Here is a 57,671-nt window from a genome sequence, read left to right on the forward strand (position 1 = left end):
CGAGAGAAGTTCGATGATACCGGCCGCCGAGGCCGGAAGAAACGCGTCGATCAGCTTTGCCCCCGGATTGCTGGCTTTGTCCGCCGACGCCAGCGGCCGGCGGCAAGCATGCGTGGGTAAGATAGGCCGGAGAGCACGACTTTGGCGTCATGCCCTCCGGCTCATGCGAGGGGCGTCAGTTCGACTGCGCGTCGGCACCGTAAATGTCGAAATCGAAGTACTTCTTCGAGATCGCGTCATATTTGCCGTTGGCGCGGATTGCCTTGATGCCGGCGTTGATCTTGCCCTTCAGCTCGGTGTCTTCCTTGCGCACGCCGGCGCCGACGCCGGGTCCGAGCACCTCGAGATCCGGAGCCACCATGCCCTTCAGGTCGCAGCAGGCCTTGCCCTGGTCCGACTTGAGGAATTCGCCGAGCGCGATGGAATCGGCCTGCACCGCGTCGAGGCGGCCAGCGGCGAGATCCTGGTTGGCCTCGTCCTGGGTTTGGTATTCCTTGATCTCGGAAGCCGTGGCGCCGAAGTGCTTCTTGGCGTAGACAGCGTGCACGGTCGACACCTGGACGCCGACCACCTTGCCCTTGAGGTCGTCCGGCGTGGCGCCGAACTTCTGGTCCTTCGGTCCGATGATCGCCGTCGGCGTGTTGTAGTACTTGTCCGAGAAGTCGATCGTCTTCTTGCGCTCGTCGGTGATCGACATCGAGGAAACTATGAGGTCGATCTTCTTGGTGGTCAGCGCCGGGATGATGCCGTCCCAGGCGACGGGCGTGATGACGCAGTCGAGCTTCTCCTCGGCGCACACGGCGTCGATGAACTCGATCTCCCAGCCGACCCATTTGCCCGAAGCGTCGGGCGAGGTGAAGGGCGGATACGGCTCGGCGGCGACGCCGATCTTGACCGGATCGGCCTTGGCCACGCCCATGGCGGCGACGCCGAGCAGCAGCGCTGCGGCGAATGTCTTCAGAACAGTCTTCATTTTCAAACTCCCAGTTTGTTGTCGGTTCCCGGTTTTCTTCCGTCCCGGCTTTCCTAGCCGATGTTGCGGATGAACTGCTTGAGCCTTTCGGATTTCGGCGCGCCGAAGATCTGCTCCGGCGGCCCTTCTTCCTCGACCAGCCCGTTGTAGAGATAGACGACGTGGGTCGCGACCTCGCGGGCAAACTTCATCTCATGGGTGACCAGCACCATGGTGCGGCCTTCGCGCGCCAGATCGCCGATAACCTTCAGCACCTCGCCGACCAGTTCGGGGTCGAGCGCCGAGGTCGGCTCGTCGAACAGCATGACGCGCGGATTGATGGCGAGCGCGCGGGCGATCGCGGCGCGCTGCTGCTGGCCGCCCGAAAGATAGGCTGGATAGACGTCGCGCTTTTCAGCGAGCCCGACGCGCGCCAGCAGCTTTTCGGCCTGGACGATGGCCTCGTCGCGCTTGACGCCGAGCACGTGCACGGGAACCTCGATGACGTTTTCGATCAGCGTCATGTGGCTCCACAGGTTGAAGTTCTGGAACACCATGCCGAGCTTGGAGCGGATGCGCTCGATCTGCCTGCGGTCGGCCGGAACGGTGTGGCCATGGCTGTCCGCCTTGAGCTTGATCTCCTCGCCATTGACACGGATGATGCCGCTGGTCGGATTTTCCAGGCAGTTGATGCAACGCAGCAGCGTCGATTTGCCCGAACCCGAGCCGCCGATGATGGCGATCACCTCGCCGTCGCGCGCCGACAGCGACACGCCCTTCAGCACGTGCAGCTGGCCGAATTTCTTGTGCAGGTTTTCGACATGGATGGCTTCAGCGGCGCCGTTCTGCGCCTTGCCCGATGAGACTGCGGCAGCTTCCACCGCGCTCACCGGCTGGCCTCTGCATCGGCGGCAGTTCGTCGAACGTCTATCCGGCTAATCAACATATACGCTGTACTGCCCCGCTCCAGACTTCAGCATGGACCCAACGGCGCGAGCCCGTCAATCCCGCTCATTACGGCACTTGCGAGCTTGTTGTGCAAGTGTATAAATAGCCCTCCATGAAATTTTCTCGGTTTTTTTCAGCGGAAAAAGGGCTTCGATGAGCGCTTTCGGATCACAATCCATGGCAGCGCCGCTGCGACGCGTGCTGATGCGGTCGGCGGCCAACGCGATGCGCGACGCCGACAGAGATGCCTGGCACTATGGCCCAGGATTCAGTCCGGCGAAAGCGGCATCGCAGCATGCTGCCCTTGCTGAACTGGTGGCGGCCTCCGGCGCCGAAATCGAATGGATCGAGGACAGGGCCGATGGACTTTCGGATTCGGTGTTCACGCACGACCCATCGCTGATGACCGACCGCGGCGCACTGATTCTGTCCATGGGCAAGCCGTTGCGCGCCAGCGAGCCCTCGCTGCATGAGGAAACCTACATCAGACTGGGCATCCCGATCCTCGGCCGCGTCGAGGCCCCAGGCCAGGTCGAAGGCGGGGACTGTGTCTGGCTGGATGCCAGCACGCTGGCGATCGGACGCGGTGTCCGTTCCAACCAGGAAGGTATCCAGCAGGTCTCCAACCTGCTGACGCCGCTGGGCGTTTCCGTCTACGGCTTTGACCTTCCGCTGTGGCAGGGCGAAGAGGCCTGCCTGCATCTGATGTCGGTGATCAGCCCGCTGGCCGACGATCTCGCTTTGGTCTATTCACCGCTTTTGCCGGCCCCGTTCTATCAGATGCTGAAGGCGCGCGGCATCCGTATGGTCGAAGGCGACGCCGAAGAGTTCGCGGCCTCCAACGGCCTCAGCCTGAACGTGCTGCCGACCAACCCGCTCAAGGTCATTGCCGTCGCAGGCTTTCCAAAGACCAAGGCCGCGATGGAAGCCGCCGGCTGCACGGTCGAGATCTTCGAGGCGGATGCGCTCTGCATCGCCTGCGAAGGCGGGCCGACATGCCTGACGCGGCCGATTCTGCGCCAATGAATGCGCCATCCCGCCGCAGGTTCCGCCGCGAGGGCGAGGAGCGGCGGCGGCAGGATCTGATCGAGGCAACTCTGGACAGCGTCGCGGAACGTGGCCTGCAGGGCGCCACCTTGCGCACCATCGCATTGCGCGCCGGCGTCACCGCCGGGCTGATCCGGCACTATTTCCCCGGCAAGGAAGAACTGCTGCATGAAGCCTATGCCGCGCTGATGGGCCGCATGACCGAGCAGGCGAAAGCGGCGTTGGTCATGGAAGATGCCTCGCCGCGCCAGCGCCTTGCAGCTTTCGTCACCGCCAACCTCAACGTGCCGATCATCGACGCGCGGGTGTTTTCACTCTGGGCGACCTTCATCGGCCGCGCCGGTGCGGATCCAAGCCTCGCTCGCGCCCACCGCGAAGGCTACCTTGGCTTTCGCAATGAGGTGGAAGCCGTTGTGGCCGAGGTGCTCGCCGCCGAACGGCGCGAGCCGGACGCAAGCCAGTTGCGCCACCATGCCATCGCGATCAATGCGATCATCGACGGGCTCTGGATAGAAGGCTGCCTGGCCGGCGAGATGTTCTCGCCCGGCGAATTGGCGGCGATTGGCATCAAGACTGTCGAGGCCGAACTGGGCCTCGCGCCGCCAAAGCAATTCCAGGAAAAGTGAGATGCGGTTTTCCGTCCGGAATTGCGTTGAAAACAAAGAACCGAGCCGATCACTGTTTGCGAACAGTGATCGGCTCTAAGGGAAGGCAACCAATGACAACACTAGGCGAAGCGCTGATCACGCTGCTCGAAGCGCATGGCGTCGATACCGTCTTCGGCATTCCGGGCGTCCACACGGTCGAGCTCTACCGCGGCCTGGCGCGCTCGAAAATCCGCCATGTCACGCCGCGCCACGAACAGGGCGCCGGCTTCATGGCCGACGGCTATGCCCGCGCCAGCGGCCGGCCAGGCGTCGCCTTCGTCATCACCGGACCGGGGCTGACCAACACCATCACCGCCATGGGCCAGGCGCGCGCCGATTCGGTGCCGATGCTGGTCATATCGGGCGTCAATGCAATGCCGACGCTGGGCAAGGGGCTGGGCTTCCTGCATGAGCTGCCGGACCAGCACGGCATGATGGAAAAGGTGGCGCTGTTGTCGCGGCGCGTTACCCAGGCCAGCGAATTGCCTGACGCGCTGGCGCAGGCCTTCGCGCTGTTTTCATCGTCGCGGCCGGGCCCGGTGCATATCGAGATCCCGACCGATGTCATGGTCAAGCCGGCCGACGACATCGCGGCACTGCTGAGCAACGCGGCACCACCGGCGCCAGATGGCGCAGCCATTGCCAGCGCGGCCAAGGTTGTCACCGCCGCGCGCCGTCCGCTGATCCTGGCTGGTGGCGGCGCCAAGCGGGCCGAGCCGGCGCTGCGGCGGCTGGCCGAGACACTGGGCGCGCCGGTCGTCGAGACCACCAATGCGCGTGGCCTGCTGCACCGCCACCCGCTCTGCGTGCCGGCAAGCCCAAGCCTGAAGGCGGTTCGCGCCCTGATGGCCGAGGCCGATCTGGTGATTGCCGCCGGCACCGAATTCGGCCCGACCGACTATGACGGCTATGGTGACGGTGGCTTTGTGCTGCCTTCCAACCTGATTCGCATCGATATCGGCGCCGACCAGCTCGCGCGGCGCCCGGTAACAGTCGGGATTCAGGCCGACTGCGCCGAGGCGATCGAAGCCTTGCTCGCCGCCATCGGCCCCTCTCATCCTGCCGCCCCAGACGGCAAGGCGCGCGCCGCCGCCGCACGGGACGCGGCGTTCGCCGAGTTGAGCCCGGCCTATCTGGCACAGGTGCGTGCCGTGGAAATGATCCGCGATGCCTTGCCGGGCGCCATCGTCGTCGGCGATTCGACGCAGCCGGTCTACGCCGCCAACCTCTATTACGATCACGACCGGCCGGGCGGCTGGTTCAACGCCGCCACCGGCTTCGGCGCGCTTGGTTACGGCCCGCCGGCGGCGATCGGTGCCGCACTTGCCGTGCCCGACGTGCCGGTTGTCTGCCTGACCGGCGATGGCGGATTCCAGTTCACCTTGCCTGAACTTGGCGCGGCGCTCGATGCCCAGGCGCCGGTCATTTTCGTGGTCTGGAACAACAGGGGTTATCGCGAGATCGAGACCTCGATGCTCGATGTCGGCGTCGAGCCCGTCGGGGTCTCGCCGGCGCCGCCGGATTTCTGCAAGTTGGCCGAAGCCTATGGCATCGGCGCGGAACGGCTCGCCGATATCGACGCTTTGCCGCAGACCCTGAAGCGCGCCCGGGCAACCGGATTGCCTTGCGTCATCGAAATCACCGTCGATTGAAGGCTTCAGCCCAGCGTTGATTTTCTCGTCTGCATCGGATCCTTTGTCGGCTCAGCTGTTGCACCGCAACGGCCGCATAGCGACGCGATTACCATAATATGCGTAGCGACGCATGCAAAGACGCGACGGCTGCCATGTCGAGATATCAATTGAGCGATCGCCCGAAAGGCGCGACGCTTCGCGTCGGGGCGGCACAACAAGCGACACAATCATAAAAACACGACAGGAGCGGTCCAGGATGACGGAAACACTTCAAGGCAGGCATATCGTTGTGACCGGTGGGACCGGCGCGCTCGGCGGTGCGGTGGTTGGCCGGCTGCTGGAACAGGGCGCCGTCTGCCACGTGCCGAACGCACACGCCGCGGCACCCCAGCAATTTCCTTTCACCGCACACGACAACGTCAAGCTGGCGCACAATGTCGACCTGTCGGACTCCGCCAAGGTTGAAGCCTTCTATGCCCAGGTTCCTGCCTTGTGGGGATCGATCCATCTTGCCGGCGGCTTCGCCATGGCGCCGGTGGAAAAGATCGAATCGGCGTCTTTTGCCGAGATGATGGACACCAACGCCCGCACCACCTTCCTGTGCAGTCGCGCGGCGATCCGCTCGATGCTGGCGTCGGGCACGTCAGGCCGCATCGTCAATGTCACAGCGCGCGCCGGGCTCGACCCCAGGCGCGGCGCCGGCATGGTTGCCTACACGGCCAGCAAGGCGGCCGTGGCGGCCATGACGGTGGCGATGGCCGAAGAGCTCAAGGCCAAGGGCATCCTGGTCAATGCCGTGGCCCCGTCGACGCTCGACACGCCGGCAAACCGCGCCGATATGCCGGATGCCGATTTCAGCAAATGGGTCAGCCTCGAGGCGGCGGCCGAAGCCATCGCCTATCTCGCCTCGCCGGCCAACCAGGCGATGAGCGGAACGCTGGTGCCGCTCTACGGCCGGGCTTGAGCGGCGAGCGTCGAAGTCGGGCACGCGGCATCTGATCCATCGGCATTGCGATAGCTGTAGATCCGCAGCGGCGACGAAGCTTTCGTCGGGCACTCCTGCAACCATGTGGGCGGCCGGCCTTCAATCAGGCCCGCCGCGAATGGATAGGCGGCTTCCAATCCCGGCAATGGCGGGCCGCGCCAGGCGCAAATCGCGACATGCGTTGCCTTGGAGGCATCCAGTATCGCGCGTGGATCGGCGGTCGCCGGATCCAGAAAACGATAGCTTCGCTCGATGCCCTTGGCCGATGGATGGTTGGGGATCGTCACCACTTTGGGACCTTCGGCAAGGGCGACGAAACGCGAGCCGATCAGCGGTGGAGAAAGAACGACGGCGCCGGACGGCCAACCCTGTTCCGGCTCAAAAGGGCTGTAATAGCAGCCGTCGGCAAGTTCGGCCGCGGGAACCGCCGCTTGCGCCGGTTTTACCGACAGGTGGTACAGCACCATTGCTCCGGATAAAGCGAGACCGGGCAGGATCAGTGCGTATCCGCGCGATGCCGTCGGCACCGGGGATGTCAAATAGCGACCCAACCCCGCATTCGGCAGGAGGCCCGCCAGCGCGAAGATCAGGCCAATGCCGGAAAAGATCGGCAGGTAGCGGTAGTAGCGGACATAACCGATCGCAAGCGCCAGCGAGAGCAGCGAGAACAGGGTCAATATGACGAGAGGCCGGCTTCGGCCTTGCGGCCTGGCGCAGATGACGGCTGGCGCAAGCGCGCCGATGAACAGCAGCGCCATGCTGAGGAAACCTGCCGACAGGACGACATCAGGGCGCCGAAACAGGCTCAACTCCTGAAGAATTCTGTTGATCATGTTGTCGCGAACATAGGCGTCGATCGAAGCATAGGGGCTGGCCAGGCATTGCGGGAACAACAACACCGGTAACGCCGCGCTGGCCGCCGCGAACACCAGCAGGATTGCCGTGCGCACCGGCCATCCTCCACGCCGTCCGGCAAGCAAAGGCACGACGGCGAATGAAAGCCCGGCCGCGGCCAGTGCCGTCGCATGGGGCGTCGAATAGGTGTCGCATTTGATCGCGGCATAGGCAGAAGGCGGCACGATCGCCGCGAACAGGCCGATTGCGCCGGCGGTCAAGGCAAGCCCGAAACCCGCGATCCTGTTTTGACCGCCCTCGCGGTCGAAGATCCAGTCAAAGGCATAGACCGCCATCACCAGCGCATAGAACGGCGCGAATTCGGCGCTGACGGCGATTGCCAGGGCCGTCAGCAGCCCGTTGACGAAGGCCGAGAAGCGGTTCTGCGACATCATCAACACCAGGGCCGCCAGCAGAAGCAGGATTTGCAGATTGTGGTAGTCGATCCGTCCGGGGGCGAATTCGAAAAAGCTGCGCGCGGCAAAGATCAAAGCCAACGGCAATGCAACGGCCGGATAAGCAAAGCCGATGGCAATTACCAGCCGATTGTAGAGATAGAGCGCGGGCGCAAAAAGCAGCAGGGGGACGGCGAAACATGCCAGCATCAAAGCCGGCTCGACGCCGGCAAACGGAGCGAACAGGCGCGCGAAGGCAGCGTAGGGCAGGTCCACGATCCACGGCCAGTGTGAGACATAGGGCTCGGGCTGGACAATGCCGGGCAGCGTGCGGTCGAATATGTTGCCCGTTTCAAGCAAAGTACGGATTTCGTGCAGCTTGAGGAGATCGTCCGCGTCATTGTTGAGCTGGAAGCCCAGAGACCACAGAGCGGTCATCAGGATCGCCATTGCGCAAAAGCAGAACAGGACAGGCGAGCTGGTGTAAAGGCGCAGCAACCCCGAAGGTTGCGCAGCGGCACGATTGGCGCCAGTGCTCATGGAAATGTTCCGTTGGACCACCGGCAAATACGCGATGAAGTTTATGTTCCCGTAAAGAAAAAGACCCACCGGATCGCTCCGGCGGGTCTTTTTTGTAAGGCCGCACGCGAAGCGTGCGATCGATGGCTGACGCCTTAGTTGCCCTGCTTCTTCAGCGCGGCACCCAGGATGTCGCCCAGCGAAGCGCCGGAGTCGGTCGAGCCGTACTGGGCGACCGCTTCCTTCTCCTCGGCGATTTCCAGCGCCTTGATCGAGACCTGCAGCTTGCGGGTCTTCTTGTCGAAGGCGATGACGCGGGCATCGACCTTCTGGCCGACGGTGAAGCGCTCGGGGCGCTGCTCGTCGCGGTCGCGGCTGAGGTCAGAGCGCTTGATGAAGGTCTCGATGCCGCTGTCGACCAGCCGCACTTCCAGACCGCCATCCTTGACGCCGATGACTTCACAGGTGACCACGGCGTTCTTGCGCAGTTCGCCAGAGGTCGCCGCTTCGCCGACCGTGTCGCGGGCCAGCTGCTTGATGCCGAGCGAGATGCGCTCCTTCTCGATGTCGACGTCGAGCACCTGCGCCTTGACCATGTCGCCGCGATTGTACTCTTCGATGACCTGCTCGCCCGGACGGGTCCAGTCGAGGTCGGAAAGGTGCACCATGCCGTCCACGTCGCCTTCCAGGCCGATGAACAGGCCGAACTCGGTCTTGTTCTTGACCTCGCCCTCGACCTGGCTGCCGACCGGATGGTTGCGCGCGAAGGCTTCCCACGGATTCTCAAGCGTCTGCTTGAGGCCGAGCGAGATGCGGCGCTTGGCCGGATCGACCTCGAGCACCACCACGTCGACTTCCTGCGTCGTCGACAGGATCTTGCCGGGATGCACGTTCTTCTTCGTCCACGACATTTCCGAAACGTGGATGAGGCCTTCGATGCCCGGCTCCAGCTCGACGAACGCGCCGTAGTCGGTGATGTTGGTGACGGTGCCCTTGATCTTCTTGCCGATCGGGAACTTGGTGCCGATCTCGGACCACGGATCGCTCTCGAGCTGCTTCATGCCGAGCGAGATGCGGTGGGTTTCCTGGTTGATGCGGATGATCTGCACCTTGACCGTCTGACCAATGTTGAGGATTTCGGTCGGATGGTTGACGCGGCGCCAGGCCATGTCGGTGACATGCAGCAGGCCGTCGATGCCGCCGAGGTCGACGAACGCACCATAATCGGTGATGTTCTTGACGACGCCTTCGACAACCTGGCCTTCTTCGAGGTTCTGCACGATTTCCGAACGCTGTTCGGCGCGGCTCTCCTCGAGCACGGTGCGGCGCGACACCACGATGTTGCCGCGGCGGCGATCCATCTTGAGGATCTCGAAGGGCTGCGGGTTGTGCATCAGCGGGGAGACGTCGCGGATCGGGCGGATATCGACCTGGCTGCGCGGCAGGAAGGCCACGGCGCCGTCGAGGTCGACGGTGAAGCCGCCCTTGACCTGGTTGAAGATGACGCCTTCGACGCGCTCACCCTTGGTGAACTTCTCTTCGAGACGGACCCAGCTCTCTTCGCGGCGGGCCTTCTCGCGGGAAAGCATCGCTTCGCCAAGCGCGTTCTCGATGCGCTCGACATAGACTTCGACGGTGTCACCCACCTTGAGGGTGGTGTCCTTGCCCTTGACGCCGAATTCCTTCAGCGGCACGCGGCCTTCGACCTTGAGGCCGACGTCGATGATGGCCATGTCCTTTTCGATCGCGGTGATCGTGCCCTTGACGACCTGACCTTCGCCGGAGTGGCCGGTGGTGAATGATTCTTCGAGCAGGCTCGCGAAATCATCGCGAGTGGGATTTGCAGCTGACATTGTTTCTCCTGGAGTGCCCCGCATCTCTGAGCGGGACGGGCGCCGTGGGTTAGCGTTGCGTTGGCCTGCCGGCGTTCCGGGCTTAATAAAGCCCTGGGCCGCATTTAAGCGGCAATTCCGGCGCATGAAGAATGCTGGCAGGCTGGTTCGTGCCCGATATGGGTATTTTCTGCGCTTCCGGCAACGGAAACGCGAGAGAAAACCCGGATCAGGCCTTGTTTCTCCTGGCCAGCACGTCATCAACGATCGCCATGGCCGCGAGAAACGCGGCTTCTATAGCCATTTCGCTGGTATCTAGCAAGTGCGCGTCTGCCGCCGGCTTCAGCGGCGAGTCGGCACGACCCATGTCGCGTTCGTCGCGGCGCACGATGTCGGCGAGGATTTCACTGAAATTGGCGGTCCCGCCGATGCTTTCGATCTCGGCCAGCCGGCGCTTGGCACGCACCTCGGCGCTTGCCGTCACATAGAGTTTGATGTCGGCATCGGGGCACACGACCGTGCCGATGTCTCGCCCGTCCAGCACCGCGCCCGGCGGCGTCGTGGCGAAGGCACGCTGCTTTTCGACCAGTATGCGCCGCACCGTCGGAAACACCGCGACCTTCGAGGCCGCCTCGCCGACGGCGTGCGCCGATAAGACCGCGCGGTCGAGCTTTGCCAGGTCGACCTGGCGCGCCGCAGTCTCGGCCGCCGAGACATTGTCGAGCGGCAGGGCGTGCTGGATGAGCGCATAGGCCACCGCCCGATAGGTGAGGCCGGTGTCGAGCAGGTTCAGCCGGTAGTGGTCGGCGAGCCTACGGGCGAGCGTGCCCTTTCCGGCGCCGGCGGGGCCATCGATGGCGATGGTGCAAGTGTGGGTCATTGGCTGGCCACAATGAGGAATTCAGGCAAGCGACGCGATCTATTGGTTGCCACGATCGTCACCCGATCTCCGCGCCCAGCCCCGCCATCAATCCCATAAATTCCGGAAAGCTCGTCGCGATCATCGCCTGGTCATCGATGGTCACCGGCTTCTCCGTCGCCAGCCCCATGACCAGGAAGCTCATGGCGATGCGGTGGTCGAGATGGGTCTTCACGGTCGTATCCAGCCCGTTGGGATGGCCGCCGAGTCCCTTGCCACCGGGCTTGCCGCGCACCGCAAGCGAGGCTTCACCCTCGGTGCAGTCGACGCCATTGATCTTCAGGCCGTTGGCGACAGCCGCCAGCCGGTCGGATTCCTTCACCCGCAGCTCTTCCAGCCCCTGCATCAGCGTCTCGCCCTCGGCGAAGCTGGCCGCGACAGCCAGCACCGGGTACTCGTCGATCATCGACGGCGCCCGCTCCGACGGCACGGTGACGCCCTTGAGCTCGGAATAGCGCACGCGCAGATCGGCGACATCCTCGCCACCGGCATTGCGTGGGTTCAAAATGTCGATCTGGCCGCCCATTTCCTGCAGCGTCAGCAGCAGGCCGGTGCGGGTCGGGTTCATCAGCACGTTTTCGATCACGATGTCCGAACCCGGCACGATCAGTGCGGCGACCAGCGGGAAGCCGGCCGAGGACGGATCGCCGGGCACGGCGATCGTCTGGCCGGTCAGTCTGCCCTGGCCCTCGATGAATATGTGGCGCACACCGCGCTCGTCGGTCTCGACCGACAGGTTGGCGCCGAAGCCTTTGAGCATCTTTTCGGTGTGGTCACGCGTCATCACCGGTTCGATGACCGTGGTGATGCCCGGCGTGTTGAGGCCGGCGAGCAGCACCGCCGATTTCACCTGTGCCGAGGCCATCGGCACGCGGTAGGTGATCGGGGCGGCGTGCTTGGGGCCATGCAGCGTGATCGGCATCCGGTCGCCCGGCGTTGCCTTCAACACCTGCACGCCCATCTGGCGCAGCGGCTCCAGCACGCGGCCCATCGGCCGGCCCGACAGCGAGGCGTCGCCGATGAAGGTGGTTTCCATGTCATAGGTGCCGACGAGACCCATGGTCAGCCGCGAGCCGGTGCCGGCATTGCCGAAATCGAGCGGGCCTTCCGGCTGTAAGAGCGCGCCGTTGCCGGTGCCGCGGATCACCCATTCGGCGCCGCGCTTTTCGATATGGGCGCCCATTGCCTTCATGGCCGCGCCCGTGCGCATCACGTCCTCGCCCTCGAGCAGGCCGGTGATGCGGGTTTCGCCGGAGGCGAGGCCGCCGAACATGAAGGAGCGGTGCGAGATCGACTTGTCGCCCGGCACGCGCGCGGTGCCGGAAAGGGCCTGAGATTTGCGGGCGGTGGCCGGCTTGGCAGCGGCGTGAGACATGGAATTTCCCTGGACGGAATGCCGGCGGTCCGGCGCTTTTCATTTGTTGCGGCGGTCTCGTATCACGGCGAGGCGAAATGGTCATCCCCATGGTCGTCACTTGCCGCGAGGCCTTTCAGGACTTGGTTTTGTGACGCCGGCTTTTGGCTTTGACAGCGTCGCAAACAGTGGTTAAGGGGACCACTCTTTTATTCACGAGGCTTGCCGTGGCAAAAACCGAACTTGGCACAAAGCGTATCGACCCGGAGACGGGTCGAAAATTCTACGACCTGAACAAGGACCCGATCGTCTCGCCCTACACCGGCAAGACCTATCCGCGTTCCTATTTCGAGGAAGGCAAGATCGCCGCCCTCGAGGAGGAAGAGGAAGTGGCCGAGAAGGAAGTGGACGCCGAGGACGAAGAGGGCGTTGAAGTCGTCTCGCTCGAAGAGGCCGACGACGACGCCAAGGGCGACGACCTGCCCGATCTCGGCGATGACGAGGACGTCGACCTTGGCGACGATGAGGATGACACTTTCCTTGCCGACGAAGAGGAAGAAGACGACGACGTTGCCGACATGATCGGCGTCGGCGACGACGACGACGAGGTCTGACAGGCCTGAGACGTAAGCGTTTGCAGGCTTTCTCGGCCTGTGGACAAAAAGCCGCTATTCAAGGCTTGATATCTGGGAAAGGCGGGGTTAGAAGCCGCCTGCACTAACGGCGCGGTGTTCCAACCCGCGCTGATCTCTTCGCCGGAAACGGCGCCGGCTGACTGCCGGGAGTGGGGCCATAGCTCAGTTGGGAGAGCGCTTGAATGGCATTCAAGAGGTCGTCGGTTCGATTCCGATTGGCTCCACCAAATAGTCTCTTTCTTTCCGCCACTGACTAACTCCAGCGAGCCCCGCCAAGGATCAGGCCCGGGTTCGACCGATCGAAGAGAATTTCCAATTTTAACGGCGGATTTGGAATAAACTAACTCTACAGAGTTTATAGAATAAGCAAAGTGCGGACGATCTGTTTCCCGGACAGGACTCCGCCATGCCCGTCTCTCTGCGCCCGCTCTCAACCCCGTCAGGCACAGTCCGCCATCGCCACCGGCTCGCGGGAGGCAGGCCATGACCCGCGACGTTCCGGACCGCGTCAAGGTCCTCTGGTTTCTGCCGACGCATGGCGACAGCCGTTATCTCGGCACCGCCGAGGGCGGCCGATCGGTCGATCTGCCCTATCTGACGCAAGTGGCGAAGGCCGCCGACACGCTGGGCTACTACGGCGTGCTTTTGCCGACCGGCCGGTCGTGCGAGGATTCCTGGGTCATCGCCTCGGCGCTGGTGCCGCTGACCGAGCGGCTGCGTTTCCTGGTCGCCGTGCGGCCGGGCCTACAGTCGCCGACGCTCGCCGCGCGCATGACCGCGACGCTCGACCGCATCTCCAACGGCCGCCTGCTGATCAATGTCGTCACCGGCGGCGATCCCCTGGAGAACAAGGGCGACGGCATTTTCCTCTCGCATGCCGAGCGCTACGAGGTGACGCAGGAATTCCTCCAGATCTACAAGCGCGTGCTGGGCGGCGAGACGGTCGAGCACCAGGGCAAGCATTTCCACATCGAGGATGGCAGGCTGCTGTTCCCGCCGGTGCAGACGCCCTATCCGCCGCTCTATTTCGGCGGCTCGTCCGATGCCGGGTCGACAGTGGCGGCGCAGGAGATCGACAAATATCTGACCTGGGGCGAACCGCCCGCCGATGTCGAGCGTAAGCTGGACGCCGTGCGCGAACTGGCCGAGAAGGCTGGCCGAAAACTGTCCTTCGGCATTCGCCTGCATGTCATCACGCGCGAAACCACCGAAGAGGCCTGGGCGGCCGCCGACCGGCTGATCAGCCGCCTCGACGACGCGACCATCGCTTCGGCCCAGGAGGTCTTTGCCCGCATGGATTCGGTCGGCCAGGCGCGAATGAGTGCGCTGCATGGCGGCGACCGCGCCAAGCTCGAGATCGCGCCCAATCTGTGGGCCGGCGTCGGCCTGGTGCGCGGCGGCGCGGGGACAGCCCTGGTCGGCGATCCCGACACCATCGCCGAGCGGATCGACGAATATCGCCGTCTCGGCATCGATACCTTCATCCTGTCCGGCTACCCGCATCTGGAGGAAGCCTATCGTTTTGGCGAACTGGTGCTGCCGAAATTGCCGACCGATCATCCGGTCAAAGCCGCCGGCTCATCCGTCAACACCGGCCCGTTCGGCGAGACCATCGCCGGCGACCATCGGCCGAAGTCGCTCGCCAGCGCCTCGTGAACGCGCTGCCTCCGGTCAGCCGACTGCGCGTCGCCATCATCGGCGGCGGCTTTTCCGGCGCGGCGCTGGCGTGGCATCTTGCGCGGGCGCATCGGCCGGAGCGCCTGTTGGTCTCCGTGATCGAGCCACGCCGGGCGATCGGCGGTGGTCTCGCCTATTCCAGCGAAGAGCCTTCGCACCGGGTCAATGTGCCGGCCGTCAGAATGAGCATGGCTCCCGACGACCCGCAGCATTTTGCAAGCTGGTTGGCCGGCTCTGGTGAACTCGATCGTGACGCGGACGCGATCTGGAAGAATGGCGACGCCTATCCGCGCCGGCGTGTGTTCGGCCGCTATGTCGCCGAGCACCTCGCGCCCTATCTGGCTTCAGGCGCGGTCCGTCATGTCAGCGATCCCGCCACCGGCGTGACACGCGAAGCCAATGGCGCCTGCTGGACCGTACAGACCTCCGCCGGACCCGTCGCCGCCGACATCGTTGTCCTCGCCGCGACGCATCCTGCCCCCGCAATCCCTGCAGCGCTTGCTTCGCTCACCGAAGCGCCGGGTTTTGTCGCCGATCCCTACGCTCCGTCGGCACTTGCCGGGATCGAACGGCAAGCTTCGGTGTTGATCGTCGGCTCCGGGTTGACCTCGGCCGACACGGTCGCGGAACTCGACCGCCGCGGCCATCGCGGCCGCATTCTGGCGCTATCGCGCCGCGGACTGCGCTCGCGCGGCCATCCCGATGTGAGGGGCGAACCCTTCGGCGATTTCGCATCGGCACCGGCCACATCGGCGCTTGGCCTGCTTCGCAACATTCGCGCGACATTGGCGGCGGCGCGCGAGGCCAATGTCAACTGGCAGTCCGTCTTCGACCAGCTGCGCCTGCAAGGACCGGCGCTGTGGGCCGCCCTTGCTCCATCAGAACGCGCAAGGCTGGTCCGCCAGCTGCGCGTGTTCTGGGACGTGCATCGCTTCAGAATCGCCCCGCAAATTGCCTCCGTCCTCAACGGCCGCCAGGCCGCCGGCACGTTCGACACCATTGCCGCCAGGCTTGTCGCGTCGAACGATGAGGGCGAGAACCTCGCGGTCAGCTTTCAGCGGCGCGGCCAGACGCGGATCGAGACGGCCCGCTTCGATGCCGTCATCAACACGACGGGGCCGGCTCATGGACAGGCGCTTCAGCTCAATCCGGCGCTGCGCTCCCTGGCCGAGGTCGGGCTGATCAGGGTCGACGCCTATGGACTCGGCATCGAGACAAGTCTCGACAGCCGCGCCATCGGGCAGGATGGCGAGGCGGTCGCCGGGCTCTTCGTCGCCGGTCCGCTGGCGCGGGGCACTTTTGGCGAACTCATGGGCCTGCCGGAGGTCGCCCGCCATGCCCAGATGGTCGCGGTCGAGATCGCAAGGCTGGTCGACAGGTTTCCGTCCGCCGAGGCGGTTGGCGCCAATGCCAGCGACGTTGCAATCGCGCGCTGACGATCGGAAGCCGGCCTGGCCGGGCAAAATTGGTATTTCCGTCCCAAGCGGGCGCCAAAAACGGAAAATACTACTTTGTATATATAATCAGTAGACATAATAAATATCGACGAAATCCGGCCACGCCGGACCGATCAGCGACACGGCCTGAAGGGGAGACAGTTCATGGCACACGCAGTAACCGACGCGGTCAAATTCGCCTATTGGGTGCCGAATGTTTCGGGCGGCCTGGTGATTTCCAACATCGAGCAGCGCACCAACCATTCGGCCGAGTATAACCGCAAGCTGGCGCAGATCGCCGAGAAGGCCGGCTTCGACTATGCGTTGAGCCAGATCCGCTTCACCGCCGGTTACGGTGCCGACGAGCAGCATGAATCGGTCGCCTTCAGCCATGATCTGCTGGCCGCCACCACGACGCTCAAGGTCATCGCCGCGATCCTGCCCGGGCCGTGGAATCCGGCGCTCGCCGCCAAGCAGCTCGCCACAATCAGCTACCTGACCAATGGCCGCGTCGCCATCAACCTCGTCTCCGGCTGGTTCCGCGGTGAGTTCCACGCCATCGGCGAGCATTGGCTCGACCATGACGAGCGCTACCGCCGCTCCGAGGAATTCATCCGCGCCTTGCGTGGAATATGGACGCAGGACAGCTTCACCTTCCGCGGCGATTTCTACCGCTTCAACGAATATTCGCTGAAGCCAAAGCCGCCACAGCCTCTGCCGGAAATCTTCCAGGGCGGTTCCTCGCGTGCCGCGCGCGACATGGCCTCGCGTGTCTCGGACTGGTATTTCACCAACGGCAACACGCCGGCCGAGATCGCCAAGCAGGTGGAGGACATCAGGGCCAAGGCGAAAGCCAACAGCCATTCGGTCAAGGTCGGCGTCAACGCCTTCGCCATCGTCCGCGAAACCGAGGACGAGGCCAAGGCGGTGCTCGCCGAAATCATCGCCAAGGCCAACCCCGAAGCGGTCAACGCCTTCGGCCATGAGGTCAAGAATGCCGGCAAGGCCTCGCCGGAAGGCGAGGGCAACTGGGCGAAATCCTCCTTCGACGATCTGGTCCAGTACAATGACGGCTTCCGTTCGAACCTGATCGGCACGCCACGGCAGGTCGCCGAACGCATCGTCGACCTCAAGCGTGCCGGCGCCGATCTCATCCTGCTCGGCTTCCTGCACTTCCAGGAAGAGGTCGAGTATTTCGGCAAGCATGTCATCCCGCTCGTTCGCGAGCTGGAAAATGCCGCGCAGGCGGCGTCACTGGCAGCGGAATAGCGCTTTTCAAAAGGCAGGCCGGGCTGTCCGGCCTGCACACCGATGAGGTTCCCAGGCGCGCTCGATCGATCGGGCGGCGATGAGGTCGTGCGCCTGCTGAAGCAATCGAGGACGATTGGAATGCCGTTGGCCAGCTATGCCCTTGGAATGATGGACGCCTCGGTCTATGCGCCGGAAGTCTTTGCGCGCGGCCTGCCGTCAACGCTCCAGTCGTCCGCCGTTGACGTCGTGCCGGCAGGGTCGATCGCGGATGCCGCCGCTCCGTTGCTCTCGCTGCAAGGCATCGGCCTGTCGTTCGGCGGCGTCGTCGCGCTGGCCGATATCGATCTCTCGGTGAACCCCGGCGAGATCCGCGCCATCATCGGCCCGAACGGCGCCGGCAAGAGTTCCCTGATCAACGTCATCAGCGGCGTCTACCGGCCGGATCGCGGCCATGTCCTGCTCGATGGCATCCGTTATGACCAGGTGCCGACACAGCGGCTGGCGCATCTCGGTGTCGCCAGGACGTTTCAGAACCTTGCTCTGTTCAAGGGCCTCAGCGTCCTCGACAATGTCGCCTCCGGCCTCGCCTACAAGGTCCGCTCCAATTTTGCCGGCCAGGTGCTCGGCATCGGCCGCTCGCGTGGCGAGCAGCGCGACTGCTTGAGCCGCGCCGACCAGATCCTCGAATTCCTCGATCTCACCGCAGTCCGCGATCGTCTCGCCGGCACGCTGCCCTACGGGCTGCAGAAGCGGGTCGAGCTGGCCCGCGCGTTGGTCTCTGAGCCGCGCCTGCTTCTGCTCGACGAACCGATGGCTGGCATGACCGCAAGCGAGAAAAGCGAGATGGCAAGTTTCGTGCGCGCCGCGCGCGACCGCTTCGCCACCACGGTCGTGCTGATCGAGCATGATGTCGGTGTCGTCATGGGTCTGTCCGACCGCATCGCCGTTCTCGACTACGGCCGCAAGATCGCCGACGCCACACCCGACGAGGTTAGGAACGACCAGCGCGTCATCGATGCCTATCTCGGCGTCGCCTCCGACAATGAGGATGGGGCAGGCATATGATCGCCGATTTCGACTACCAGTTCTTCATCGAAGTGCTCGTCGGCGGCCTGCTCTCCGGCGTCATGTACTCGCTGGTCGCGATCGGCTTCGTGCTGATCTACAAGACATCGGGCGTGCTGAATTTCGCACAAGGCGCGCTGCTCTTGTTCGCGGCACTCACCTTCGTCAGCCTGGTCGAGCGCGGCGTTCCCTTCGCCTTGGCGCTGGTGGCCACCTTCGCCATCATGGTGGCGATTGGCATCGCCATCGAGCGCGCGGTGCTCAGGCCACTTACCAACAAGCCGCCGATCACCCTGTTCATGGCGACGCTCGGCCTGTCCTATATCATCGAGGGTGCTGCCCAGTTGATCTGGGGCACGCAGGTCCATGGCCTCGACCTCGGCATCGAGGATGTTCCGCTGGAAGTCGGAGGCGTGCTGATCAGCCAGTTCGACATCTTCGCGGCGGTGGTCGCCGCCGGTATGGTTCTGCTGCTGTCGCTGTTCTTCCGCTACACCCGCATCGGCCTCTCCTTCCGCGCCGTCGCCGACGACCAGTTCGCCGCCCTTGCAGTTGGTCTGCGGCTGCCTCTGATCTGGGCCACCGTCTGGGCCGCGGCCGGCCTTGTCGCGCTGGTCGCGGGACTGCTCTGGGGCGCACGCCTCGGCGTGCAGTTCTCACTGTCGCTGGTGGTGCTCAAGGCGCTGCCGGTGCTGGTGCTTGGCGGCTTCGATTCCATCCTCGGCGCCATCGTTGGCGGGCTCTTGATCGGCGCCAGCGAGAAACTCGCCGAGGTCTATATCGGCGACTATTTCGGCGGCGGCATCGAAAGCTGGTTCGCCTATGTCGTGGCGCTCGTCTTCCTGCTGATCCGTCCCTCCGGCCTTTTCGGCCAGAAGCTCGTGGAAAGGGTCTGAGCCATGGCCACGATCACAAGCGATCTCACCTCCGCACCGGTGCTGCCGAAATGGAGCGCGCCCGTGCTGCTGCTCGCCTTCGCCTATGGCGTCGTGCCGCTGATCGGCTCGAGCTATCTGTTCGAGGCCATCCTGCTGCCGTTCCTGGCCCTTGGCCTTGCCGGCGTCGGGCTGAATATCCTGACCGGCTATGCCGGCCAGGTCTCGCTGGGCAGCGCCGCCTTCATGGCGGCGGGCGCCTTCGCGGCCTATAATTTCAATCTGCGCATCGAGGGCCTGCCGCTGATCGGCAGCATCGTGCTCGCCGGCATTGTCGCCGCGGCGATCGGCATCGTCTTCGGCCTGCCAAGCCTGCGGCTGAAAGGCTTCTACCTTGCGGTGTCGACGCTTGCCGCGCAGTTCTTCGTGCAATGGGCGCTGACCAAGTTCAGCTGGTTCTCCAACGACTCGGCGTCCGGCGTCATCGACGCGCCGCGCCTGTCGATCGGCGGTCTGGCGCTGGATGGCGCCGTCGGCCGCTATCTCTTCGCGCTGACCATCGTCGCCTTCCTCACCTTCCTCGCCCACCGCCTGGTCACATCGCAGACCGGTCGCAACTTCATCGCCATCCGCGACAATGAAACGGCCGCACGCATCATCGGCATCCCGGTGCTGAAGACCAAGCTTCTTGCCTTCGCCATCTCCTCCTTCATCATCGGCGTCGCCGGCGTCATCTGGGCCTTCGCGTATCTGCGGACCGTCGAGCCGGCTGGCTTCGATCTCGACCGCTCGTTCCAGATCCTGTTCATCATCATCATCGGCGGCCTCGCCTCGATCCGTGGCGCTTTCTTCGGCGCCGCCCTGATCGTGGTCTTTCCGCTCGCTTTGTCCCGTCTCGGCGGCTTCCTGCTCGGCGATGTCTTTGACTCGGGCGTGCTCGATATGAGCCAGCGCATCGTGCTCGGCGCCCTCATCATCCTGTTTCTGATCCTGGAACCCGACGGGCTGGTGGCCCTGTGGGACAGGATCCGAAGACGGCTCCTGTTCGCCTGGCAGTCGACATGAGCCCCGCGGGGCAACCCGCATCGAACTGAAATCTGAAAATGAACTAGAGGCCGAACCAAGACGGTCCATACCGGGAGTATCTCGACCATGACTTTCCTCAGCACCATCAAGGCGGCGGCGCTGTCCGCAGCGATGATCGTGTCGGTGGCCTTGCCGGCCGCCCACGCCGACGAACAGTACTTTCCGCTGCAGAGCTATCGCGTCGGGCCCTACGCGGCCGGCGGCACCGGCTTCTTCGGCGGCTTCATCGACTATCTCAATCTCATCAACATCCGCGACGGCGGCGTCAACGGCGTCAAGCTGACCTGGGACGAATGCGAGACCCAGTACGAGGTCGAGCGCGGCGTCGAATGCTATGAGCGGCAGAAGAGCCATGCCGGCGCGGCCGCCTGGAACCCGCTCTCGGTCGGCATCGCCTATGCCATGATCGACCGCATCACCGCCGACAAGGTGCCGCTGATCACCGTCAATCATGGCCGCACTGATTCCACCGACGGCCGCGTCTTCCCTTACGTCTTCCCGCTGCTGCTCAATCCGTACAGCGAGACATCAGGCATCGTGAACTACATCGCCTCCAAGGAAGGCGGCATCGACAAGCTGAAGGGCAAGAAGATCGTCGTGCTCTATCACGGCTCGCCCTACGGCAAGGAGACCATCCCGATCTATGAACTGCTGGCGCAGAAATACGGCTTCACCGTCCAGCAGATCGAAGTGCCGCATCCCGGCAACGAGCAGCAGTCGCAGTGGCTGACCATCCGCCGCGCCAAGCCGGACTTCGTCGTCCTGCGCGGCTGGGGCGTGATGAACCCGGTGGCGCTGAAGACGGCCGTCAAGGTCGGCTATCCCGTCGACCACATCGTCGGCAATGTCTGGTCGAATTCCGAAGAGGACGTCATCCCGGCCGGCGATGCCGCAAAGGGCTACACCGCCATCACCACCCAGGCCTCCGGGAACACCTATCCGGTGGTGCAGGAGATCGTGAAGACCGTCTACGGCGCCGGCAAGGGCAATCTGGAAGACAAGTCGCGCATCGGCTCGGTCTACCACAATCTCGGCATCGTCAACGGCATCCTCAATGTCGAGGCGATCCGCGTCGCGCAGGAGAAATTCGGTCACCGCACGCTGACCGGGGACGAAGTCCGCTGGGGCTTCGAACACCTCAAGCTCGATCCGGCCAAGGTTGAGGCGCTCGGCGCCAAGGACCTGTTCCACTCCATCAATGTCAGCTGGGACAACCACGAAGGCGAAGGCTACGTGACCTTCCAGCAGTGGGATGGCAAGAAGTGGAACGTCGTCTCCGACTGGATCGCGCCCGACTGGGCGCTGCTGCGGCCAATCATCGAGAAGTCGGCCGAGGCCTATGCCGCCGAGAAGGGCATCAAGCTGCGCACCGCCGATGATGCCAACGCCGTGACCACCAACTGACCAGCCAATGCCGGGCGCCACGGAGCTTTCCGTGGCGCTCGGTCCTTACGGTTCCCAAACCGGGGAAGAAGAGCCCATGCCGGACAATGACGTCATCCTTGCGGTGGATACGATCCATGCCACCTATAACCACGCCATCACGGCGCTGCATGGCGTCAGCTTCGAGATCAGGCGCGGCGAAATCCTGGCGCTGCTCGGCGCCAACGGCGCCGGCAAGACCACCACGCTGAAGGCCGTCTCCAACCTGTTGCCGGCCGAGCGCGGCCAGGTCAACGCCGGCACCATCCGTTATGAAGGCGCCGATGTCTCGCGCCGCAAGCCGGGCAACCTCGTGCGCGCCGGCCTGGTGCCGGTGCTGGAAGGCCGTCACTGCTTCAAGAGCCTCACCGTCGAGGACAATCTGGTCGCCGGCGGCATCGGCCGCAGCGGCCGCCGTGCCGAGATCAGCGGGGATCTCGAGCGGATCTACGCCTATTTCCCGCGGCTGAAGGAAAAGCGTCGGACATTGTCCGGCCTGACCTCGGGCGGCGAACAGCAAATGACCGCGATCGGCCGGGCGCTGATGTCGCGACCGCGCCTGCTGGTGCTCGACGAACCGTCGATGGGGCTCGCCCCGCTCATCGTCCAGGACATCTTCCAGACGCTGAGAAAACTGAACCGCGAGACCGGCCTGTCGATCCTGGTCGCCGAGCAGAACTCGGCGGTCGCGCTGCGCTATGCCGACCACGCCACGGTGCTCGAAAACGGCGTCTCCGTTCTCTCCGGCGCGGCTGCCGATCTTCGCCAGCGCGAGGACGTGCGCGCCTTCTATCTCGGCCAACAACCCTCGCCGGCTGCCAAACCCGCTAATCTCCATGCCGTCGCCTGAACAAAATCTCAAGGAGCAGTGAAATGACCGTCTCGACCGTCAAGACCGACCACGCCTCCGCCGCCGTGCCGCCAGTCGCAAGGCCAGCCGGACCGGCGCACATCATCAGGGATGACGCCGAGGCGATCGCCATCGCCCAAGCGCTTGCCGCCGAATTCGCCAAGGACTCTTCCAAGCGCGACCGCGAGCGGATATGGCCGGTCGCCGAACTCGATGCCTTCTCGCAGAGCGGCCTGTGGTCGATCAACGTGCCCAAGGCATTCGGTGGCCCGGAAGTGTCCTACGTGACGCTGGCCAAGGTGATCGAGATCATCTCGGCGGCGGATTCCTCCATCGGCCAGATCGCCCAGAACCATCTCGGCGTCATTGCCGCGATCCGCACCGTTTCCGACGCGGAACAGCAGAAGCTGTTGTTCGCCGAAGCGCTGAACGGCACGCGGTTCGGCAATGCCTTTTCCGAGTTCGGCTCCAAGCGCGCCGCCGATTTCGAGACGCGCTTCACCGATGCCGGCGACCATGTCGTCGTCAACGGCCGCAAGTTCTATTCCTCCGGTGCTTTGCTTGCCCATCTGGTGCCGATCGTCGCGCTCGATGACGAGGGCCGCGCCTGGTATGCGATTGCCGACCGTGGCGCGCCGGGCCTGACCGTCATCGACGACTGGTCGAGCTTCGGCCAGCGCACGACCTTGTCCGGCACCGTCATCATCGACAATGTCAAGGTGCCCAAGACTTTTCTGGTGCCCGGCTACAAGGGCTACGACAGACCGACCGCCGACGGAGCCATCTTCCAGATCATCCAGGTGGCGGTCGACACCGGCATCGCCCAGGCGGCCATCGACGAGACGGTTCACTTCGTCAGGACGAAGAGCCGCGCCTGGATCGACAGCGGCGTCGACAATGCCTGGGACGATCCCTACACCATCCAGGCGGTCGGCGACCTGACGCTGCGCCTGCACGCCGCGCAGGCGCTGCTCGAAAAGGCTGGCCTGGCGATCGACAAGGCGGTGGCCGAGCCGACCGCCGAGACGGTGGCGCATGCGCAGATCGTCACCGCGGAGGCGAAGATCCTGTCGACCGAGATTGCGATCGCCGCGGCGAACAAGCTGTTCGAGCTGGCCGGCACACGTTCGACGCTGGCCGAGCACAATCTCGACAGGCATTGGCGCAATGCCCGCACCCACACGCTGCACGATCCGGTACGCTGGAAGTACTCGATCCTCGGAAAATATTTCCTCAATGGCGAAAACCCGCCGCTGCACGCCTGGAGCTGATTTCCCATCGGCGGGCCGGGTGGCCCGCCACTTCAAACTTCGACATCCAAGAGGCCCACTGCCATGTCAAACCCCACAGTCGTCGGTTTTTCCGGCAACATCACCCGGCCGTCAAAGACGCGCGCCTTCGTCGAACTGGTCACCAGGGACATCGCCGCGCGCCATGGCCTGTCGGCTGTCACCTACGATATCGAGGATGTCGGCCCCTCGCTCGGCACGGCAAGATGGGCGCGCGACCTCGACAGCCAGGCGCAACCGATCCTGGCGCAGATCCTCGCCGCCGACGTGCTGGTGGTCGGTTCGCCGACCTACAAGGGCAGCTATACCGGCCTGTTCAAGCACTTCTTCGACCTGATCGATCCGGCCGCGTTGCGGGGCAAGCCCATCGTGCTGACCGCGACCGGCGGCGGCGAGCGCCATGCCCTGATCGTCGAGCATCAGTTGCGGCCGCTGTTCGGCTTCTTCGAGGCCTTTGCCTTGCCGACCGCCGTCTATGCCACCGACAAGGATTTCACCGACGGCGTGCTGCGCTCCGAGGCGATCCTGAAGCGCGCGGCGCAGGCGGTCGACGAGGTCGGCTTCGTGCTGGCCAACCGCTCGGCAGGCAGGATCGCCGCCGAATAGCAGCCGACGGCGGATTTCGCCGATCGGAATCGGCACGGGCGGTACCCTCGCTTACGTGCAATTTACGACCGGCCGCTACAAAGTTCCTGTCTGATTCGTCCGGGACAGGAACACCATGAGCAAAGCCCTTACGACCTTCGCACTCGTCGCCGTGCTGACCGCCTTGCTCATGGCGCTGAGCCTTGCGGTGGCCCGGCACGGCTATCCCTACGGCGCGATCGGCGTCAGGCGGCTCGACGGCATCGCCGATGCCGGAACCTTCATTCCGCTCGCCGCCGTCTTCTTCTTCAGCGCGCTGTTGATGATGATCCTGCCGATCCGCGCGGCCAGCATCGTTCTCACCCATGCCGCCGACGCCATTTTCTGGACGGTGATCGTGCTGTTCGCCACCATTGTCGGCGGCCTTCTCGCCCGATGGGCTTTCGGCCAGGGCAGCGCTCTTCTGGCATTGCTGAACTGGCGGTTCCTGTTTGCCGTCGCCATCGTCGGCTGTCACTTCTTCATGAACGAACTGCGCCGCAACGTGCTGTTGCGCAGCCTGTTCTTCGGGGTCTTCGCCGCCGCAACGCTCGCCTGCCTGTTCTGGTCGTTCACCCTCTAGAAAGGCGGAAATAGTCGTTCCCCTGTGTCGAGCTGCCGGGACGCCGCACCGCTTGTCGTCGTGCATCCCGCACGCCGCAATTTGCGCAAATTTACAATCGGCGCGGCCGCCGTTCCCATAGTCTGGCTCCATGGAAAAAGAACAAGGAACTGCGAGGATGAACCGTCGCGGATTTGCCAAAAGCCCCATCGCGGCGGCTTTTCTCGGCGGTCTCACCGATCGCAGCGCCTTCTCACAGGAGAATACGACAATGGCCAAGCCGACGCCGTTCAAGATTGCCATTTCCGATGACCAGCTCGCCGAACTCAAGATGCGCCTGAGCCAAACCCGCTGGCCGGATGAACCCGCCGGAGCCGGATGGATGACTGGTACGAATCTCGACTACATGAAGAGGCTGACCGACTACTGGCTGCATGACTATGATTGGCGACAGGCCGAGGCCGGCCTGAACGCACTGCCGAACTACAAGGTCGATATCGAAGGCATTGACCTGCATTTCGTCCATCAGCCGTCGAAAAAGAAGGGCGCGACGGCGATCCTCCTGCTGCATGGCTGGCCGGACAGTTTCTACCGCTACCACAAGGTCGTGGGTGCGCTGGCGGAGGAATTTCACGTTATCGTGCCGTCCATTCCGGGGACCGGCTTCTCCGGCAGAACGGCTCTCCCCGCCGACAAGGTGGCCGACATTTTTGCTCACCTCATGAATGACGTCCTGAGTTACGACAGGTTCATCGTGGCTGGCGGCGATCTGGGGTCGGTGATCGCCATGTCGCTGGCGCAGCGCCACTCTGACAAGCTTATCGGCTCCCATCTGACCGATGTGGGCTACCCGGACCAGACCACGGATTTTGGCGCCCTCAGCGGGCCGGAGCAGGGCTACGCTGGGGCGATCCAGCAATGGTTCTTCATGCATGGCGCCTTCAATCTGGTCCAGGCAACAAAGCCGCAGAGCCTCGCCTTCGCCATGAATGACTCGCCGGTCGGACTTGCCGCGTGGATCATGAGCTTCATGGCCGGTATGGGGGTCGGCGATGAGGCCGACGCCAGATTTGGTCGCGACGCGCTTTTGACCAACATCATGATCTACTGGCTGACGGAAACGGCGGCCTCGTCCTTCCGCCTCTACAATCAAAACGCGATGCAGCCGCCGACCATCAAGGGAAAAAACACGGGGGTGCCGGTGGCGGTGGCGACTGAAGCGCCGATCCCAGGCGGCGTTCGCTTGCCGCGTGAATGGGCGGACCGCCAGACCTCGGGAAATGTCGTGCAGTTTCACGATATGGAAAAGGCGGGCCATTTCGCGGCGTGGGAAGATCCCGCATTCTATATCGAAGACATCAAGCAATTCGCTGCGCTTGTTACGAAATAGCGCAAGCCGTGAATCATCCGCCGGGCGAAACCTTCGCCCGGCGTCAGATCTTGTGAACCGCATCGAGGTTGGAGGGCAGAGAACCCATTATCTTCTTTATGGATTTGATCATGTGCGGTTGATCCGTATAGCCAAGATCGAAAGCCACGGCTGCTGCACTATCGCCGACCTTCAAGCGCCGAACCGCTTCCTGTGCGCGGCGGATCAACTGGAAATCTTTCTGCGTAATACCAGTGGTGTTCTTGAAATGCTGTTGCACCGAGCGTTTTGAGGCGGCCTTGGGCTTCTCGGTAAAGGCCCTGGCCACGACGTCGTCGGACGCAAGCAGCCCTGCAGCGATCATCTCATCGACAAGAGCTTCGGCGTTCAGGAATGTCGGTAGCGGCAGCTCCACGCCATCCAATGAAAATTCGTCTTCCTCCACATCCAGGAAACGGACCGCCGCGCCGGTTCGCACCTCTTTGTCACACGCAAGATAGACATGCGCGGCAAATGAGATGACAACCGAGTGCTCACCCTCGACATATGGAACGTCGACGGGCTCGGTTGCCTGGCCGCTTAAGAACACCACGGAAATGCCGTCCGGCGCGACGCTGCGGATCAGATCCCACGAGCCGTCCGGTGTAGCTTTGTAAATCCCGTCGCTCAAACACACAGTTTGCCAGACTGTGTCGATCCAGGGATGGGGGGATGACCGGCTCGTATGTTTTTGGACCATGTTCGGCAATTGCTCCGGTAAAACCGCGACAGCGATTCATCAACGCGGACGGCACAGTTGTATCCTTGCGCAACGGCGTCCAGCCCTTACAGGCGATTTGTGCAAGACGCACCCACTCCGACCTGGGGTAGCGATCGGCCAGTCCGGCGTTGTCGTGGCCGGCTAATTCTGAGATCCGGCGGCGATGTTGGCGGCGGCTGTTTCCATCCATGTCCAGAGATAGGCGGCGAGGCCACGATCGACATGGATGCGCAGGCAGCGCTGATGGCGGTACACGATGGCGTTGATGCCGGCGAAGGAAAGCATTGAACTGGCGCTTGGCGGCCCAGCAGGGTTGAGCGTCGTCCCGCGTGCGATGATGGCATCAAGCGCCGGGCCATCGACCTCGAACAGCTGCAATCCGGCGCTGATCTCCGTCACCGCGAACCCCTCGGAGAACCACCCGGTGGCCATGCCGATGGGTGTGGTGGACACGGCAAGCAGGCGGTCGCGCGCCAGGCGCACCGAATAGCTTACGCCTTCCGCCAGGCCGAATGCCCCGACTGCCGGTCCATCGAAGCCGGAAGCCTCGGCCCACGCGGCAAGGTCGCCGCTGACCAGGCGTTGGTGCCACCCGGCAACCGCGCCCATTTTGAGCCCCGGCACTTCAAGGGTGGCGTTCCGCCAGTCCGGTGGAACGGACCATTTTTCCGCGAGATCACGCATGGAGCCGGTCTCCTGCCGGATCGAAGGCGCAAGGCGCGGCGATCGTCGCCGTCCTGACCTTGCCGAGATGCTGGATTTCGATCGTCTCGCCATGGCGGGCCGCACCGCGCTCGATCAGGCCGAGCGCGATGGGCCGGCCTAGCGTCGGGCTCTGGTAGCTCGAGGTGACGAAACCCTGGCTGCGCAGCCTGCCATCCTCCCGTTTGATGCCATGCGCGCCGGTTGGCAGCGGCGCTTCGCCGGACGGCACCGTCAGGCCGACAAGCTGCAGGCGATCGCCGCGCGAGGCCTCCTCGGTAAACAGCGAACGGCGGCCGACATATTCGGTCTGGCGTTTAACGCGGGGGCCTTCGCTGCCGAGGTCGTGCGGCAGCGTTGTGCCGTCAGTATCTTTTCCGATGACGATGAAGCCTTTTTCGGCACGCAGGATCATCAGCGCTTCGAGACCGATGATGACGGCATCGAATGCCTGCCCGGCCTGGCGCAGATCCGCCCATAACGGCTCGGCGCGATCGGCGCGGATCGAGATTTCATAGGTCCTGTCGCCCGTGAAGCTGACCCGCGCGATGCGGACCTCGTTACCGCCATAGGCGCAATGGCCGATCGCCATATGCGGCAGATCGCCATCGTCGAGCGAGAGGCCAAGATCGACCGTTTCGAGCAGCTTGCGGGCATTCGGTCCGGAGACGGTCAGCGTCGCCATGTCCGATGTGGCGTTGTGGATATAGACGGCGTCACGGCCAAAGCGGTCCTGGCGCCATTCCTCCAGCCGGGCGTGCACCGCCGCGACATGCGAGGACGAGCACGACACGACGAAGCGATGCTCGTCCAGCCGCACCAGCACGCCGTCGTCGAAGACCACGCCGTTCTCCGACAGCATGAAGCCATAGCGGCAGCGGCCCGGCTTCAGCGTCGACATGGTGTTGTAGTAGAGGAAATCGACGAATGCGGCGGCCTTCGGCCCGATCACCTCGATCTTGCCGAGTGTCGAACCGTCGAACAGCGCGACCGACCGGCGCGCGCGCAACGCCTCGTCCTGGATGGCGCGATCCGCATCGGCGCCGCGCCCGCCATAATGGGCAGGCCGCAGCCAGCCGCCATATTCCTGGAAGACCGCACCGCTGGCACGATGCACGCTCTCCAGCGGCAGCCGGCGTACCGGCGCCATCAATTCCCCGGCACGCGCGCCGGCAAGGCTTGCCAGCGGCACCGGCGTGAAGGGCGGACGGTAGGTGGTGGTGCCGATCTCCGGCACGGTGCGGCGGGTGATCGCGGCCATCAGCGCCAGGCCGGGCAGGTTGGAGGTCTTGCCCTGGTCGGTTGCCATGCCGAGCGTGGTGTAGCGCTTCAGGTGCTCGACCGAAACGAAGTTTTCGCGCGCCGCCAGCTCGACGTCCTTCACCGTCACGTCGTTCTGGTAGTCGATCCAGATGCGTCCTTTCGAACCGGGTACCGGCCATGCTGCGACGATGCCGCCAGTCGCCTCCGCTCCCGTGCTGCGCGGTAGGGCAGCCTTCGTCGGACCAAGCGACGCAACAGCTTTCTGCACGCCGGCAAACACTTCCGACAACGAGACCGAACCTGCTGCCGCACCGGCAACGGAAATGCCGTCGGCGGGATCGCCCGGCAGGAAGGCGGCGCGGGCCTCGCTCCAGGCGAGCTTGCCCTTGGCTTGGCCGAACAGGTGGATGGTCGGCGTCCAGCCGCCCGAGACCAGCACGCAATCGGCGTCGAGCCTGGTGCCGTCATCCAGCGTCACGCCCTCGACGCGCAGCCTGCCCTTGGCGGAGGCGAGCGCGCGCCCTTTGACCAGTCGCACCTTGGTGGCGGGCATGCCGTCACGCCTGACATCGACCAGCGTGACGTCGGCGCCAGCCTCGGCCAACGCTGCCGCGACCTCGTAAGCACTGTCATTGTTGGTCGCGACGACGACGCGCCGGCCGACCAGCACAGCGTGACGCCTGAGATAGGCGAGCGCCGCATCCGCCGACAGGATGCCGGGCAGGTCGTTGTTGGCGAAGGGCAATGGCCGCTCGATGGCGCCGGTCGCCAGCACGATCCAGCGCGGCCGGACCCGCCACAGCGTGTCGCGCCGACCGTCGAAATGACGCTGGTTCAGCCCGACCAGATTGTGGTCGTAAATGCCGAAGGCGGTGGTCGAAGGCAGGATCAGGTGACCGCCTGAGGTAAGTTGCGCAACCGTCCCCTCGATCCACATGGAAGCCGGCTTGCCGTCGATCTCGCCGGCGCGATGGCCGAGCGATCCGCCCGGTTTGCGCTGGTCGTCGACCAGCGTGGCGGAGAGGCCCGCGCCGGCAGCCAGCCTGGCCGCCGCCAGTCCGGCCGGCCCCCCGCCGACCACCAGCACGTCGCAATGATGGTTGATCTGGTCAGCCGTGCCCGGCGAGGTCCATTCCTTATCGACCTTGCCCAGCCCGGCCATGGCCCGGATGCGCGGCTCGAACATGTGCCAGTCCGGCCACATGAAGGTCTTGTAGTAGAACGCCGCCGGAATGAAGCGCGAGAAACGGTCGAGGAAGGCGTTGCGGTCGGCCAGCGCGTTGGGAGTCGCATTGACGCTTTTCGCCACCAGCCCCTCGCGTGCCGGCTCGGTCGTGGCGCGCGTGTTCGGCGTCGCCTGTGGGCCGCCGACATCGACCAGCGCGTTCGGCTCCTCGACGCCGGCGCCCCAGATGCCGCGCGGCCGGTGGTATTTGAAGCTGCGACCGACGATCGCGACATCATTGGCGAGCAGTGCCGAAGCGATTGTATCGCCGGCAAAGCCTTCCACGGTGGCGCCGTCGAAGCTGAAGCGGATCGGCCGCGAGCGGTCGATGGCGCTGCCGCCGGTGGCGAGACGCGAGGCGCTCACGCCGTGTGCTCCCCGCCAAGGGCGGTCGACGACAGCACCTTGTGCGTGACGGTGTCACGCTCCATGACGAAGAACTCACCGCAGCTCATATGCACCCAGATTTCGCGCGCCTTGCCCTTTGGATTGCCGCGCAGATACAGATATCCGGCCCAGCGCTCGATCGGCACCTCGGCGCCATCCGGCCTGGCATTGCCGGCATCGCCGCTATAGTGGAATTCGGTCTCGTCGCGCGGGCCGCAGAACGGGCAAGGGAAAAGCTGCATCAAGAAACCTCAGTGCGCGATGCCGGAGCCGGCTGCTTCATCGATCAGCCGCCCGCTGGCGAAGCGATCGAGATCGAAGGGGCGGCTGATGTCGTTGTGCTTGCCGGTCGCCAGCAGGTTTGCCAGCAGCGTGCCGCCGGCGGGAATGGCCTTGAAGCCGCCCGTGCCCCAGCCGCAATTGAGGAAGAGGTTGGGCAGCGGCGAGGGACCGATGATCGGCGAGGAGTCCGGCACGACATCGACAATACCGGCCCATTGCCGCATCAGCTTCAACTGGCCGAAGATCGGGAACATTTCTAGAAGGCCGGCGATAACGGTTTCCAGCGTTGGCAGATTGCCGCGCTGCGCGTAGGAGGGGATGCGATCGAGCCCGCCGCCGATGACGATCTCGCCCTTGTCCGACTGGCTGACATAGACGCCGCAGCCGGGCGACAGCACCACCGTGTCGAGGATCGGCTTGACCGGCTCGGAAACGCACGCCTGCAGCGCATAGGAATTGATCGGTAGCCGGAAGCCGGCCTTGGCCGCCAGCACCGAGGAATGCCCGGCCACCGCCATGCCGATGCGGTCGGCGCGGATCGTGCCGCGCGTCGTCTGCACGCCGCGGCAGCGGCCGCCTTCGACGATGAAATCGGTAATCTCGCAATTCTGAATGATGTCGACGCCGAGCCGGTTCGCCGCCCGCGCATAGCCCCAGGCGACCGCGTCATGGCGGGCGGTGCCGGCGCGACCCTGCCAGATGCCGCCGAACACGGGGAAACGCGCATCTGGGGAGAAATTATAGATCGGCGCCACGCGCCGCACATCCTCCGATGAAAACAACTCGGCATCGATGCCGTTGATCCGCATGGCGTTGACGGTGCGCGCGCCGATCTCCATCTCAGCGGTCGAATGGCAGAGATTGACCATGCCGCGCTGCGACAGCATGACGTTGTAGTTCAAATCCTTCGACAGGCCTTCATAGAGCCGGTGCGCCAGCCCGTAGAGCTCGACGCTTTGCGGATAATAATAGTTGGAGCGCACCACGGTGGTGTTGCGACCGGTATTGCCGCCGCCGATCCAGCCCTTTTCCAGCACGGCGACCTTGGAGATGTTGTGATTTTTGGCCAGGTAATAGGCCGTCGCCAGCCCATGGCCGCCGCCGCCGATGACGATCGCGTCATAGGACGGCTTCGGCTCAGGCGAGCGCCAGGCCTGCTTCCAGCCGGTCTGGCCGGCCAGGCCTTCCTTGAACAGCGACAAAGCGGAATAATGACGGGTCATGGCGTGCCGGGCAAGGCTGGGTTCAGGGGGTAAGCGTAATGGTATTGTACATATATGTCTAGTTGAGGCGTCGTTCTTGCGCGCAGGGACGGTGCTAACGTTTGCGCGAAATCGTCGCCTCGACGTAGCGCGAGAACTCCTCGACGTCCTCCGCCGAAGGCTCCTGGCCGGTGAAGCTGCGCAGATACAAGGCGACCTGAGCCAGGCGGCTGCTCATCGGTTCGTTGAGCTCAAGTGAGTAATAGCCGATCTGCATGAAATAGAGGACGCGAGCGCGCACGAATGCGTCCTCTTCCTCATAGCCATGGCGCTTGAACATGTCGCGTATGGCATTGACGCGCTCTTCGTCGGCCTCGTCGAGCGCGCGCCGGATTGCTGGCGAACGGCGGGCCCAGGCCCTGATCGCGAAGTCCAGCCGGGGATCGAACAGCCTCTCATCGACCCAGCATTCGAAGATGCTCATCACGCCGCGGATGACGGTCGCGGAAGGCCGCGAGGCGCGCTCGACGACGTACCTTGTGTTGGTCTGCCGCCAATAGTCCAGCAACTGGTCGAGCAGATCCTGGCGGCTTTTGAAATACCAATAGAAGCTGGAGCGCGAGACATCGAGCTGCTGACCGAGCGTCAGCACGCGGACGCGTTCGACACCATCCGAGATCAGTGTCTCAAGCGCCAGCTTCAGCCAGTCTTCACGCGTGGCCTTGATGTTGCCGGTGGCGCCGGCGCGCTGGATCGTCGTTTCGAGTGCCGCCATCGGTACGACGCATGACACGCCGCATCAGCCAAATCAAGGCTATGGACATAGGTGTGCAGGGCAATTCGCCTGGTCGGGAATAAAGCTCCGCGGATACCAGCCAGATTGGCTGTAACGGCTGGTCCGGGGATTTTTGTCGCGGCTGTTCGACCAGTGCGTGCTTTCCCGCAAGGCATTTGTCTGGCAAATACCAGTCCACACACAGATGCCGCCGCGCGGCCAACCAGCAGGAAAGACCAGATATGGCACAGTTTCGAAAGAACCTCATCGATGGCGAATGGGTCGGCGACGCCGGCTCCCGCAACATCAACCCTTCGGACACCGGCGACGTCGTCGGCGAATATGCCTCGGCCGGGGTCGAACAGGCCAACCAGGCCATCGCGGCCGCCAAGGCGGCGTTTCCTTCATGGTCCCGCTCCGGTCCATTGGCACGTCACGCGGTGCTGAAGAAGGCCTCCGACGAGATCATGGCGCGCAAGGACGAGATCGGCCGCAATCTGGCGCGTGAGGAAGGCAAGACGCTGGCCGAAGGCATTGGCGAGACAATCCGCGCGGCCCAGATATTCGATTTCTTTGCCGGCGAAACATTGCGCCTGACCGGAGAGATGGTGCCAAGCGTGCGGCCGGGCGTCGGCGTCGAAATCACCCGCGAGGCTGTCGGCGTGGTCGGCATCATCACGCCTTGGAATTTCCCCATCGCCATCCCGGCCTGGAAGATCGCACCGGCGCTGGCGCACGGCAACACCGTCGTCTTCAAGCCGGCCGAGCTGGTTCCGGAAAGCGCCTGGTCCATCGTCGATATCCTGCATCGCGCCGGCCTGCCCAAGGGTGTGCTCAACCTCGTGATGGGCAAGGGCTCGGTGGTCGGACAGGCGATGCTCGACAGCCACGATATCAACGCCATCACTTTCACCGGTTCGGTCGGCACGGGAAAACGCGTCGCCGCGGCAAGTGTCGAGCATATGCGCAAGTTCCAGCTCGAAATGGGCGGCAAGAACCCGCTGGTCGTGCTCGACGACGCCGATCTCGCGGTCGCCGTGGATTGCGCGCTCAACGGCGCCTTCTTCTCGACCGGCCAGCGCTGCACCGCCTCCTCCAGGCTGATCGTGACCGAAGGTATCCATGACCGTTTCGTCGAGGCGCTGAAGGAGCGGATGGGCAAACTGGTGATCGGCGATGCACTCGATGCGCAGACCCAGATCGGCCCGGTCGTCGACGCGACCCAGCTGAAGCAGGACGAGGATTATATCGCCATCGGCGTCAGGGAAGGCGCCACGCTCGCCTTCGGCGGCGAACGGCTCGACCGCAAGACGCCGGGCTTCTATCTCAGCCCGGCCCTGCTGACCGAGGCCACCAACGCCATGCGCAGCTCGCGCGAGGAGATTTTCGGCCCCGTCGCCAGCGTCATCCGCGTCAAGGATTATGACGAGGCGCTTGCCGTCGCCAACGACACCCCCTTCGGGCTCACCTCGGGCATCTGCACCACGAGCCTCAAGCACGCCACTCACTTCAAGCGCAATTCGGAGGCCGGCATGGTGATGGTCAACCTGCCGACGGCGGGAGTCGATTTTCATGTTCCCTTCGGTGGCCGCAAGGGCTCGAGCTACGGCCCGCGAGAACAGGGCCGCTATGCCATGGAGTTCTACACCACGGTGAAGACCGCCTATACATTCGCCGGCTGATTGGGCGCCGGCCTGTCGGGCCGGCGAACCTTCACTAGGGAATCGGTGTGAGGCAATGACCTTGCAGGACCTGACCTGGCTCAACCCGCCGCCGCATCACGCCGTCGACGGCGATGCGGTGCGCGTGCGCACCGGCAAGAAGACCGATTTTTGGCGCGAGACCTTCTATGGTTCTGGCGTGACAATGGCCATTTCCTGCATCGGCCAGTTGCGGGCGACTTCACCGCCGAAGTCACCGTCAAGGGCGACTACAAGGTGCTCTATGACCAGGCCGGACTGATGGTCCGGCTCAGCGAAACGCATTGGATCAAGGCCGGCATCGAATACACCGACGGCCTTGCCTATTTCTCCGTCGTCGTCACCAACGACACATCGGACTGGTCGCTGGTGGCCATTCATGCCGGTCCGAACGGCGTCAGCATCCGCCTGACCCGCCACGGCGAGGCGATCCGCGTCCAGTATCTCGACGTTACCGACGGTCACTGGAAGCCTGTGCGGCTCGCCTATTTCCCGGTCTCGAAAACCGTCGATGTCGGCATGATGTGCTGTTCGCCGCAGCGCGAGGGTTTCGAGGTCACATTCTCCGGATTTTCGGTCGGGCCGCCGATTTCACGGGAACTCCACGACTGACGTTCCGGCCGGGACCGGGACATTGCGGCCGCGACCGTTGTCTAGGCCAACCGTTGCGCGCGGGAATGGCGTCGCTCTTCCAGGTCTGGTGCAGGATTGCCGGAATCATCCAGCGGCGCCGTTTGGTCCAAGCCCGTCACGAACGGCATCGCGGATCGCTTGCAGGCCGAACCTTGCCCATACCGCCTGATGTGCCCGAAGGCGTTGCCGCGCCCTGCGTTGGGGATCGAGACAGAGTCCGATGGCCATCTCGGCGAGCGTTTCGTCGGATTGAGACAGCAGCACCTCATCATTTTCGACCAGGTCCAGGCCTTCGGCCGCGATCGGCGTGGCGACCACCGGCACGCCCGCGGCCATTGCTTCCAGGATCTTGATGCGTGTGCCGCCGCCCGCCGTCAGCGGGACGATGGTGAGATGCGCGCTGGACAACAGCGGCGCCACATCCGCGGGATCTTCGATGAGCTCCACACCAGGCAATCCGGCCAATGCCCGGACTTCCGGCCTCGGGGTGCGTCCGGCCAGGACAAGCCTGGCATCCGGCAGGGCGTTTCGGATACGGGGCAATATGACGCTGGCCAATCGCTGCGCAGCATCGATGTTTGGCGGGTAGGCGAGATGGCCTATGAACACGATCACCGGAAAGCCGTTGCCGGTCGACGGCTCGGCGGGCAGGCGCGCGAGACCGTCCCCGGTTTGCGGAATTCCGTTCGGAACAACGTCGATCGGGATCTTGTGTCGGGAAAGCGTCATCAGCTTCTGGCGATCCAGGTTCGAGCAGACCCATACCCTGTCGACCAGTGACAGTGCTTTTCTCTCGAGGAGCCGGACGCTGAATGCTGCCGCGCTTCGCTTGGCACTGAGGCGCTTGATCTGTCCGGCCAGGTCGGACTCGACATTGTGCATATCGAGAATGAGCTGCTCCGCCAGCGGCCGCAGGGGCCGCAGCAGCTTGAACAGGCCGACGCCCTCGACAATGATGGTGTCGGGGCGGAATTCACGGACGAACGTCTCAAGCCGCGTCAGCGCGGAACGCGGTATGCGATTCTCCGCCCTGGAGCGCCACCAACCGATCGAGGCCGTGCGGGGCTCCCCCTCGATCGACAGCGCCTCGACCCGGATCAATGGATCAGGCGCATTCGCTGCTTTGTTCGGCTTCACCGAAACCAGGCAGACCGGTCCGAACCTGGCGGCCGCTTCGGCATTGCGATAGTTTCTCAGATCCGCACCTGAAGCCGGCGGAAAGCCCGGGTCGTGCGACACGACCAGCGTACGCTTCTGGGCCGCCCGCTCGGGCTGGCCGGCAGCCGGCGCGCCGTTCAATGCGGACGCCTGGGGCGTTGTGCCAGGCAGGGGGCCTAAATCAGATGGCATTCAGAGCGATTCCGTGATCACAAGCGCCACCTTGTTTAGCTGAACAAGGCTTTCGTCAAGCGCTGTATATTTTGAATACTGTCGTCCCGAGTCCTCGGCGCGCGGCCAGGCTCATCGCCTCGACCAGGCCAGCCAGCGCGCCGCCAGACGCCTGCGCAAGGAGGTGAACCGGGTTCGCCTGTAGGCATCGCCGGCCATCTTGATGCCTTGTGCCTGCGTCGGGAAGGGGTGGATGACGTCGGCCAGGGCGTGCAATCCCATGCCCGACCTGATTGCAAGTGTCACCGCATTGATCATCTCGCCGGCATGGCTGGCGACGACTGTCGCCCCCAGGATGCGGTCGGATCCCTCCCGGACATGGATCTTGACGAACCCTTCCTCCTCGCCGTCCATCACGGCGCGGGCGACATCATGCATCAGCACCGTATAGGTCTTGACCGGAATGCCGTTCTGCCGCGCCTCGATCGGGTAGAGCCCGACATGGGCGATCTCCGGATCGGTATAGGTGCACCAGGGAACGACGAGGTCGCTGAGCCTTTCGCGCCCGCGAAACAGGGCGTTGCGCACGACAATGCGTGCGGTTGCCTCGGCGGTATGGGTGAACTTGTATTCCAGGCACACATCGCCCGCCGCGTAGATGTGCGGATTCGTGGTCCTCAGGTGATCGTCCACCTTGATGCCGTTGGCGTCATACACCACCCCGGCCTCTTCCAGGCCGAGACCGCTGACATTGGGCGAACGGCCGACGCCGGTGATGATTTCGTCAACGGAGATCGTTGTCGTGTCTCCGTCCCGCAAAAGGTCGGCGAGCTTCTTGCCGCCTTCCTTGCGCACCGCCACCACTTCGGTGTTTAGGCGCACCTCCACCCCCTCGCGCGCCAGCGCGTCCGAAAGGATCTGCGCGGCGTCGCGTTCCTCGCCGGGCAGGAACATCGGATCGCTCTGCGCCAGGATGACCTTCGCGCCGAGCAGGCAGAAGGCCTGCGCGGTCTCGCAGCCAAGCGGACCGCCGCCGATGACCAGGAGCCGCTCAGGACGCTGGGTGAGGTTGAACATGCTCTCATTGTCGAGATAGCCGGCCTCGGCAAGTCCGGGGATCGCCGGCCCGCTCGGATGCGCGCCGGTCGCGACCAGGGCCTTCTTGAAATGCAGCGTCTTGCCGGCGACTTCAACCGTGTCCGGTCCGTCAAAGCGCGCTTCGCCGAAATAGAGGTCGATGCCTTCGGCTGTGATGGCCGCGGCCGAATCGGCGCGGCTGAGCCGCTGCCGGATCTGCCGCATCCGCATCATGGCCCGCTCGAAGTCGACGGGAAGACGCGCTGGCGTGTCGCCGCCGAAATTCTCGGCATCGCGCATATCGGCATAAAGCCTGGCCGTGCGGATGATCGACTTCGACGGGATGCCGCCGACATTGATGCAGGCGCCGCCGATCAGCCCGCGCTCGATCAGTGCGACCTTTGCGCCAAGGCTTGCGGCGTCACGCGCCGCAGTCAGCCCGGCCGGTCCGGCGCCGATGACGACGAGATTATAAGGGCCGTCGGGCGTAGGGTTCTTCCAGTGCGGCGGATGCGCGCCTCGGATCAGTTCGACGTCATTGCGGTCGACAGGGAAGGAGGCTGCCTTTGTCTGTTCACGCGCCATCATTGGCCCCTGATTTGGAGCCTGCCGGCTGTGCCAGCCAGCCGCCGGCGAAGCCCGCTCTGTCCAGGCCGCGGCGGATGTGGAGATTGGATCGCATCAGCTCCCAGATCTGGCGCGAGCGGTGGTTCTCGATCATCATCACCACGATGCCCTGGTCCAGCCCGTAATGGCCTTCCGACACCCAGCCGTCGCGGCCGAATTTTCGCCGGTTGGCCAAGGTCGGATTGAAGCCGCTCGGCAGGCGGAAATTGTCGATCACCTCGGGATAGCGCTCGCCGAGATGACGCATGGCGGCCAGGCAGATGTCAGGCGCGAAAGGCAGCGACGCCGGATAGGACCATGGTGCGATCGTCCCGTCATCCGGCCCGAACGGTGCGCCGCGCGCTGCATAGCCCGAAAACCTGTGCCTCCGCCGCTGCACACTGGCGCGGAAGCCGCCCGGCCCGTCCCCCGCCGAAAGGCCCCAAAGGTTCTCGCCATAGCCGTCGAAGCCATAGGGGTTGTGGCGGGCATAGTCCCGGTGGAGATAGGTCGAGCGGCGGCTGTTTTCGAAATAGTCCGAGTTCTTCTCGCGCATGAACGCGTCGCGGATGCCGGCGAAATCGATCCAGGCATGCGAGAATTGGTGCATGAACAGCGGGCCGCCATAGAGCACGTCATGGCCGTAGATGTTTTCCCACTGGTAGGTCGCCGTCCAGGCTTCGTAACTGTCGTCGGAAGTCGGGCTGTCCGGCGAGGCCATCGACAGCACGTAGAGGATGGTCGCCTCATTATAGCCTTCCCAGCCATAGTGGAGAAAGCCGCTCTTCGGCTTCCAGCCTTGCCGCAAGGTCGGGCTGCTGCCTTGCGCCCAGCGCCAGTCGACGCGCCTGTAGAGCGTTTCGGCCAGCCGCCGGATCTCGGCCTCCCTCTCGTCCCCGCCGGAGAAATAGGCGCCGGCCACCAATATGCCGGCCATCAGCAAGGCGGTATCCACCATCGACAGCTCGCAACGCCAGACGCGCAAGCCTGTGCGCATGTCGAGGAAGTGGTAGTAGAAACCCTTATGGCCGGTGACCTCGTCACCACCGTTTTGGGGGCTGGCCGAGAAGAAACGCAGCGCCGCAAGCGTCAGTTCCACCGCTGCCGCGCGCGGCATCCAGCCGCGTTCGACGCCGATCGGATAACAGGACAGCGCAAAACCGACGACGGCGATGCTGGCCGGCGAGTTCGGCCGCGACGTGTCGGCGACCAGCCCGTTGTCGGGGTTCACGTTCTCGAGGAAATAGCCGAAGGCGGCGCGTTGATAGCGGTCCAGGAGGTCGTCATCGGACAGCGCTGCGGGATCTGCTTCAGGCAAGCGATGCAATCTCCAGCCTGTTGGCCGCGGCCTCCGTCGATCGCGCGGCGCCGGTACGGCGGCGATGGGTCATCGCCAAACTGTCACGTCGTGTCATGGCTTTCCCGCAAATCCTGTTCTGTCGCCGCCCATTCAAACGCCAGTGACTATACGCGTGTCCAGTTCGGATCGTTGCCTCGTCACGCGTAATTGTAGTCGCACCGGCCAATGTGGGGATGTTCCGGCCCGGGTCAATACGTGGCGCGGCCGCCGGAGACGTCGAAGACGGCGGCGGTCGTGAACGAGCATTCTTCCGAGGCGATCCAGCAGATCAGCGCCGCCACTTCCTCGACCTCGCCGAAGCGCGCCATCGGTATCTTGGACAGCATGAAGTCGATGTGCTCCTGTTTCATCTGCCTGAAGATCGCGGTGCGCACGGCCGCCGGCGTCACGCAATTCACAGTCACCTTGGTCTTGGCCAGTTCCTTGCCGAGCGACTTGGTCAGGCCGATCACGGCGGCTTTGGACGTGCTGTAGGCGGAAGCGTTGGGATTGCCTTCCTTGCCGGCGATCGAGGCGATGTTGACGATGCGGCCATAATTGCGCTCGAGCATATGCGGCACCAGCGCCCTGTTGCAGTAGAAGACGCCGTTGATGTTGATGTCGATGACCTTCTGCCAGTCCTCGGTCGAATAGGCCCATGTCGTCATGTTCGGTCCGGTGATGGCCGCGCTGGTCACCAGGATGTCGACGCCGCCAAGCGCCTCGATCGTCCGAGCGGCGGCGCCTTCGACGCCGGCGGCATCGGCGACGTCAATGGCAAAACCGTGCAGGCCGGGGATGACGGTTTTCGCTTGTTCGATCTGGGCCCGATCGCGGTCCCAGACGCTGACGCGTCCACCTTCCTCGACGATCCTTTGCGCGACCGCCAGGCCGATACCCGAGGCTCCGCCGGTGATGACAGCTGACCGGCCCGCGAAGCGTCCTGCAAAGTTCGGCATATGGTCTTCCTCCCAATCGGTGGCGAATGTGAAGTCAACCGCAACCAAGTTCAAGGCGGGATCGGGCTCGCCGAACGGGATATTGGTAGGCCAGCAGGGGGTGCTATCGATGCTGAAAAAACTGCAGGAACAACTCCCGCTCGGTGGTGATGTCGAGCTTCTCGTAGATGCGTCGGCGGTGGTTCTTGACGGTACCGACGGTGATGCCGAGACGCTCGGCGATGTTGGCTGTCGGATGACCGGCGAGGATCAGCTGCACCAGCTCCCGCTCGCGCAGCGACAGTTCCGGCCACAGGCTCGCCGGAATGGTCGGCTTCTGCTGCGGCGAAGCGCCGGGGCCAGTCGGGGCCGAGGTGCGTGAAAAGTCGCTGCCGCGCGCCTTGATGTCGAGCGCGTGCAGCGCCTCGAATACCGGCAGCCGCTCGTCCAAGAGCGCGATCTCGCTGTCCTTGAACGAACTGCTCGAACGGTCGAGGAAGATGCCGAGGCACCAGTCGCCGCCATCGGCCAGCATGATGCCGACCTCGTCGCAGATTTCCGACTGCGCCAGGAAGCCGGCTATATACTGGCCACGCTTGGCTTCTTCGTCGGCCAGTCCCGGCAGGATGCCGAGACGGCGCTCGCGTCGCCACGAGGCATAAAACGGGTCGAAGACGTAGTAATTGTCGAGATAGCGCCGCACCATCTCGTCCGAGAAGCGCCGGTGCTTGACGAATTCGGGCGTCTTGGTCGCCGAGTACCGGGTGACCGTCACCAAATCGTGCGCAATGTCGGCGCCGATCAGGTCGATCAGGCAGTCGACATGCCGGGCGGTGCCGGTGGCGGCGATCGCCTTGGCCAGCGGCGTCCAGATGTTGCCCATGCGCATGCCCTTTTCTCGGCGAACCGCGCCGCGCGGTCATTGTGTCTTTAGGCATATGGCGCGATCCGCGCGATCGAATCTAGCCTGCGGTCATTCTCGAAGAGGGGAAGCGACCCGTGGACCAGATCACTACCAACCCCATCGTCATCGGCATCGACGCCGGCGGCACCATGACCGACACGATCCTTGTCGATCAGGACGGCCACTTCAAGATCGGCAAGTCTGCGACCACGCCGAAGAACGAGGCGGAAGGTTTCCTCGCCTCGGCCGAGGATGCGGCCGATGCCTGGGGCATCTCGCTGGAGCAGCTGTTCTCCGGCGTCAACGTCGTGCTCTATTCCGGCACCGGCATGCTCAACACGCTGTTGTCGCGCACTGGCCGCCGGCTTGGCCTCATCACCACCAAGGGCCTGGAAGACATGATCCTGATGGGCCGCGGCCTGCAGGCCTGGGCGGATTATTCCTACGCCGACCGGCTGCATGCGGTGACACACCAGCATCCCGACCCGCTGGTGCCACGCCGCCGCACCCATGGCGTCACCGAGCGCATCGACCAGTTCGGCGACATCATCCTGCCGCTCTACGAGCACGAGGTCGCTGCCGCCGCCAGGAAGCTGATCGCCGACAAGGTCGAGGCGATCTGCATCATGACCATCTTCTCGCACGTCAATCCGGTGCACGAGAAGCGCATCGCCGAGATCTGCCGCGAGGAGATCGCCAAGGCCGGCGCCGACATCCTCGTCTATACCAGCCACGAGGTCCGCCCGGTCATCCGCGAACAGTCGCGGCTGAACTCGGTGCTGATCGAGGCCTATGCTACCTCGCGCGGCCGCAAGCAGCTCAAGGGCATCGAGGACGTCTCCAGGAAATACGGCTTCAAATATGGCGTGCAGACGCTGCTCTCCTTCGGCGGCCTGACATCGATCAACCATCCGCGCCTGCATGAGACGATGATCTCCGGCCCGATCGGCGGCATCCTGGGTGCGGCCTATGTCGGCAAGCTGATCGGCAACGACTCGCTGATTTGCTCGGATATGGGCGGCACCTCCTTCGACATGGGCGTCATCACCCGCGGCCAGACGCGGATCGAGAATGAGCCGTTGATGGACCGCTTCAAGCTCAACGTGCCGACGCTGCATCTCGACACGATCGGCGCCGGCGCTGGCATGATCCTGAAAGTCGATCCGCTGACCAAGAAAGTCTCGCTCGGGCCGGAAAGTGCTGGCTCCGATCCCGGCCCGATCTGCTTCGCCAAGGGCGGCACCGACCCGACCATCGCCGATTGCGACGCCATCCTCGGCCGCCTCAACCCGCATTATTTCCTCGGCGGCAAGGTCGTGCTGCAGGTCGAGAAGGCCAGGGCCGCTTTCGAGGAAAAATGCGCGCGCCTGCTTGGCGTTGGAGTGGAGGAAGCCGCCGAAGGCATGATCGACATGCTGGAAGCCGACGCCAACAACGCGCTGCGCCGCGTCATCTCCGGCCAGGGCATCCACCCCTCGGAATTCACCCTGCTCTCCTATGGCGGCTCGGGTCCGCTGCATCTCGCCGGCTGCTCCAGGGGCATCGGCTTCAAGGACATCATCACCTTCCAGTTCGCCGCCGCCTTCTCGGCCTTCGGCTGCACCACCGCCGATTTCATGCGCCGCCACTCCGTGTCGACGCAGCACGACATCGGTGCGCGGGCCAGCGACGACGAGCTGCTCGCCTTCGGCAGGAAGGTCACTGCCGTCTGGGACGACCTCACCAAGGCGGCGGTCGACGAAATGATCGTGGACGGCCATGCGCGCGATAAGATCAAGACCGTGCCGTTCCTGATGATGCGCTACACCGGCCAACTCGAGGACGTCGAGGTGATGGCGCCGCTGCCGGCCATCCAATCGACCGACGACATGCGCAGGGTCATCGACGAGTTCGAGGCGGTCTACGCCAAGGTCAACCATCGCGTTTCGCGCTATGGCGAAGCCGGCTTCTCCATCACCGAGCTTGGGCTGATCGCCACCGCCGACAAGGTCAAGCCGGTGCTGCTCAAGCGCCCGCTCGGCAAGTCGGATCCGACGTTCGCCCACAAGGGCGTGCGCGAGGCCTATATTGGCGGCCGCTGGCACAAGGCCAATCTCTACGAGATGGACCTTCTGCAGCCTGGTCACGAGGTCATCGGCCCGGCCATCATCGAACATCCCGCCACCACGCTCGTCGTTCATCCGCAGGACCGTGTCCATGTCGATGAATGGACGCTGCTGCACTACACCCACGCTTGAGAAGGGCGAACGCCATGCTGGACAAACCCGCCTCCGCGCTGCGCATCCGCGAACGGCTGATCGAATCCGAACGGCTCATGGAAGAGACCGGCTGCTATGACGGCATCACCGACTTGCAGCTGCGCAACCAGGATCCGCTGAAATTCGAGACGCTGCACACCAAGCTGCGCGCCTATTGCGTCTCGGCGCGCGAAATGGCCCGCCGCATCTCGGCTTCGCCGGGCGTGCGCGAAGTCGGCGAAATGGTCGTCGCCATCTATACGCCGGAAGGCGATGCGATCGCTCTCTCCAACGGCATCATGGTGCATGTGCACACGATGAGCCGCTTCATCAAATGGATGATCCGCAACGGCTATGAGGAGAACCCCTGCATCCGCGACGGCGACATCTTCGCCAACAACGATGCCTTCATCGGCACCGTTCAGGTGCCCGATGTCATGGACGTTGTGCCGATCTTCCATTCCGGCAAACTGGTCGGCTGGGCGGGCGCGGTCTGCCACGAGCTCGAGGCCGGCGGCATCACCCCCGGCGGTGACGTGGCGCTGGCCCAGGAGCGCTTCACCGAGGGCCTGTTCGTCTGCGCCGAAAAGGTCGGCGAGAATGACGAGATCCGTCGAGACTATGTCATCCGCTGCGAGCGCAATTTGCGCATGCCGATCTACTGGGTGCTCGACGAGAAGGCCAAGGTCGCCTCCTGCATCGACATGCGCGAAAGCGTCAAGGCGCTGATCGACGAGATCGGCCTGGACTACTGGATGCAGGTCTCGAAGGAGTTCATCGAGGAAGGCCGCCGTGCCCAGCTCGCCCGCACGCGCCAGCTCACCGTGCCCGGCATCTATCGAGGCCACACTTTCTACGGCCATGTCACCAAGGGCAAGCCGGGCTACCAGCCGCTCGGCGATCCCGACTGGCTCTACAACATGCCGATCGAGATGGAGATCACCACCGACGGCAAGATCATCATGGATTTCGAGGGCACGCAGCCCTGGGGCTACCATTCGATGAACTGCACGCCGGCCGGCATGGATGGCGGCATGTTCGTCACCTTGACCCAGCACATGAATTTCGAAGGCCTGGTCAATGACGGCGCCTGGATGGCGACCGAGCTGAAACTGCCGCATGGCACATGGACCAACCCGGACAATGAGATGGTGGCGACCGCCACCTCATGGGCCTTGCTGCTGCCGGCCTATGGCGTGTTCCAGCGGCTGTTGTCGCGCTCCTTCATCGGGCGCGGGTTTGTCGAGGAAGCCTTCGTCGGCCAGGTCAACAGTCCGATGATCGAGATGGGCGGCACCAGCCAGTACGGCAAGCTGTTCGGCATGGCGCATTTCGAATGCGCCGCCGCCGGCTCCGGCGCGCTGGCGATCAAGGATGGGCTGGACACCGCCTATGTCGGCTGGAACCCCGAATCAGACATGGGCAATATCGAGATCTGGGAACAGAACATGCCGATGGTCTATATCGGCCGCTCGATCGTTCCCAATTCCGGCGGCGCCGGCAAATATCGCGGCGGCTGCTCCTTCGTCTCGACCTGGCTGGTCAGCAAGACCGACCACCTCAGGCTGGTTACTTCTGAGCATTCCTCCCGCGTGTTCGACAATGGCGGCATGTGCGGCGGCTATCCGGCGCCGACTTGCCAGAAGCACCGCGCGGTGCGCGATAGCAACATCTTCGAACTCGCGGAAAAGCGGGCGCCGCTGGCGCATCACACCGGCACCAACCCGCATCGCTCGGAACTCGAACTGCGGCTGCAGGGCGAGCATGTGACGATGGAGGGCCCTTACATCACCGCCCCGCACAAGACCGGCGACGTCTTCACCCATTCCTACAATGGCGGCGGCGGTTATGGCGACGTGCTGGAGCGCGATCCGCTCAAGACGGCGGCGGATGTCGAGAACGGCTATCTGACCAAGGAAGCGGCCGAGGGCATTTTCGGCATCATGCTCGATGAGGACGAGGACGGCTATCCCGTCGCCAACCTCGAGGCCACCAAGCGCCACCGCGCCGAAATGCGCGCCAGGCGGCTTGCGCGGGCAAGGCCGGTCTCCGAGTGGATCGCCACCGAACGCGGCCGTGTCGAAAAGGCCGATTTCGCTCCGGAAGTGAAGAAAATGTATGCCAGCGCGATCAAGCTGTCGTCGCGCTTCACCAGGGAATTCAGCGATTTCTGGAACGTCGACGCCAAATCGATCTTCATGCCGGGAGCAAAGCCATGACCTCGTACAGCAAGGAAGCCATCGCCGATCTGGTCGCGGGCACTTTGCCCTGGCCGCAGACGCGCCGCGTCATGAGCGCCTACAAGGATGACGACCGCTTTTTCAAGTATGTCGCGGTGCTGCAGGACCGTGTCGGCTGGAAGGACCCGATCCTGCTGCCGGTCTCGGATCACCTCTTCATCTGCCAGAGCGGCGACGAGCGCGTGACGAAATGCGAATGCGGTCATTCCTTCGGCGACTACCGCAAGAACTGGAAACTCAAGGCTTCGATCATCGTGCGCAACACCGAGGAGACGCTGCGCGAAATCTATCCCAACAGCGATATCCCCGATCCGCAATGGATGGAGATCCGCGAATTCATCTGCCCGGAGTGCGGCACCATGCACGAGGTGGAAGCGGCTGCCCCCGGCTATCCCATCGTGCACGATTTCCAGCCCGATCTCGAAGGCTTCTATCGCGAATGGCTGGGCAAGCCGCTTTAGGTGAACGGCGTCGACAAATACTCCGGAACCTGATTGCCTGCCGCAACCATTGGAGAAGCACGCGATGACAAACCTTGCCGGGCGCGGCGCAATCGTCACTGGCGGCTTTTCCGGGATGGGCTTCGCCATTGCCACGGGCTTGGCTGAAGCCGGCGCCAATGTCGCCGTCGGCTCCTACATCGCGCCCGCGGCAGCCGACAGATCCGACGCCGCCTATTATCCAGCCGCCGACGAAATCGAGCGCGTGCGCTCGGCCCTGTCGGCCCATGGCACCAGGGTGCATGCTGCTCACCTCGATGTCCGCGACAGCGAGGTCACCAACCGTTTCGTGGCCGAAGCCGAAGCCGCCATCGGTCCTGCCGATATTCTGGTCAACGCGGCCGGCACCACCGCCGAGCAACCGGTCTGCGGACATTCCGACGCGTTGTGGGACAAGATCGTCGATACCAACCTGACCGGCGCCTTCCGCGCAACCCGTGCCGTGCTTCCCGGCATGATCGGGCGCGGCTGGGGCCGCATCATCAACATCGGTTCGACCGCAGCTTCCGTCGGCTGGAAGGACAACCCCGCCTACTGCGCCTCCAAGGCCGGCCTGCTTGGCTTGACCCGTTGCGTGGCGCTGGAGGGGGCGGCGCATGGCGTCACCTGCGTCATGATCAGCCCGACCTGGGTCGAGACCGAACTGATGCGTCGCAACGTGGCGCAGGTCGTCGAGCGCGAGGGCAAGGGGCGCACGGCGGAAGAGGCGATGGCCGAGATCGCCAGGGCCAACCCGCAGCAGCGCATGCTGCAGCCGCAGGAAATCGCCGCACTGGCGGTGTTCCTGTGCTCGGATCTGGCCAAGGGCATCACCATGGAAAACATACAGATCACCGGCGGAGCACTGTGGTAGCGTTCTCGTCGCTGATCCAGGCGGCTGTCGCGGGGCGAGCCACAGACTGATCCCTCTACATTCGCGCCTGTAAGACAAGGTGACCGCATTTGCCATTGAGCATGCGGTGCGATAGGTTATATTGCACTGCACAATGGAGATGCCGTTTATTGCAAGCCCCTGTTTGCGGATATGCCGGCCGGCTTGCGGCCTGCCGGACTGGCTGGCCTTCGGCCGCGCCGACGGGACTCTGAGATGAAGATTCCGAAGTCCATGCTGGTCGATCCAGAGAAGAATTCGGTCTATGGCGCTTTTGGCGTTGCCGTCTCGATCTGGGCGTTCTCCTATTCCGTCATTTTCGGCCAGGTGCTGATCCTGGCCTACTACGCCGTCTGGCTCCCGCTCATCCTGGTCGACTACCGGCGCTTCCTGCGGCAGCTCTCCAGCGCCTGGCTGCCGCTGCTGTTCGCGGCCTATATCTGTTTTTCCATCTTCTGGTCGCAGGCGCCCGGCGTTACCGCCAGAACGGCGGTCCAATACCTGTCCCACATCGCCTGTGCCTATGTCGCGGCGCGCACCGTCAGCGTGCGGACCCTGACGCTCGGCGCCCTGGTCGGCATCTTCTTCGTCATGCTCTATTCGCTCAAGGTCGGGGCCTATTCCGAGGACGTCCTTGACGGCACCTACAATTTCGTCGGCGCTTTTGCCTCCAAGAACCAGATCGGCTTCGTCGGCTCGCTCGGCATCTATTTCTCCGTGGTGTTCCTCGCTTTCCTGCGGCGTGGCCGGCTGAGTTTCATGCTGACTGTTCCTGTCGTGCTGTTGTCGGCCTACCTGCTGGTCATTTCGCATTCCGCCACGTCGATGGCCTCGATACCGGCGGTCCTGGCGCTGATCGCGCTTCTTGCCATGACCAAGCTTTTGTCGCGGCGCTATCGCCGGGTGATCTTCGTGGTCGGCGCCGGCCTGATTGTCGTGGTAGCCTTTATCGCCCTCAATCTCGGGCTCATGGACTTCGTGCTTGGCCTCTTCGGCAAGGATTCGACGCTCACCGGGCGGACTTATCTGTGGGAGCAGGGCTGGAACGCCGCCCAGCGCTCGCCGATCCTCGGCGTCGGCTACGCTGCCTATTGGGTGCAGGGCTTTGCCGAGGCCGAGCGGCTGTGGAATGAATTCTACATCACCACCCGCACCGGCTTCCATTTCCACAACACTTATGTCGAGGCGCTTGTCGAACTCGGCTTCACCGGAGCGGTGATGATCTCGCTGATCATGCTGCGCACGCTCTATGGCCATGTCTCGACGGTGATCTTCAAGGCATGGCAGGCCGAATCGGTGGTGCTGTTCGGCGTGATGGTGTTGCTGCTCATCCGCTCCTTCGTCGAGGTCGAGGTCCTCAACCCTTACATTATGGGCTCGTTCCTGATGTATTTCAGCTACTTCAAGCTGGCGCGGCTGCCGGTCACCCGCACGCGCTGGTCGCCAGCCTTCGAGCCGGCGGATGCGGCAAGGGGAGAGCCGGCCTGGCCCCGGCATGTCGGCCGTCCGGCCGCTGCCGATCAGGTGTGAACGACCGTCACGCGACCGGCTTCGATCTCATGTCGGGCGCTGGGATGTCCGCTTCCGGGCACTTGTCCACTGTAAGCGTCGCCGGCGACCTGCCGCGCGTCAGTCGCCCGATAAGGACAGTCCCGCCAGAAGCGGCGCGTAGGCGGCGAGCCTGCGAGATACAAACTCGGTGAAGAGCCGCACGCGCTTTGTCTTGCGTGTCTCCCCCTGTGTGAGAAGCCAGAGCGTCCCATGCATGGGCAGGTCGGTGCCTGGCACCCTCACCAATAGAGGGTCGACATCTCCGACGAAGCACGGCAGCTTCGTCATCCCGATCCCTTGCTGCGCAGCTACGATCTGCGTCTCGGCGTCCGGGGTCCTGAACGGAACTCCCGTGGTGTGAACCTTTCCCTCGCGCGCCCAGTTCGGGAGCCCATGACCGTCTATGGCGATCCACCGGATGGGATCAGGCGCGCCCGCACGCCACGAAGCCAGTCGCTCGCGAGACATGTAGACGCCGCTGAACAGCTCCGGTCCCTTCAGGCCGTGAAGATTGAGCGGCAGGGTCTTGCGGTCGGCGACAATGCGGATCGCGACATCGGCATCTCGGTTGGTCAGATTCGCCACCTCGCCCGTCGACAAGATTTCCATCTCGATGTCCGGATGCAGACGTGCGAAGTCGGCGAGATCCGGCATGAGCAGGTGTGTGGCGAGGAACGGCGGAAGCGTCACCCGCAAAAACCCGCGCGCGCTCTGGTCGCGGCCAAAGACGCGCGTCTCCAACTGGTGCGACGACGCTTCCATCTGGCCGGCGAGCTCGAGGACCTCCTCGCCCGCGGCCGTCAGGCGGTAGCCCGAAGGCAGCTTTTCGAACATGTGCGCCCCGAGGCGTTCCTCGAGCTGGGCGATGCGTCGCAGCACGGTCGAGTGATTCACCCCGAGGCGCCCGGCGGCGGCTCGCACCGAGCCTCCGCGCCCGACGGCAAGAAAGTAGCGAATGTCATCCCAGTCGATCATGGTGCAATCCGGCACCGCTAGGTGCGCCTTCCAAAGCCCGTATCTAGCACATCGAATAACAGTACGGGCGGTTATCATTGCCTGTGGCGGCAAGCCCGCCCCCACTTCCGAACGGCGGAAAACCGATCGTCGCGGCTGGCGTCAGTCGTTCAGCCGGATCGATTTCGCACCACCGATGTGCGCGCTTCCGCACTCAAAGCCTGACCTCGGCAGCCTTATTTCCAGGCTCTCGGGATTCTTCCCGAACGACCAAAGACAGAGTCTGAAAGGAAAAGTCATGGGAAAGCTGGACGGTAAGGTTGCAGTCATCACGGGCGGATCGAGCGGTATGGCGCTGGCGAGCGCCAGGCGGTTCGTTGAAGAAGGCGCCTATGTTTTCATCACGGGCCGGAGGCAGGAGGCGCTCGACGAGGCCGTCAAGCTGATTGGCCGGAAGGTGACCGGCGTGCGCGGCGACGCGGCCAATCTCGACGACCTCGACCGTCTGTTCGACACGGTCAAGCGGGAAAAGGGCAGGATCGATGTCCTGTACGCGAGCGCCGGCGTTGGCGAAGCCGTCCCACTAGGCGAAATTACCGAGCAGCACTTCGATGCGGCTTTCGGCCTGAATACGCGCGGCACGCTGTTTGCGGTTCAGAAGGCCTTGCCGCTGTTCAACGATGGCGGATCGATCTTCATGACCGGATCTGTTGCTTCGGTGAAAGGTTTTCCTGGCTACGGCGTGTATGCGGCGAGCAAGGCGGCGTTGCGCTCATTCGCACGCACTTGGCTTAACGAACTGAAGGGCAGGAATATCCGGGTGAACGTGCTGAGCCCGGGGCCGATCGCCACGCCGATGCAGGACCAGGTTCTCACCGAGGAGGCGAAGCTGATGTTCGAATCCCTGATTCCGAGGGGAAAGATGGGGCGCCCCGAGGAAATCGCGGCGGTCGCGGTGTTTCTCGCGTCAGACGATTCGAGTTTCGTGAACGGGGTGGAGTTGTCTGTCGACGGCGGCTTTTCGGCCATCTGAAAGGCCGGGGGGATCAATATCAACACGGATCGGAGAAGCACTATGAGCTATGCGATTATAGGATTCGGTAAGATAGGCCAGGCGCTTGCCCACGCCTTCGCCCGTAAGAACATCGACGTGACCGTCGCGAGCCGCCGGCCGCCCGAGGCGTTGGCGCCGCAGGCTCGGGCGATTGGACCCGCGGTCGTCGCCAAATCGCTGCGGGATGCACTCGAGGCCGACACAATCATCCTGGCGGTCCCGTTCGGGGAGCACCGCGAGGTCGCGAAGGCTCTGCCGAGCTGGAAAGGCAAGACGGTCATCGACGCGATGAACGCGTTTCCTGTCCCTGAAGAGCTGGACGGTCTCCCGTCCTCCGCCTTCGTCGCGAAGTCGTTCACCGGCGCCAAGTTCGTGAAAGGTTTCAATCACCTGGTTGCGGCTACCCTGGCTGCCGATCCGGTCGTCGAGGGCGGCCACCGGGTCGTCTTTCTGTCGAGTGACGACGAGGACGCGACCGCTCCCGTGGCGGCCTTGGCCAAACAACTCGGGTTCGCACCCGTCAAGCTGGGAAAACTCAACGAGGGTGGCGCGCTGGTGCACGCACGCGGCCGCACTTGGGGCCAGCTCATCTTCCAGGACCTGTTCAAGAAGGAGCAGTAACGGATCTGCTGCCCACCGTCAGAGGTTTCTGCTGGCCCGAGCCCGTCCATGAGAGACCACGCGGGCTAGGCCAATTCAGGAAGGCCTGTAAGGGCTTTCCGATTGGCATCGCCGCGGAACAAATAGGTCGAGACGATCACGGAGCGGTTCTGCGTTTCCATGGAACGATGAACCGCTCAGCGGATGCGCGATCTACTGGCTGGCCAGCGGTGCCAGCTTGATCTTGATCACGTCACCGGGCAGCACCGGGGTTTCTTCCTTCGCCGCGATTTCGCTGGTCTTGCCGTCGACATTGCGCACCAGCGAATAAAGCAGCGTAGGCTGCGGGTCGTTGGTGATGGCGGCTGTCGTCGCGGGATCGCTGGCCTGCGCGATCAGACCTTTCTGCATATTCACCTTCAGCGCGGCCTCGTTCAGGTCGGCTTCGGTCTGCTGCCGGTCGGCGGCGAGGCTCGAGCTCAACGTGTTCTGGGCATCGATGGCGTCCTGCGTCGCCTTGCTGATCGACTGCTTGGCGGTGAGGATGGCCGTCTCGTAGTCGAGGATCTTGCCCTGCAGGTCGGTGACGGATTGCTGCGAATCCAGCAGCCGCGCATTGGCAACCAGGCCCTTCTGCGCCAGCGGACCGATGCTGGTAAGCTGCTGCTGCGCCAGGTCGACCTGCTTCTGCTGGTTGACGATCTTCTTCTGCAGCGATTCGATTTCGGCCTGAAGGACACTCTTGAGATCGTCGAGCGCCTCGAGCTTAAGCTTCAGCGCCTTCTGGTCCGCCGTGAGGATCGTCATCTCGTCGGCGACGATGGTCGGCAGCCGCGGATCGCCTTCGACCTCTTTCGGCGCTTCGAAGCTTGCCTTGCCGGCCAGATCGGCATCGATGCGGGCGCGCCTGACGAGCAGCCGGACGCGCTGGTCGTCGGAGATATCGAAATTGCCCTTGGCGGTGACCAGGTCCTTGCCGAGCTGGGGGCCGTAGTCGGCGCTGCGCCTGATGCCGCCGGCGACGCTGATCGCTTTCAACACCGTAAGATCGGGGACAAAGGGAAACTGGCCGGGGTTCTGCACTTCGCCCGAAATATAGAAGGGCCGGAATTGCGCCATCTCGACCGAGGCCTCGGGCTTGTCCGACAGAGCGAGCTTGTGCTGCAGCGCCTCGCCGATTGCCGCTGCGACTTCCGCCGTGGTCTTGCCGGCCGCCGGCAACTCGCCGACGAAAGGCACCGACAGCGTGCCGGCGGGGCCGACCGTGTATTCGCCGTTCACCGCCGTCCAGTCGCGGAACGTGCCTTCGACGGTCTGCCATTCGGCGATGCGGATGTTGAGCTTGTCCTGCGAGCCGAGGTGATATTCACCTGAGATGGCGACCTGGGGAAGAAAAGCGAGGGACATCGCAAGGCAGGTGGCCATAAGCCGAGAGCGGCCGGAAAAGCGGCCGCCGCCAAAGGCTTCGAACATGTCTTTTTTCAACTGAACATTCCGATCCGTTTTAGCCCCATCGCCCGATGAGCTTGCCGCCGGATGCCTGGTGCCGGCGTCCGGTCAATAAGAGCCGCGTGACATCCAGACGGCCGGCACGGTCTTGATGATGATGCGCACGTCGCCGAACAGCGACCAGTTCTCGACATAGTGGCGGTCGAAGGCGACGCGGCTGTCATAGGAAACATCGTTGCGCCCGCTGACCTGCCACAGGCCGGTCAGGCCGGGCCGCGACTTCAGGTAGTAGACGGCGGCGCTGCCGTAGATTTCAAGCTCGTCGCGCACCACCGGGCGAGGTCCGACCAGGCTCATGTCGCCCTGCAGGATGTTGATGATCTGCGGCAATTCGTCGAGGCTGAGCTTGCGCAACACCGCGCCGACGCGGGTGACGCGCGGATCGTTCTTCAGCTTGCGGGTCGCTATCCATTCCGCATTGGCCTCCGGATTGGTGGCGAGATAGGCGGCCAGCACCTTGTCACCGTCCGGAACCATGGTGCGGAATTTCAGGCACGGAAAAATCCGTCCGCCGCGCCCGATTCGCCGATGGCCGTAGAAAATCGACCCACCGTCGGAAAATTTGACCAGCAGCGCTACCATGATGAACAGCGGGCTGAGAGCGATCAGACCAACCAGTGAACCGACAATATCGAAGCTGCGCTTAATGAGGCCGCCGATCGGCGGCGGAAAATCGGTGTCAGCCTGCGAAAAGCCCGCCGTGGCCGACTTGGCAATATCCCTCATGCGGAAAACTCCATGCGTTGAACGAATGGTTCACCACACGATACCAAAAAAATGTTGCAGCGCAACACACAATTTCCCGGCCCATTGAAATAGTCACGTCATGAATTGACTAAATAATAAGCTAGCGATGCACATTTTTCAGGATGTTTAGCACATTTGTGACAATAAATGGGCAAGAGGAAAAAAATGCGGACCTTTTTGGGGCGAATCTTGGGCAAGCCGTTCTCATGGCCCCGGAATGGTACATATTAGAGCTTTAGGAGAGTGCGACGTTCCCAACTATTAACATAAAATACTACATAATATTGGGAATTGTACTGAAACGGGTCGGTAGCTTCAGGTTGAGTGAATTGCGGTGGTGTGCATTGCAGCATGGCAGAGTCGATCGCGCGAGCTCAATCAAAAATTTGTGCGGTTGCCCTTGCCGCCTCCTGCTCGCCTTAATAGAATTGCAAATTATACCTGTCAGAGTGGCGACAGGTTGAAAGGCCGGAAGCAACCGGCCGATAGCGGGCACCTTTACAAGCCCGCATGACAAGGGACGGCGCTCGGGTGGGGCTATCGTTTGACAAAACCCGGGCCGGTTTATGGGCTGTTGGGTATGTCGCTTCCAAAATTCATCATTGGGATGATTTTCGCACTTGCAATTGTCGTCGCCTGGTCGTGGCTTGGCGGCGCTTCGCTGGGCATGACGCTGCTGCGCGTCATCATCTGCGCCGTGATCATCCAGGCCGGCTATTTCGTCCTCGTCTATGCCATGATCGCCCGGAGTGCGCCGACGCCGGCCGACAGGCTGCGTGAAGCCGAGAGAAAGCTGAGCACGCCCGACGTGACCGAAGGCGAGAAGCTGGGCAACGCCCGGCGCAGCCTGCACTAGTTCCCGCAAAGGATATCCGCGGCCTCAGGCCACGTTGGCGGGTTCGGTTTCCGACTGTTCCCCCGACAGCATCCTCGACAGCCGGCTCGCCGGCTTCGCCTTCAGCCGCTGATACTGGCCGACCTCCACGACGCGGCCGTCTTCCATCGCCACCACCCAGTCGGCGAAGGCAATCATCGACGGCCGGTGCGCGATGGTCAGGATGGTCATCGCACCGCGCAATCCGTCGATCGACCGGGCGATCAGCGACTGGTTCTGCCAGTCGAGCGCGCTGGTCGCCTCGTCGAGGATGAGCAGCGACGGCTTGCGCAGCAGCGCACGCGCCAGCGCAATGCGTTGGCGCTCACCGCCGGAGAGCCGCACGCCGCGGTCGCCGACAACGGTCTCGAGCCGCTGGTCGAGCCGTTCGACGAAGTCGCCGGCATGCGCGGCGCGCAGCGCGGTCCACAGATCGTCGTCGCTGGCCTTTGGCGCGGCCAGGCGCAGGTTCGCCGCGATCGTGTCATGCAGCAGGAACACGTCCTGCGGCACATAGGCTACCTGATCGCGCCAGCGCCGGCGATTGCCGGCATCGATCTCGACGCCGTCGACCAGGATCTTGCCGGCGGTTGGCTCGAGCAGGCCGAGCAGCATGTCGGCGATCGTGCTCTTGCCCGATCCCGAGGGGCCGATCAAGGCCGTGACCTTGCCGGCAGGCAGGCCGAAAGTGATGTCGCTCACCACCGCCTTGCCGGAGTCGTCGTAGCCGAAGGAGACGCCGCGAATGTTCAGCCCGGTATCGAGCGACAGCTTGCCGGTATTTTCAGATTCGGCATGGCCCGGCTCGCGCTCGGCGTCGAAACGGGCCTGCAGGCTGCGCATGGCCGTATAGGCGGGCAGGTTGATCAGCACCTGCTGGGCCTGCGTCTGCATGTCCATGAAGCGCGGCGCGATGCGCATGAAGACGAGAAGCAGCACGACAATCTCGGCCAGTGACAGGTTGAAGCGGACCAGCGCCACATAGATGAACAGGCTGAGGCCCACGACGCTCGCCACCTGGAACACGGCGGTGCCGATCGAACTGTTGCGGACATAGTCGATGTTGTCGGCCTTCATCCTTTCCAGCGTCGCCTGCAACTGCGCGAAATAACTGGCCTCGACATTCAGGCTCTTGGCCACCTTGATGCCGCCGAGGAATTCCGAGACCGTGCGGTACTGATCCTGGCGATTGCTGGTCAGGATACGCCCGAAAGCGGTGGCGCGCGCGCGAAACGGCTGCAGCGCTATGAACATCACGATGCCGATGACGATCGCAAACGCCGTCATGACCGGTGAGATGAACATCGAGATCACGAGATAGCCCACCAGAAGCACTGCGATCTGCACCAGCATCAGCAGCGAGAAGGCGGCGCCCTGGACGCGATCGATATCGCCGGTCAGGGCATGGTCGAGATCGGAGCTGCGCATGCGCGAGAACACGCCCCAGCGCGCCTTGCCGATGCTCTCAAACAGGTTCATGCGCAAGCGGTTGATGAAATCGAAGAGAAGCCTGGCCATGTAGACCGACTTGAAGCGGTTGAACGCCGCCTGCACGGCAACGAGCCCAACCAGCGCGCACAGCACGGTGGTCAACTGCAGCGTTCCCTCCGGCACCAGCCAGCGCACGAAATCATTGCTTGGCAAGCGGACCGCGAAATCCTGGTCGGCGCGCCCGACCAGGTGCAGCAGGGGCACAAGCAGCAGGATCGAGATACCCTCCGTCAGGCTGCCGAGGATCAGGAACAGCAGCGCCGTCCAGGTCCGCCGCCCGCCGATCTGGGCGATGACGGCGCCGAACGCGGCGACATCGCGAAACAGCGACAGACGGAGGATCGAGGACTTCGACATGATTGCGCTCACCGCTGTCGACGGCCGGCAGCCAGATCCCCGGCTGTGAGGTCGCTTTCGATCAGCGCCACGGCCTCGCCAATCCTGTCGAGGCCGGTCGGAACTTCCAGCCGGAACACGCCGACATGGTTAGCGATTGCTGAACATTGGCGAAAATGCAGCGCCGCGAAATCGCCGGACAGCGCCGCGCGGCCGAACCGCGTCACATAGGAGAACTTGATGATCGCCGGCAGGGCAGCGATGCCGGGCAAGGCCGTGATCGCGGCCTTTGCGCCGCGCTCGAGGACATAGATCCTGGTCGCCGGCACCATGCCGCCGGAGAAGGCGTCATGCAGGCGATGCTGCATCTTCTCGATCGCCGGATGCACTGGCGGCCGCACCTCCGCCTGGCCAAGCGAGATCGCCGCCGCGGCGTCGGCGGCAAGCTTGATCTGGGGAAAGCCCGCAACGATCATCGGCGCGACCGGTCTGGCGAGATCCAGCGCCACGACATCGTCGGTAAGCAATTCATGACCGGCCCGGATCAGCGCGCTCGCCGTGGTCGATTTGCCGGCGCCCTTGTCGCCCATGAAGATGGCGCCCCTGCCGGCCGCGGCGATGGCGCTGGCATGCAGGACGAGCAGCCCACGGTGGTGCAGCAACAGCGCCATCACCGGCCCGAGCAGCGGAAAGGCAAGCAGGGCATCGTCGACGCCCGGCGCCGGCTCGATGTCGATGCGGCCGGCATCGCTGATCAGGAAGGCGCCGACGGCATGCCACGCCAGATATTGCCGGTCCGGCTCGAAGCGGAAGATCGTCGCGGCCTCGGGCGAAGGCTTCGGCATGTCGATCGTGCCGATGGCGATCAGGATATCCGGCTCGGCCGGCTCGGCCGGCTCCAGCTCGGGCAATGCTACGTCGGACGCGATGGTCAGGCCGTAGGCCCGGTAGTGACGCCGCTCCCTCGTGATCCCGCCATGGGAAGGAGGATCGTCAACATATGTGGCGAGCGGCTGGTTGGGCGGCGTCATGCGGGCCTCCCGCTGTGCTGGACCTGCCGCAGCCACAGTGACAGCGAGGCCGAACGCCAGACATACTGGACATCCAGCGGTGCAGCCTGATCGGGTTGGCTGAGCAGCCGCGCGTAGGCGGCGCTCACCTGAGGCAGGTTGACATAGGGCGCGATGCGGCCGGCATCAGAAACGAGCACCTGTTCCAGGAGGTCGCGGTGGTTGCGCACCATGCCGTTGACGAGATTGGCGGTGAAATCGATCTTGTCGCGCCGCCACTGCACCGCCGCCGGCAGGATGCCCTCCAT

50 protein-coding genes and 1 tRNA gene (1 of these 51 cut by a window edge) are annotated in these 57,671 nt (G+C 63.9%); 28 read left to right on the top strand and 23 right to left on the bottom strand.

The annotated features are described in order from the left end of the window. Positions 1-175: 175 nt before the first annotated feature. Both ACWGS8_RS20055 and ACWGS8_RS20060 read right to left on the bottom strand, forming a co-directional pair. Complete coding sequence (locus tag ACWGS8_RS20055) at positions 176-973, bottom strand: transporter substrate-binding domain-containing protein (RefSeq protein WP_454582543.1); 798 nt, start codon at positions 971-973, stop codon at positions 176-178. Between the two features lie 53 nt (positions 974-1,026). Next, positions 1,027-1,842, bottom strand: a complete 816-nt coding sequence (locus tag ACWGS8_RS20060) for an ABC transporter ATP-binding protein (protein WP_454582544.1) — start codon at positions 1,840-1,842, stop codon at positions 1,027-1,029. 211 nt (positions 1,843-2,053) lie between these two features. Here ACWGS8_RS20060 and ACWGS8_RS20065 point away from each other — a divergent pair, with 211 nt between their 5' ends. The 4 genes from ACWGS8_RS20065 (at position 2,054) to ACWGS8_RS20080 (ending at position 6,192) form a co-directional block, all read left to right on the top strand. After that, positions 2,054-2,926 (top strand): dimethylarginine dimethylaminohydrolase family protein, encoded by an 873-nt coding sequence (locus ACWGS8_RS20065; RefSeq protein WP_454582545.1) that lies wholly within the window; start codon positions 2,054-2,056, stop codon positions 2,924-2,926. After that, entirely contained in the window at positions 2,923-3,573 is a 651-nt protein-coding gene (locus ACWGS8_RS20070; RefSeq protein ID WP_454582546.1) for a TetR family transcriptional regulator C-terminal domain-containing protein, read from the top strand. The genes ACWGS8_RS20065 and ACWGS8_RS20070 overlap by 4 nt, the downstream gene beginning before the upstream one ends. Before the next feature lie 92 nt (positions 3,574-3,665). After that, positions 3,666-5,246 carry a 5-guanidino-2-oxopentanoate decarboxylase gene (locus tag ACWGS8_RS20075; RefSeq protein ID WP_454582547.1) on the top strand — a complete coding sequence of 527 codons (1,581 nt, stop codon included), beginning with the start codon at positions 3,666-3,668 and terminating at the stop codon, positions 5,244-5,246. A gap of 238 nt (positions 5,247-5,484) precedes the next feature. Beyond that, entirely contained in the window at positions 5,485-6,192 is a 708-nt protein-coding gene (locus ACWGS8_RS20080) for an SDR family NAD(P)-dependent oxidoreductase (RefSeq protein WP_454582548.1), read from the top strand. Here the strand turns inward: ACWGS8_RS20080 and ACWGS8_RS20085 are convergent. The 4 genes from ACWGS8_RS20085 to aroA all read right to left on the bottom strand — a co-directional run bounded on the left by ACWGS8_RS20085 (position 6,177) and on the right by aroA (position 12,147). Next, entirely contained in the window at positions 6,177-8,042 is a 1,866-nt protein-coding gene (locus tag ACWGS8_RS20085; protein WP_454582549.1) for a hypothetical protein, read from the bottom strand. The two genes, ACWGS8_RS20080 and ACWGS8_RS20085, sit on opposite strands and share 16 nt — an antisense overlap. A 134-nt stretch (positions 8,043-8,176) precedes the next feature. After that, positions 8,177-9,874: a 30S ribosomal protein S1 gene (gene rpsA, locus ACWGS8_RS20090; protein WP_010913037.1), complete on the bottom strand. Its 1,698-nt coding sequence runs from the start codon at positions 9,872-9,874 to the stop codon at positions 8,177-8,179. Between the two features lie 208 nt (positions 9,875-10,082). Further along, positions 10,083-10,733: a (d)CMP kinase gene (cmk, locus tag ACWGS8_RS20095; RefSeq protein WP_454582550.1), complete on the bottom strand. Its 651-nt coding sequence runs from the start codon at positions 10,731-10,733 to the stop codon at positions 10,083-10,085. Positions 10,734-10,791: 58 nt separating this feature from the next. Next, a complete protein-coding gene (gene aroA, locus ACWGS8_RS20100) occupies positions 10,792-12,147 on the bottom strand; it encodes a 3-phosphoshikimate 1-carboxyvinyltransferase (RefSeq protein WP_454582551.1) in 1,356 nt (451 codons plus the stop codon). 206 nt (positions 12,148-12,353) lie between these two features. Here aroA and ACWGS8_RS20105 point away from each other — a divergent pair, with 206 nt between their 5' ends. The 14 genes from ACWGS8_RS20105 to ACWGS8_RS20170 all read left to right on the top strand — a co-directional run bounded on the left by ACWGS8_RS20105 (position 12,354) and on the right by ACWGS8_RS20170 (position 26,288). Next, entirely contained in the window at positions 12,354-12,740 is a 387-nt protein-coding gene (locus ACWGS8_RS20105; protein WP_095771615.1) for a TIGR02300 family protein, read from the top strand. Positions 12,741-12,912: 172 nt separating this feature from the next. After that, a tRNA-Ala gene (locus ACWGS8_RS20110) sits at positions 12,913-12,988 on the top strand. A gap of 256 nt (positions 12,989-13,244) precedes the next feature. Further along, on the top strand, positions 13,245-14,417 hold the full coding sequence (gene ssuD / locus ACWGS8_RS20115) for an FMNH2-dependent alkanesulfonate monooxygenase (RefSeq protein ID WP_454582552.1): 1,173 nt from the start codon (positions 13,245-13,247) through the stop codon (positions 14,415-14,417). Continuing rightward, positions 14,414-15,874, top strand: coding sequence for an FAD/NAD(P)-binding protein (locus ACWGS8_RS20120; protein ID WP_454582553.1), 1,461 nt, complete (start codon positions 14,414-14,416; stop codon positions 15,872-15,874). Before ssuD ends, ACWGS8_RS20120 begins: the two co-directional genes overlap by 4 nt. Positions 15,875-16,039: 165 nt before the next feature. Further along, complete coding sequence (gene sfnG, locus ACWGS8_RS20125; protein WP_454582554.1) at positions 16,040-17,143, top strand: dimethylsulfone monooxygenase SfnG; 1,104 nt, start codon at positions 16,040-16,042, stop codon at positions 17,141-17,143. 120 nt (positions 17,144-17,263) lie between these two features. Further along, positions 17,264-18,190, top strand: coding sequence for an ABC transporter ATP-binding protein (locus tag ACWGS8_RS20130; protein WP_454582555.1), 927 nt, complete (start codon positions 17,264-17,266; stop codon positions 18,188-18,190). Then, positions 18,190-19,086 carry a branched-chain amino acid ABC transporter permease gene (locus ACWGS8_RS20135; protein ID WP_454582657.1) on the top strand — a complete coding sequence of 299 codons (897 nt, stop codon included), beginning with the start codon at positions 18,190-18,192 and terminating at the stop codon, positions 19,084-19,086. The genes ACWGS8_RS20130 and ACWGS8_RS20135 overlap by 1 nt, the downstream gene beginning before the upstream one ends. Positions 19,087-19,089: 3 nt before the next feature. Then, entirely contained in the window at positions 19,090-20,130 is a 1,041-nt protein-coding gene (locus tag ACWGS8_RS20140) for a branched-chain amino acid ABC transporter permease (protein WP_454582556.1), read from the top strand. 87 nt (positions 20,131-20,217) lie between these two features. Next, on the top strand, positions 20,218-21,555 hold the full coding sequence (locus ACWGS8_RS20145; protein ID WP_454582557.1) for an ABC transporter substrate-binding protein: 1,338 nt from the start codon (positions 20,218-20,220) through the stop codon (positions 21,553-21,555). 76 nt (positions 21,556-21,631) lie between these two features. Further along, a complete protein-coding gene (locus ACWGS8_RS20150) occupies positions 21,632-22,423 on the top strand; it encodes an ABC transporter ATP-binding protein (protein ID WP_454582558.1) in 792 nt (263 codons plus the stop codon). Positions 22,424-22,446: 23 nt separating this feature from the next. Beyond that, positions 22,447-23,694 (top strand): SfnB family sulfur acquisition oxidoreductase, encoded by a 1,248-nt coding sequence (locus ACWGS8_RS20155; RefSeq protein WP_454582559.1) that lies wholly within the window; start codon positions 22,447-22,449, stop codon positions 23,692-23,694. Between the two features lie 63 nt (positions 23,695-23,757). Continuing rightward, a complete protein-coding gene (msuE, locus tag ACWGS8_RS20160) occupies positions 23,758-24,318 on the top strand; it encodes an FMN reductase (protein ID WP_010913050.1) in 561 nt (186 codons plus the stop codon). Positions 24,319-24,433: 115 nt separating this feature from the next. Further along, on the top strand, positions 24,434-24,919 hold the full coding sequence (locus ACWGS8_RS20165; protein WP_454582560.1) for a hypothetical protein: 486 nt from the start codon (positions 24,434-24,436) through the stop codon (positions 24,917-24,919). A gap of 157 nt (positions 24,920-25,076) precedes the next feature. Beyond that, complete coding sequence (locus ACWGS8_RS20170; protein WP_454582561.1) at positions 25,077-26,288, top strand: epoxide hydrolase family protein; 1,212 nt, start codon at positions 25,077-25,079, stop codon at positions 26,286-26,288. A 43-nt stretch (positions 26,289-26,331) separates the two neighbouring features. On the opposite strand, the gene ACWGS8_RS20175 is transcribed toward ACWGS8_RS20170, so the two are convergent. From ACWGS8_RS20175 to ACWGS8_RS20200, 6 genes are all read right to left on the bottom strand, one after another. After that, positions 26,332-26,937 carry a helix-turn-helix domain-containing protein gene (locus ACWGS8_RS20175; RefSeq protein WP_454582562.1) on the bottom strand — a complete coding sequence of 202 codons (606 nt, stop codon included), beginning with the start codon at positions 26,935-26,937 and terminating at the stop codon, positions 26,332-26,334. Between the two features lie 231 nt (positions 26,938-27,168). Next, positions 27,169-27,711, bottom strand: coding sequence for a hypothetical protein (locus ACWGS8_RS20180; RefSeq protein ID WP_454582563.1), 543 nt, complete (start codon positions 27,709-27,711; stop codon positions 27,169-27,171). After that, positions 27,704-30,583 carry a sarcosine oxidase subunit alpha family protein gene (locus tag ACWGS8_RS20185; protein WP_454582564.1) on the bottom strand — a complete coding sequence of 960 codons (2,880 nt, stop codon included), beginning with the start codon at positions 30,581-30,583 and terminating at the stop codon, positions 27,704-27,706. The genes ACWGS8_RS20180 and ACWGS8_RS20185 overlap by 8 nt, the downstream gene beginning before the upstream one ends. Continuing rightward, complete coding sequence (locus ACWGS8_RS20190) at positions 30,580-30,846, bottom strand: sarcosine oxidase subunit delta (protein WP_454582565.1); 267 nt, start codon at positions 30,844-30,846, stop codon at positions 30,580-30,582. Before ACWGS8_RS20190 ends, ACWGS8_RS20185 begins: the two co-directional genes overlap by 4 nt. A gap of 9 nt (positions 30,847-30,855) precedes the next feature. Then, on the bottom strand, positions 30,856-32,109 hold the full coding sequence (locus tag ACWGS8_RS20195; protein ID WP_454582566.1) for a sarcosine oxidase subunit beta: 1,254 nt from the start codon (positions 32,107-32,109) through the stop codon (positions 30,856-30,858). A 94-nt stretch (positions 32,110-32,203) separates the two neighbouring features. Then, positions 32,204-32,863 carry a TetR/AcrR family transcriptional regulator gene (locus ACWGS8_RS20200; protein WP_454582567.1) on the bottom strand — a complete coding sequence of 220 codons (660 nt, stop codon included), beginning with the start codon at positions 32,861-32,863 and terminating at the stop codon, positions 32,204-32,206. Positions 32,864-33,105: 242 nt separating this feature from the next. Between ACWGS8_RS20200 and ACWGS8_RS20205 the strand changes: the two genes are divergently transcribed. Continuing rightward, complete coding sequence (locus tag ACWGS8_RS20205; protein ID WP_454582568.1) at positions 33,106-34,545, top strand: aldehyde dehydrogenase family protein; 1,440 nt, start codon at positions 33,106-33,108, stop codon at positions 34,543-34,545. A gap of 75 nt (positions 34,546-34,620) precedes the next feature. Further along, positions 34,621-35,175 carry a DUF1349 domain-containing protein gene (locus tag ACWGS8_RS20210; protein WP_454582658.1) on the top strand — a complete coding sequence of 185 codons (555 nt, stop codon included), beginning with the start codon at positions 34,621-34,623 and terminating at the stop codon, positions 35,173-35,175. Between the two features lie 105 nt (positions 35,176-35,280). Here ACWGS8_RS20210 and ACWGS8_RS20215 read toward each other — a convergent pair whose 3' ends face one another. The 5 genes from ACWGS8_RS20215 to ACWGS8_RS20235 form a co-directional block, all read right to left on the bottom strand. After that, a complete protein-coding gene (locus ACWGS8_RS20215) occupies positions 35,281-36,297 on the bottom strand; it encodes a glycosyltransferase family 4 protein (protein WP_454582569.1) in 1,017 nt (338 codons plus the stop codon). 360 nt (positions 36,298-36,657) lie between these two features. Further along, the gene (locus ACWGS8_RS20220) at positions 36,658-38,187 is read right to left on the bottom strand and encodes a mercuric reductase (protein WP_454582570.1); all 1,530 of its coding nucleotides are present in this window, start codon (positions 38,185-38,187) and stop codon (positions 36,658-36,660) included. Beyond that, the gene (locus ACWGS8_RS20225; protein WP_454582571.1) at positions 38,177-39,526 is read right to left on the bottom strand and encodes a glucoamylase family protein; all 1,350 of its coding nucleotides are present in this window, start codon (positions 39,524-39,526) and stop codon (positions 38,177-38,179) included. Before ACWGS8_RS20225 ends, ACWGS8_RS20220 begins: the two co-directional genes overlap by 11 nt. Before the next feature lie 230 nt (positions 39,527-39,756). Next, complete coding sequence (locus ACWGS8_RS20230) at positions 39,757-40,506, bottom strand: SDR family NAD(P)-dependent oxidoreductase (protein ID WP_454582572.1); 750 nt, start codon at positions 40,504-40,506, stop codon at positions 39,757-39,759. Between the two features lie 103 nt (positions 40,507-40,609). Next, positions 40,610-41,374, bottom strand: coding sequence for a helix-turn-helix transcriptional regulator (locus tag ACWGS8_RS20235; protein WP_454582573.1), 765 nt, complete (start codon positions 41,372-41,374; stop codon positions 40,610-40,612). 110 nt (positions 41,375-41,484) lie between these two features. On the opposite strand from ACWGS8_RS20235, the gene ACWGS8_RS20240 reads away from it, so the two are divergent. The 5 genes from ACWGS8_RS20240 to ACWGS8_RS20260 all read left to right on the top strand — a co-directional run bounded on the left by ACWGS8_RS20240 (position 41,485) and on the right by ACWGS8_RS20260 (position 48,767). Then, positions 41,485-43,626: a hydantoinase/oxoprolinase family protein gene (locus ACWGS8_RS20240; protein ID WP_454582574.1), complete on the top strand. Its 2,142-nt coding sequence runs from the start codon at positions 41,485-41,487 to the stop codon at positions 43,624-43,626. Positions 43,627-43,640: 14 nt separating this feature from the next. Then, positions 43,641-45,845, top strand: a complete 2,205-nt coding sequence (locus tag ACWGS8_RS20245; RefSeq protein ID WP_454582575.1) for a hydantoinase B/oxoprolinase family protein — start codon at positions 43,641-43,643, stop codon at positions 45,843-45,845. Next, positions 45,842-46,327 (top strand): acetone carboxylase subunit gamma, encoded by a 486-nt coding sequence (locus tag ACWGS8_RS20250; RefSeq protein WP_454582576.1) that lies wholly within the window; start codon positions 45,842-45,844, stop codon positions 46,325-46,327. Before ACWGS8_RS20245 ends, ACWGS8_RS20250 begins: the two co-directional genes overlap by 4 nt. Positions 46,328-46,391: 64 nt before the next feature. After that, positions 46,392-47,219, top strand: coding sequence for an SDR family NAD(P)-dependent oxidoreductase (locus tag ACWGS8_RS20255; RefSeq protein ID WP_454582577.1), 828 nt, complete (start codon positions 46,392-46,394; stop codon positions 47,217-47,219). Positions 47,220-47,453: 234 nt separating this feature from the next. After that, positions 47,454-48,767, top strand: a complete 1,314-nt coding sequence (locus tag ACWGS8_RS20260) for an O-antigen ligase family protein (RefSeq protein ID WP_454582578.1) — start codon at positions 47,454-47,456, stop codon at positions 48,765-48,767. Between the two features lie 99 nt (positions 48,768-48,866). On the opposite strand, the gene ACWGS8_RS20265 is transcribed toward ACWGS8_RS20260, so the two are convergent. Then, positions 48,867-49,763, bottom strand: a complete 897-nt coding sequence (locus tag ACWGS8_RS20265) for a LysR family transcriptional regulator (RefSeq protein ID WP_454582579.1) — start codon at positions 49,761-49,763, stop codon at positions 48,867-48,869. Between the two features lie 277 nt (positions 49,764-50,040). On the opposite strand from ACWGS8_RS20265, the gene ACWGS8_RS20270 reads away from it, so the two are divergent. After that, positions 50,041-50,775, top strand: coding sequence for an SDR family NAD(P)-dependent oxidoreductase (locus ACWGS8_RS20270; protein ID WP_454582580.1), 735 nt, complete (start codon positions 50,041-50,043; stop codon positions 50,773-50,775). Between the two features lie 42 nt (positions 50,776-50,817). Further along, positions 50,818-51,417: an NADPH-dependent F420 reductase gene (locus ACWGS8_RS20275; RefSeq protein WP_454582581.1), complete on the top strand. Its 600-nt coding sequence runs from the start codon at positions 50,818-50,820 to the stop codon at positions 51,415-51,417. A 192-nt stretch (positions 51,418-51,609) separates the two neighbouring features. Here ACWGS8_RS20275 and ACWGS8_RS20280 read toward each other — a convergent pair whose 3' ends face one another. Both ACWGS8_RS20280 and ACWGS8_RS20285 read right to left on the bottom strand, forming a co-directional pair. Beyond that, positions 51,610-52,869: a polysaccharide biosynthesis/export family protein gene (locus ACWGS8_RS20280; protein WP_454582582.1), complete on the bottom strand. Its 1,260-nt coding sequence runs from the start codon at positions 52,867-52,869 to the stop codon at positions 51,610-51,612. Between the two features lie 84 nt (positions 52,870-52,953). Beyond that, positions 52,954-53,631, bottom strand: a complete 678-nt coding sequence (locus tag ACWGS8_RS20285; RefSeq protein ID WP_095771942.1) for a sugar transferase — start codon at positions 53,629-53,631, stop codon at positions 52,954-52,956. A 601-nt stretch (positions 53,632-54,232) separates the two neighbouring features. On the opposite strand from ACWGS8_RS20285, the gene ACWGS8_RS20290 reads away from it, so the two are divergent. Continuing rightward, positions 54,233-54,508, top strand: a complete 276-nt coding sequence (locus ACWGS8_RS20290) for an exopolysaccharide production repressor exox (RefSeq protein WP_454582583.1) — start codon at positions 54,233-54,235, stop codon at positions 54,506-54,508. A gap of 24 nt (positions 54,509-54,532) precedes the next feature. Here the strand turns inward: ACWGS8_RS20290 and ACWGS8_RS20295 are convergent, their stop codons facing one another. The 3 genes in view from ACWGS8_RS20295 to ACWGS8_RS20305 are tightly spaced (at most 8 nt apart) and all read right to left on the bottom strand, a layout consistent with a single transcriptional unit that may run on beyond the window. Further along, complete coding sequence (locus ACWGS8_RS20295; RefSeq protein ID WP_454582584.1) at positions 54,533-56,374, bottom strand: ABC transporter ATP-binding protein; 1,842 nt, start codon at positions 56,372-56,374, stop codon at positions 54,533-54,535. Positions 56,375-56,382: 8 nt separating this feature from the next. Further along, the gene (locus tag ACWGS8_RS20300) at positions 56,383-57,384 is read right to left on the bottom strand and encodes a serine kinase (protein WP_454582585.1); all 1,002 of its coding nucleotides are present in this window, start codon (positions 57,382-57,384) and stop codon (positions 56,383-56,385) included. Beyond that, positions 57,381-57,671, bottom strand: the 3' portion of a protein-coding gene (locus tag ACWGS8_RS20305; RefSeq protein WP_454582586.1) for a lasso peptide isopeptide bond-forming cyclase. It continues 1,632 nt past the right edge of the window; 291 of the gene's 1,923 nt are visible here — the last part of the coding sequence; the start codon falls outside the window, past its right edge — the gene reads right to left on this strand; it ends in the stop codon at positions 57,381-57,383. Before ACWGS8_RS20305 ends, ACWGS8_RS20300 begins: the two co-directional genes overlap by 4 nt.

The organism is Mesorhizobium sp. 43Arga (assembly GCF_053714255.1).

Coding starts and splice junctions, on each gene's coding strand:
- ACWGS8_RS20150 (WP_454582558.1), top strand. CDS start 21,632: ATGCCGGACAATGACGTCATCCTTGCGGTGGATACGATCCATGCCACC.
- ACWGS8_RS20265 (WP_454582579.1), bottom strand. CDS start 49,763: ATGATCGACTGGGATGACATTCGCTACTTTCTTGCCGTCGGGCGCGGA.
- ACWGS8_RS20230 (WP_454582572.1), bottom strand. CDS start 40,506: ATGCCGAACTTTGCAGGACGCTTCGCGGGCCGGTCAGCTGTCATCACC.
- rpsA (WP_010913037.1), bottom strand. CDS start 9,874: ATGTCAGCTGCAAATCCCACTCGCGATGATTTCGCGAGCCTGCTCGAA.
- ACWGS8_RS20145 (WP_454582557.1), top strand. CDS start 20,218: ATGACTTTCCTCAGCACCATCAAGGCGGCGGCGCTGTCCGCAGCGATG.
- ACWGS8_RS20260 (WP_454582578.1), top strand. CDS start 47,454: ATGAAGATTCCGAAGTCCATGCTGGTCGATCCAGAGAAGAATTCGGTC.
- ACWGS8_RS20130 (WP_454582555.1), top strand. CDS start 17,264: ATGCCGTTGGCCAGCTATGCCCTTGGAATGATGGACGCCTCGGTCTAT.
- ssuD (WP_454582552.1), top strand. CDS start 13,245: ATGACCCGCGACGTTCCGGACCGCGTCAAGGTCCTCTGGTTTCTGCCG.
- ACWGS8_RS20180 (WP_454582563.1), bottom strand. CDS start 27,711: ATGCGTGATCTCGCGGAAAAATGGTCCGTTCCACCGGACTGGCGGAAC.
- ACWGS8_RS20155 (WP_454582559.1), top strand. CDS start 22,447: ATGACCGTCTCGACCGTCAAGACCGACCACGCCTCCGCCGCCGTGCCG.
- ACWGS8_RS20170 (WP_454582561.1), top strand. CDS start 25,077: ATGAACCGTCGCGGATTTGCCAAAAGCCCCATCGCGGCGGCTTTTCTC.
- ACWGS8_RS20275 (WP_454582581.1), top strand. CDS start 50,818: ATGAGCTATGCGATTATAGGATTCGGTAAGATAGGCCAGGCGCTTGCC.
- ACWGS8_RS20290 (WP_454582583.1), top strand. CDS start 54,233: ATGTCGCTTCCAAAATTCATCATTGGGATGATTTTCGCACTTGCAATT.
- ACWGS8_RS20055 (WP_454582543.1), bottom strand. CDS start 973: ATGAAGACTGTTCTGAAGACATTCGCCGCAGCGCTGCTGCTCGGCGTC.
- ACWGS8_RS20245 (WP_454582575.1), top strand. CDS start 43,641: ATGCTGGACAAACCCGCCTCCGCGCTGCGCATCCGCGAACGGCTGATC.
- aroA (WP_454582551.1), bottom strand. CDS start 12,147: ATGTCTCACGCCGCTGCCAAGCCGGCCACCGCCCGCAAATCTCAGGCC.
- ACWGS8_RS20190 (WP_454582565.1), bottom strand. CDS start 30,846: ATGCAGCTTTTCCCTTGCCCGTTCTGCGGCCCGCGCGACGAGACCGAA.
- ACWGS8_RS20250 (WP_454582576.1), top strand. CDS start 45,842: ATGACCTCGTACAGCAAGGAAGCCATCGCCGATCTGGTCGCGGGCACT.
- ACWGS8_RS20080 (WP_454582548.1), top strand. CDS start 5,485: ATGACGGAAACACTTCAAGGCAGGCATATCGTTGTGACCGGTGGGACC.
- ACWGS8_RS20255 (WP_454582577.1), top strand. CDS start 46,392: ATGACAAACCTTGCCGGGCGCGGCGCAATCGTCACTGGCGGCTTTTCC.
- ACWGS8_RS20070 (WP_454582546.1), top strand. CDS start 2,923: ATGAATGCGCCATCCCGCCGCAGGTTCCGCCGCGAGGGCGAGGAGCGG.
- msuE (WP_010913050.1), top strand. CDS start 23,758: ATGTCAAACCCCACAGTCGTCGGTTTTTCCGGCAACATCACCCGGCCG.
- ACWGS8_RS20195 (WP_454582566.1), bottom strand. CDS start 32,109: ATGACCCGTCATTATTCCGCTTTGTCGCTGTTCAAGGAAGGCCTGGCC.
- ACWGS8_RS20220 (WP_454582570.1), bottom strand. CDS start 38,187: ATGGCGCGTGAACAGACAAAGGCAGCCTCCTTCCCTGTCGACCGCAAT.
- ACWGS8_RS20065 (WP_454582545.1), top strand. CDS start 2,054: ATGAGCGCTTTCGGATCACAATCCATGGCAGCGCCGCTGCGACGCGTG.
- ACWGS8_RS20280 (WP_454582582.1), bottom strand. CDS start 52,869: ATGTTCGAAGCCTTTGGCGGCGGCCGCTTTTCCGGCCGCTCTCGGCTT.
- ACWGS8_RS20140 (WP_454582556.1), top strand. CDS start 19,090: ATGGCCACGATCACAAGCGATCTCACCTCCGCACCGGTGCTGCCGAAA.
- ACWGS8_RS20270 (WP_454582580.1), top strand. CDS start 50,041: ATGGGAAAGCTGGACGGTAAGGTTGCAGTCATCACGGGCGGATCGAGC.
- ACWGS8_RS20285 (WP_095771942.1), bottom strand. CDS start 53,631: ATGAGGGATATTGCCAAGTCGGCCACGGCGGGCTTTTCGCAGGCTGAC.
- ACWGS8_RS20295 (WP_454582584.1), bottom strand. CDS start 56,374: ATGTCGAAGTCCTCGATCCTCCGTCTGTCGCTGTTTCGCGATGTCGCC.
- ACWGS8_RS20075 (WP_454582547.1), top strand. CDS start 3,666: ATGACAACACTAGGCGAAGCGCTGATCACGCTGCTCGAAGCGCATGGC.
- ACWGS8_RS20300 (WP_454582585.1), bottom strand. CDS start 57,384: ATGACGCCGCCCAACCAGCCGCTCGCCACATATGTTGACGATCCTCCT.
- sfnG (WP_454582554.1), top strand. CDS start 16,040: ATGGCACACGCAGTAACCGACGCGGTCAAATTCGCCTATTGGGTGCCG.
- ACWGS8_RS20165 (WP_454582560.1), top strand. CDS start 24,434: ATGAGCAAAGCCCTTACGACCTTCGCACTCGTCGCCGTGCTGACCGCC.
- ACWGS8_RS20205 (WP_454582568.1), top strand. CDS start 33,106: ATGGCACAGTTTCGAAAGAACCTCATCGATGGCGAATGGGTCGGCGAC.
- ACWGS8_RS20235 (WP_454582573.1), bottom strand. CDS start 41,374: ATGCGCATGGGCAACATCTGGACGCCGCTGGCCAAGGCGATCGCCGCC.
- cmk (WP_454582550.1), bottom strand. CDS start 10,733: ATGACCCACACTTGCACCATCGCCATCGATGGCCCCGCCGGCGCCGGA.
- ACWGS8_RS20085 (WP_454582549.1), bottom strand. CDS start 8,042: ATGAGCACTGGCGCCAATCGTGCCGCTGCGCAACCTTCGGGGTTGCTG.
- ACWGS8_RS20200 (WP_454582567.1), bottom strand. CDS start 32,863: ATGGCGGCACTCGAAACGACGATCCAGCGCGCCGGCGCCACCGGCAAC.